This is a genomic window from Staphylococcus parequorum (assembly GCF_039237145.1).
Classification (GTDB): Bacteria; Bacillota; Bacilli; order Staphylococcales; family Staphylococcaceae; genus Staphylococcus; species Staphylococcus equorum_A.
On sequence record NZ_CP150682.1, the window covers coordinates 346,030 to 403,700 of the forward strand.

The window sequence follows — 57,671 nt, forward strand, 5'->3', positions numbered from 1 at the left end:
ACAAAGTATTTTTATTACTATATTCTTTGTTTATGAAATAAGCAATTATGAAAGAGAATAATAAAAAACCAAATTCAGTAGCTACCGTGTATGTACTGAAAAAATATTGTCCATATGTCAAATTGCTAACTTTATCTATACCAACTGGTAAAAAATAGCCTAATAAGAATACAAAAATAAACAATATACCTAATGTCAAAATTATTTTATTTGAAATATTCTTTTTAAATTCTAATAACATTTTTACACCTCTTTATCTTTATAAGTTAATATAATCATTTATTAAATGATCTTTTGACGTATATTCTTCAATTCGTTTATCTTTAAATAAAAATTGCGCGCCGTTTATACTACTTAAATCTGATAAATTATGTGTTATATTTATAATTACTTTTGAAGGGTTATCTGAGATGAATTTATTTAGGAAATTATAAATATCATTAACGGTTTTTTAATCCAGAGCATTTGTAATTTCATCTAGGATTATTATTGATTTATCCTCTAGTAAAAAACTCAATAATTTTAATTTTTGTTTTTGTCCATCACTTAAATTTTTAATGAGAATTTTGCTAGGAATTGACTCTAGATTAAGCATCTTACTAATCTCTTTAAATTTACTATTATTATTAAACTTAGATTTTAGTAAATGAAATAGAAATTCCTTACTTATATCATTAGGGACATTTGATGAACTAGAAATAAGAGTTGTGTTTTGTGACACCACTTTTGGTATACAACCATTTCTATTTAATATGAAATCCTTTGCTAGCTGTGATTTACCAACACCATTTTTTCCAACAATATGATTTATTTTCCCCTCATAAAAATATAAATCTGAATTTGAAACTAATTCTTTATTCTTTAATTTTAAAAAATAGTTTTTAATCTCCATAGTATTTAGCTCCTATTAAAAAATATGATTTCCCCAATAAAATAGCCAATGTATTAAAGTATTAACAGCAATTATTATCCCTATTCCTTGTATTAATAGAACCAACCAATGGTTTTTCGTAAAATTATGAAATTCATCTAAAGAGATGTGGGGTTTTATTTGAAAATATTATAACACGCAATCTAATTTTATTTTATAGTAACCATGAAATTTTTCGAGAATATATTTATTGAATTGCTTAAATACATAATTTTGTCAAAATTGATTTTCTATAGTAAAAAAACGCTACTATATATAGAAAAATATAATTGAACTGTTTCCAAATTGTGGAAAGAAAACCAAATATTATCACCAATTAAAACCATTAAAAGAACCGCCAATAATGAGCCATCTCATCATTGGCGGTTCTTTTAATTTAACTATATTTCAAAAATTAAAATTTATCTTTTAAGTCTTTAGCTTTATCTGTTGCTTGGTCTTTTACTTCTTCTTTCTTCTCGTCGTCATTTTTAATTTCGTTGGCTTTATCTTTAGTTTTGTCTGTTGCTTGATCTTTATACTCGTCAAACTTACTCATAAATAAACGCCTCCTTTAAATATTGTATTACTTTGATTCCACATCTCAAAGAACTTAAACATATTTATTTTTAACTTTTGTCATAATATAGAAAATGTTTTAAAACCTAGACAAACCCTCTGCTATAAGGCACTGAACCCTTAGAATGGGAACTTAATAAAAACACTTTGTTCTAGGCTGCTAATTCCTTATATTTTATGGGAGCTAAGTAGCCTAGTTTTTGTTGAATTCGATTATTATTATAGTTTTTAATGTAATTTTCGACAATATCTATTACAATTTGGTTAGAGCTATTGAGCTCATTGTTTATGTAGAAAGCTTCACACTTTAGCGAGGAATGGAAACTTTCTATAGGGGCGTTATCAGCTGGTGTTCCCTTTCGGGACATACTTCTGATAATGCCTTTTTCTTTGCATAATTGATAGTAAGCGTACGAGGTGTAAACACTGCCTTGGTCACTATGTAGTATGCAATTCTCAGGTATATCTATTTGATTCAATGTATCATTTACTAAGCTTTGATCTTGTTTGTTATCTATTTTATACGCCACAATTTCTCCGTTATAAACATCCATAATTGAAGATAAATACAACATAGAGTTACCGAAAGGTAAATAAGTAATATCAGTTGTTAATACTTCCATTGGTTGGTTAGCTTTAAACTGTCTTTGTAATAAATTCTCTGTTTTATAATAAGGTTTGCCAATTTTTTTAGATTTTTTAGGCCTAACTCGGCAGTTCAGATTATACTCTCGCATGATTCGCTGAACTCTTTTATGATTAATTGATGCTGAATACAATTGATTAATCAACGCTGTAATTTTGCGATAACCGTAGGTGAAATTATTTTCTTCACATAATTCAATAATCTTTTGAGTCACTTTATCTTTTTCATTGTTCTTGTGTTTCCATCTATAGTATGTCGATTTAGGTATTTCTAAAACATCAAGTATCATTTTGATTGAATACTTATGCTTTAATTGATTAACTAATTCTACAATTACTTTTGGTACCACTTCCTTTCTAATTCCTTGTACTTTTTTAAAATATCTAATTCAATATCTTTTTTCTTATTATCTAACTTTAATTGTTCTATTTCTGATAATTCTTTCACTCCTTTGCCATAAGTATATTGCTTGCCTCTTTGTTGATAAAATCTATAAGTTTCACCATTTCGATACCATCGCCACCAAGTTTTTACCTGTGTGCTGTTTTTGATATTTAATACTTCCATAATTTCTTTTACAGTATATCCAGCTTCTTTCATTTCAATAGTCTTATATTTTGTTTCTATTGAATAAGACATTATTTTCATAGAAAAAACACCTCCGTATGATTCATTTTAAATGAATTCAACGAAAGTGTTTTTATTTCCTTCCCACTATTTGGGGTCAGTTCAATAAAGCATTAGGTTTGTCTTTTGATTTTATTATATAGCCATAAAATTTAATTGTAAAACGTTTTCAAATATCATATTTTTCAACTGTAAAAAGTATTAAAAATCAATCTTTATTAAGTTGAATTCTAATTAAAATATAAAAATAAACGTGAATAACACGAAAATAAAAATAATTTTTTAATAAAGAAATAGTATTTATTATGAATACAATGTAATATGTAATCATACCTAATATTAGAGGGGGAATTTGTGCAGTGAGAGAGAGACAGAGGTTTTCTATAAGGAAATTGGGAGTTGGCGTTGGATCCGTATTGATTGGTCTTACGATTTTTGCAACAAGTGGGAACGTTGCATCGGCTGACGAGAGACAAAATAATGGAGAAAATTTTGAATCCGTCGTATCAGATAAAAGTGTAGGCGATATTGGGAGACCTATACAAAATGGTACAGAAATAGCAAGTGAAGATGAAAAAGGTACGGTTGAATCTGCTCAACAAGAAATTGAAGATGTGAAAGCTGAGGATACACCAGAAGTTTCACAAGAAAAGTCAGAATTATCAAACGAAAGTAAAGAAGAAGTAACACAAGAAGAGTCAGCAACATCAACAGAAGATGTGAAAAGTGCGGAAAAAGTTTCACAAGAAACACCGAAAGCATCACCTGAAGATGATAAAAACATAGATGAGTTAACACCAGAAGAGCCAGCAACATCAACAGAAGATATGAAAAGTACGGAAGAAGTTTCACAAGAAAAATCAGAATTATCAAACGAAAGTAAAGAAGACGTATCAGAAGTAGCACAAGAAGAGTCAGCAACATCAACAAAAGATGAAAAAGACACAGAAAAAGTGACACAAGAAGATTCAAAAACATCAGCTAAAGATGAAACAGATACAGAAGAAGTAACACAAGAAAAGCCAGAACTATCAACAGAAGATGGTAAAGATAAAGAAGAAGCGACACAAGAAGACTCAAAAGCATCGACTGAGGACGAAAAAGATTCAGAAGAAGTAGCAAAAGATGATAAAGACAAAGAAGAAGTGACACAAGAAGATACAGAAACATCACCTGAGGACGAGAAAGACAAAGAAGAAGTAACACAAGAAGATACAGAGGCATCGCCTGAGGACGAAAAAAAACCAGGAGAAGTAAAAGAAGAACTAACGACACCAACTGAAACTGATAAAAATGCAGAAGAATTGGGTCAAGAAGGCTCAGAAATATCACCTGAAGATGAAAAGGAAATAATCGAACCAGTTGAAGAAGGATCAGAATCAGAAGATGAGGATTTAGCAGAAGCTAATGCGACACTTCAACGAAGATCAGATGTAAATAATCAAGCTACAGGAGGCATGCAAACCTATGCTGCACTTGCAGATGTTACACTTTTAGACAATATGGAGTTAACAGCTACTCATGATAATGGCATATTAAATCTACAATTAGAGGGAAGACCTTTAGTTGGTTTAGGTGTAGGAAATACGTATCCAACATTCCAATTGTCTCAACAATTCCGTGATTTAATGGCAGATCCTAATTTTATAAATGCTATAGAATTAGACTATGATTTACCAGGATTACTTGGTTTAGTGAGAAACACTGGTACTTTAGAGGGTAGCGAATTGACTATTGATCCTAATACAGGTGTAGTTTATGGGACTGTTGAAAATTTAGTGAATTTAGGTGTTGCTAGTAAAGTTACCTATAATTTGACTATTGATTTAAACCAATTGACAGAAAATGGTATGTTACCTGAATCTGATCAACCGGGTAGACAAGAATATAATTTTTCATCAGCTGCGGGTAGTGGTTTAATAAATCTTGATCTTCTCGCAAATAGCGGAAATGAAACATCTATTGTTATAGAAAACGAAGAGGATTCAGAGTCTATTAGTGAAAGTGAATCATTGAGTACATCAGAGTCACTAAGCGAGAGCGAATCGTTAAGCACATCAGAGTCATTAAGCGAGAGTGAATCACTAAGCACGTCGGAATCACTAAGTGAAAGTGAATCATTGAGTACGTCAGAATCGCTAAGTGAAGTTGAAAGTGAATCATTGAGTACATCAGAATCATTAAGTGAAAGCGAATCATTGAGCACGTCAGAATCATTAAGCGAAAGTGAATCATTAAGTACGTCAGAATCGTTAAGTACATCAGAATCACTAAGCGAAGTTGAAAGTGAGTCATTGAGTGCGTCAGAATCACTGAGTGAAAGCGAATCATTGAGCACTTCTGAATCACTAAGTGAAAGCGAATCATTAAGCACGTCAGAATCGTTAAGTGAAAGCGAGTCGTTGAGTACGTCGGAGTCGATCAGCGAAAGCGAGTCATTGAGCACGTCAGAATCACTAAGTGAAAGCGAATCATTGAGTACGTCAGAATCATTAAGTGAAAGTGAATCATTGAGCACTTCTGAATCACTAAGTGAAAGCGAGTCGTTGAGTACATCAGAGTCACTAAGCGAGAGTGAATCATTAAGTACATCAGAATCACTAAGCGAGAGTGAATCATTAAGCACGTCCGAATCATTAAGCGAAAGTGAATCATTAAGTACGTCAGAATCGTTAAGTGAAAGCGAATCATTGAGCGCATCAGAATCACTAAGCGAGAGTGAATCGTTAAGCACATCAGAATCACTAAGTGAAAGCGAATCGCTAAGTACATCAGAATCACTAAGCGAAAGCGAATCATTGAGTACGTCGGAATCACTAAGCGAGAGTGAATCATTAAGCACGTCCGAATCATTAAGTGAAAGCGAATCGTTGAGTACATCAGAATCATTAAGTGAAAGCGAATCGTTGAGTACATCAGAGTCACTAAGTGAGAGCGAGTCGTTGAGTACGTCAGAATCACTCAGCGAAGTAGAAAGTGAGTCGTTAAGCACTTCTGAATCATTAAGTGAAAGCGAATCATTGAGCACGTCAGAATCACTGAGTGAAAGCGAATCATTGAGCACATCAGAGTCCCTAAGTGAAAGTGAGTCGCTAAGTACATCAGAGTCACTAAGTGAAGTTGAAAGTGAATCGTTGAGTACGTCGGAATCACTAAGTGAAAGTGAGTCGTTAAGCACGTCAGAATCACTAAGTGAAAGTGAATCGTTAAGTACATCAGAATCACTAAGCGAAAGCGAATCGTTGAGTACATCAGAGTCACTAAGTGAGAGTGAATCGTTGAGTACGTCGGAATCACTAAGTGAAAGTGAGTCGTTAAGCACGTCAGAATCACTAAGTGAAAGTGAGTCGTTGAGTACATCGGAATCATTAAGCGAGAGTGAATCGTTAAGTACATCAGAATCACTAAGCGAAAGCGAATCGCTAAGCACATCAGAGTCACTAAGTGAAAGTGAATCATTGAGTACATCAGAATCACTAAGTGAAAGCGAATCGTTGAGTACGTCGGAATCACTAAGTGAGAGCGAATCATTAAGCACGTCAGAATCACTAAGTGAGAGCGAATCGTTAAGTACGTCGGAATCATTAAGCGAAAGCGAATCGCTAAGCACATCAGAATCACTAAGCGAAAGTGAATCATTGAGCGCATCAGAATCACTAAGCGAGAGTGAATCGTTAAGTACATCAGAATCACTAAGCGAAAGCGAATCACTAAGTACATCAGAATCATTAAGCGAAAGTGAATCATTAAGCACTTCTGAATCATTAAGTGAAATAGAAAGTGAATCAATGAGTACATCCGAATCACTAAGTGAAAGCGAATCGCTAAGCACATCAGAATCATTGAGTGAAAGCGAATCGTTGAGTACATCAGAGTCATTAAGTGAAAGCGAATCATTAAGCACATCAGAGTCACTAAGTGAAAGCGAATCCTTAAGCACGTCAGAATCACTAAGCGAAAGCGAATCATTGAGCACATCGGAATCACTAAGCGAGAGTGAATCATTAAGCACGTCAGAATCACTAAGCGAAAGTGAATCAATGAGCACATCGGAATCACTAAGCGAAAGTGAATCATTAAGTACGTCAGAATCATTAAGTGAAAGTGAATCATTAAGTACGTCAGAATCGTTAAGCGGGAGTGAATCGTTAAGCACGTCAGAATCACTAAGCGAAAGTGAATCAATGAACACGTCGGAATCACTAAGTGAAAGTGAATCCCTCAGCGATGTAGAAAGTGAATCGTTAAGCACATCGGAATCATTAAGCGAAAGCGAGTCACTAAGTGAAGTAGAAAGCGAATCAATGAGTACATCGGAATCATTAAGTGAAAGTGATTCATTAAGCGAAGTAGAAAGTGAATCAATGAACACATCGGAATCACTAAGTGAAAGTGAGTCATTAAGTACATCAGAGTCATTAAGCGAGAGCGAATCAATGATTTCATCTGATCCAAACAATTCATTAGATTCTACAAACACAGCAGAAGCAACAAACAATGCATCAGGTTCTACAGGAACATCAGAAGCAACAAACAATGCATCAGGTTCTACAGGAACATCGGAAGCAACAAACAATGCATCAGGTTCTACAGGAACATCAGAAGCAACAAACAATGCATCAGGTTCTACAGGAACATCAGAAGCAACAAACAATGCATCAGGTTCTACAGGAACATCAGAAGCAACAAACAATGCATCAGATTCTACAAACACATTAGAATCATCAAATGATTCAGATTCTGAGAATGAAGCGAACCAAAATGAAAAAGATAAAGACAAAGATTCAGAGTTACCAAATACAGGTGACGATACAACGAAAAACGGATTGTTAGCGGGTATTCTTGGACTAGGTGGTTTGGCACTACTGAGAAGACGTCGTAAAAAAGAAACTGAGAATAATTAATCACATTTGATTTAAATATCAATACAAAATACAGCTGAGGATATTTTCCTTGGCTTATTTTGTTATAATAAGTTAATAAATATTTCTTTAGTTATAGGAAGTGTAATATATGAGTGAAAATATAAATGAAAAAGAAGAATTAGATCAAATAAATAAACAAATTGAAGAAGAATTAAATGAATATGATGCTGAAAAAGATCAACAAAAAGCAAAAAAAGAATTTCTGACACTTAAGTTTTTTGGCACGTTTATTATATTGACCTTTATGATTTTTAGCATTGTTAAATTGTTTGTTTGATAAGTAAAATTGTAATTTTAACTTTAGTTATTGAGGTGTAATACATGACGATATATAACATGAACTATGGTATTGGATGGGCGAGTAGTGGTGTAGAGTATGCGCAATTATACAGAGCTCAAGCTTTAAGAGGAAGAGCAGAAACATTAAAGTTCGTGTTTTTAGAATTTATAAAAACTGAAAATATACAAACCCTAACAAAAAATTTAGGGTTTAATGATGATGAAGTGGTATGGTTATACCAATTTTTCACAGATATAAAAATAGCACCTTCAAGTGTTAAATTAGATGAGATTATTCAATCACTCAATGACGACATCACTAAAACAGAAGATGAAGGAAAAATCAAAAAATATTTCTTTAATAAAAACAGTAATTATATCGTGTGTCATTTGAAAGAAGAAGATAGCGATATTGTTGATAGAGTAGAATATGTATCAAGAGGGAAGTTACTACGCAAAGATTATTATTCCTATGTACGTGTCTTTTCAGAGTATTACGCCCCTGAAGATAATATGGCTAAATTATATATGAGAGTCTTTTACAATGAAGACGGTTCTACAGCATACAATGAATATGTAAATGGTGATAATAGTATGTTTGTCTTTAAAGATAGAATACTATATTCGAAGCAAAGTTTTATTGCATATTTCATGGAAAAACTTCAGTTGTCGCAGGAAGATATGATTTTATTAGATCGCTCAAAAGATGTTGGTCAAGTTATGATAGAAAATAAACATCAAGCTAAATTAGGTGTAGTGATTCATGCAGAACACTATAATGCGTCGACAACGAACGATGATTATATACTTTGGAATAATCATTATGAATATGTATTCACTAACGCGCAGGAAATTGATTTCTTTATCACAGCAACGGAAATCCAAAATAAACTGCTGACAGAGCAATTTGAAAAGTATAATCATATCAAGCCTAATATATATACAATTCCTGTAGGAAATTTAAAAACTTTAACACAACCTTCTTTAAACAGAAAGCCTTATTCTATCATTACTGCTTCAAGATTAGCAGCTGAAAAACGTGTAGATTGGTTAGTTAAAGCAGTCGCAATTGCGAAACAACAAAGACCTGAAATAACATTTGATATATATGGAGAAGGTGCTCAAAAGCAGGCATTGCATAACCTTATTCGTGAAAATAACGCAGAAAGTTATATCACATTGCATGGCCATGTAAATTCAAACCAAGTATATAAGGATTATGAATTGTTTCTATCAGGATCAACGAGTGAAGGTTTTGGATTAACATTGATGGAAGCGATTGGCTCAGGATTAGGACTTATTGGATTTGATGTTAATTATGGAAATCCGACTTTTATTGAGGACAAAGAAAATGGCTATCTCATACCTATTAAATTAAATGTAGAATCAGAGTCTGAAATAGTAGGAAAAATTGCTGAAGCTATAATTCTATTTTTTGAAAATGATACAAATAATTTCCATGAGGCATCTTATAAAGTTGCTGAACAATTTACACAAGATGCTGTAAAAATCCAATGGAATAATTTAATTGATGAGGTGCTTTATGATTAATTTATTTGAAGCTTTCGATAAACAAACAATAGTCCTTTATAATTCATTTAAATTTTCGGGTATGAATAGACAAACAATCGTTATTGAAGCAGATGGCTTTCTTCCTGCAGATGTTAAAACACCATATGAATTCTTTGCGGAAAATGAAAATTTGCCAGTTAAACCATTATTTTTTAACCAAGTTAAAACACCGAAATTTTGGTTGATTGAAGGCAATAATAACGATGCTGTAATTAAAGATACAGGAGATATTAAAGCGAGAATTATTTATAAAAAGAATTATAAACATAGAATCGTAGAACGTATTGAGTGGTTAAATAAACAAGGACATACGCAGTTTATTGATTATTATAATAAATATGGATACAGTTATGCACAAGTAGTATTGGATCCTAATACCCATAAAAGAATATTAAAACGCTACTATAACGCTAAAGGTGAAGTGTTTATGGTTGAGAACTTCATCACAAATGATGTTATTTTGAATTGGCAAGGCAAAGAATACTTCTTCCATTCTAAAATACAATTTGTTAATTTCTATATTCAAGTTGCAGGGTTAGAATCCGAACAATTTTTAATTAACTCATTTTCAGTACCAGCCGCAGTGATGAACGGTTTAAGTGACTCTAGCAATGATTATTTTTATTGGCAAGGTGATATTACGAGCGATATTATTCGTCATATGGAAAATATATTATCTAAAGAACGTAGATCATTCAGTATTATTGTGCCGAGCGATGAAGCCTACGAACAACTTAAATCGTCCATTAGTGATAAATGGAAAAATAGAATATATAAATCTGGATATGTATATAAATTCCTGAAGTCTAATAATCATTCTAACCAAGTGCTAACACTAACAAATTCTGATCAAATACCGCATTTAGAACAAATTGTACAAGCACATCCGCATTTAGATTTTCATATTGCAGCTATGACTGAAATGTCTAAGGTGTTAATGAACTTGAATAAATATGCCAATGTTAAATTATATCCAAATGCCAAAAAGACCGAATTTAAAGCACTTTATAAAAAATGCGATATCTATTTAGATATTAATAAAGGAAACGAAATATTAGATGCAGTTAGGGCAGCCTTTGACTACAAATTATTAATTTTAGGTTATGATGCCACTGCGCACAATAGAGTAGTAACAGCACCAACTCATTTATTCGATGTAGCGTATCCTGATACGCTAATCAGTGCCCTAGAGGAAGTTACGCAACACAAAGACACATTCGATAATTACTTAGAATTACAATTACAACAAGCCAATGCTATCGATAAAACAACATTTATTGAATCAGTAAATTAATAAATCACACAATAATAAAAAATCCCAATGACTTTGTAATTAAGTCACTGGGATTTTTTGCTATAGTTCTTGTTTATTAAATATTTTAATTGATGAAATGTAGGAAACTACTAATAAAATAACACCTAAAAGTGCATAGGTACTAACTACGAGTAAATTACTTGTTACGTTAGCTATATCTTCAATTGATCCAGATGAAGCAATATTTGGCATGATAAATCCAAAGAATACTAGGAAAAATAAAGCTATTACTATAAAGGATGTTGTGATTAAAATAACATTTGAATTTTCTGGTCCAAATTTAAATGTTAAAGGGAACATTATTGCGTATGAACCAGCGCCACCTATGCCTATTAATATAGATACTAACGTGAGATTTAAATTTTGTGTTATGAGTGCTAATGGTATAATACCGATGATAAGTCCTATTAAAATTAGAACGCCGTAGAAGCTGAAATAACTGTTTACGTATGCACTTCTACCTTTAGGTAAAGTGGACACATAATACATCCATTTTGAATCTTTCTCATGTTTAATGTTATCCGTTACAGGTGAAATAAGAAAAATCATTGGTAAAAAACATGTCATGATAGGGTTCATAAATGTGAATAGTATACTAGCGACAATACCTACAATTAAATAAGTGAAGAGTGATTTTTTTGATGAGTAATAACTGCTAAGTGTTAAGCCCTTCATTATTTATCACCTCTCATAATTAATTTTGTTGCGTCATCAATACTTTGCAATGGTCTCGCATTTGTTACTTGGTTACGATTATTGATTAAAGTAGTTCTTATGTGATTACGAGCTCTTGAAGCTATGATAAGGTCAGTTGGAATATTGAAATCTTCTTCAGGTTGCTCAATAATGCCATAATTATCCAATAAGTTTTGTTTGTTTTCTTCAAAAATAATTTTGCCATCTCGCATAAACACAAGTTTAGTTGCAAGCTGCTCAATATCTTCTGAAATATGAGATGAAATCAAAATCCCATTGCCTTCTTCTATGTAATCCTCTAACATTTCAATAACTTCTTCACGACTTGAGACATCCATACCAGCAGTAGCTTCATCAAGAATGAGAAGTTTACTTTCGTGTGCTAACGATATTGTCAAAGCAGCTTTCATACGCATACCACGTGAAAAGGATTTAATTGCATTATTAGTAGGTAACTCAAATTTATCGATAATTGAAAAGAATTTTTCGCTATTCCATGATTGATAAATATTAGAAAACACTTTATCAATTTCTTTAATTGTTAGTTTGTTTGGTACACGTAAATCATCAAATACAACACCGATATTTTCTTTATAATTGGAATCATTTTCTGTTACAGTTTCATCGAAAAAAATGATTTTTCCACTGTCTTTAAAGCGATTTCCGACCAATGTATTAATCAATGTAGATTTACCTGAACCATTTTTTCCAATTAAACCTACAACTTCACTAGGTTTGATTGATAGTGAAATATCGGAAAGGTGAAAGTCAGATTTTGTGTAAGACTTATTTAAATTTTGAACTTTTAAAAGGTGTTCCATAGATACACTCTCTTTCTTCATACTATATTTATAAATAAAATTTACGTACTTTTAACATATAACCAAATGCATTATAGATAAAAAGAATAATAATAAGGAGCAATCCTAAAAGTTGGTTGATGCCAGTAATTAATGAGAATAAACCTAATATCATTCCACCAATAATCAATAAAGTAAGATTGATATGATAAATTTTGAACATAGAGACGAGCGTTATATGACGTTCTCCTTCATCCATGATGTCTAGAATTTTCTCCGTATACTGAGCTTCACCTTGTTTTGGATAACGACTATCAAATTTTCTTACAAAGAAACCGATCATCAGAGAAGGAACAATTGTGATTAAGTAAGGAATGATAGGATAAAAAATGTCTCCCTCAGAAGCATTTACCATCACTATAATAAACATACAAATTAAACTAATTAAAATCTGAACATAATAAATAAAGCTCGTTCTCATAAACATCATATTTGCTTTCTCTTCAAATTCATCAGCTTGTTGACCCTCTATATCATGGTTCATTTTTGATTTGAATGTGAGTGCATTTTGTTGAACTTTATATAACACTAGAGTAAGGATTATATTAATGAGGGATGCAATGAGACAAACAATGATTGTAATTTCGTGGCTTGCGAAACTTATGCTTGAAAAATGGCTGTTATTTTCAAATAAGCCAAAGGATAGGCCAATAATACCACCAATGATTCCTCCTACTAAAACAAGCAATAAAAAGCGTCCTACTTTCATAAATCTTCCTCCTCAATTATGAAGATGTTTTCAACGGGTTCATTAAATATGCGAGCAATTTTAACAGCTGTCAGAATTGATGGCATAAAATCATTACGTTCTATTAAGGAAACAGTTTGTCTAGAAATTCCTGCGTTTTTAGCAAGTTGTGTTTGATTATAGCCATCACGTGCACGTAATTCTTTAAGTCGATTGCGCATTATTGATCAACTCCTTAAGGTTAATATATATTACTTTTGTCATTTTGACAACTATATTTGTCAAAATGACATGTATCGTATATGTTATATGTGAGAATTTTATAATATGAAGAGGAGATTATCATTATGAAAAAAATTGATATTATAGGTAATGATTCATTAATAAAGGCATTTTCTAAATATCAAATTGCCTTATGTATTGTTTTTGGTGGGTTGTTTTTTGTTATGGTAAAGATGTCTGATACTATTGATATTTTCGATTCAATGTTAGCTAATATATTTATTGGAATAGGGTTATTTATAGGGACGTTTATTGTACATGAATTAATTCACGCTTTGTTTTTCAAACTGTTCTCGCCATTGAATAAGGTGAATTTTGGAATGGCTAACGGAATGATTTATTGTGCAATACCAGGGGGAAGCTTTACGCCATTAACTTTTGCTATAAGTGCAATAGCACCATTTGTTATTATTACTTCAACTTTCATCATAACTTTTTATATGGGGGTTTTACCCAAAGTGTTCTTTTTATCATTTGCTACCATGCATACAATGTCATGTGTTGGAGACTTTTATTGGGTGATTAAAATGATACAAACACCAAAGAATTCTCATATTAAAACTACAGATAGTGGCATTGTTATAAGTTGAAAATTTAAAGCTACGAAAAATTATTTCGATATTCAGACGCACTAATTTCAAAGTGTTTTGTAAAATTTTTAGAAAATAATAAAGGATCTTTATATCCAACTTTACTTGAAACTTCACATATCATATTATTCGTATGTATAAGTAATTGAGATGCATGATACATACGGATATATGTTAAGTATGCTTTGGGAGAACAATTTAAATTCTTCTTAAACAGCTTGAATAAATGACTGCGAGTGACATTAACATATTGCGCAACATCAACGACACTAATATTCTTGTGATAGTTTGAATTGATAAATTCGACTGCTCTTTGGATATCTTCGTTAACAATATTGACGTTAACTGAGAAATTTTTAGGAAACTGTTCTTGAAGCATATAAACTAATTGGTATATATGTTGCATGATTAAAATGTCATGTGAGTTGCTAGACGCAATGGTTTTTGAAAGATCACATATATTATGAATCGTTTTTTTAATTTCAGAAGTGTCTTTACCTATAATGATATGGTCATCTACGATATAACTACGTGCTAAATAATCTAGAATTTGTTTGCCACTAATACCTACCCAATAATAAGTCCAAGGTTTTGAAAAAGAAGGCTTATATTCAACTTCCATGCCTTTTTCTAATAAAAACATATCCCCTTTTTTTAAGTTGAAACTCTGCCCATTATATTTAAAAATACCTTCACCATGAGTTACGATATGTATTACAGATGTTTGGAAAACTGTATAATTATAACCTACATTTGGTACACCAACTTCAATACCACATTCTACTAAATTAGCATCAATTAACTTTTTACTAAATTTCTTCCATAAAACTTGCATAACACACCTCTCAATTTATCATATTGAACTTCTTTAGATTTATATAATCACATTATAATAACAAAATGCAACATTTTGCCATACAACATCATCATTATGCTATTCATAACATGCACTTTAAATTGATAAAATGATATTAACATATATGTAAGCGCTTTAAAAAGTGAGATTTTAGAGGTGGATAAAATGGATAGATATTTAACTGGAAAGCAAAAATTAGCATTTGGCTTTGGTGCAATAGGGAAGGATGCCATATTTAATATTGTTGGGCTCTTCTTAATGTTTTATATCACAGATATTGTAGGTTTATCTCCTGCATTTGTCGGAGTTATGCTTTTTGTTGCACGTATTTGGGATGCAATTAATGACCCGATTATGGGTATGATCGTTGATAATACGCGGAATAACTTTGGTAAGTTCAAGACGTGGCTCGTTATCGGTACGCTTGCTAATGCTATTGTTACAGTCTTGCTATTTACGAATTTAGATTTATCACAAACGTCTATGTATATTTATATATCGATTATGTATATTTCCTGGGGAATGACATATACGATGATGGATATTCCGTACTGGTCTTGGTTACCGAACTTGACGCATAACCCTAGAGAACGTGAAGAGATTTCAGTCATTCCTAGATTTTTCGCAAGTTTAGCCGCATTTATTGTAGGTACTTTTGGTTTGTTCTTTATACATAAATTAGGAGACGTCTTTGGTAGTGGTAGTGACTCGGTAGGCATTTTTGTTTTTGCCGTAATCTGTAGTGTTGTTTTTATCTTTACGATAGGTGTAACAGTCTTCAAAGTACCTGAAGATCATGAAATGGAAAAACAAATAGGTATTAAAGTTAATTTTAAAGATATTGGTCGTATTTTATTTAAAAACAAAGAATTACTTGCCATCATGGGTGTTTTATTAACTTTTAATTTATGCTTACAAACGCTCAATGGTTCTATCATTTATTACTTTAAATATGTAGTGAATGCGGAACATTTATTTTCAATTTTTAATGCAATGATTCTGTGTGAAATGCTTGGTTTATTACTTTTGCCACGTTTTATTAAATGGGTTGGTAGAACTAGAGCGTTTAATACAGCTATTACGCTTATCATAACTGGTTTAGTTATTATTTTAATATCAGGTTTCGTGGCGCCACAAAGTACGATCTTAGTCATTATAGGTGCAGGTATGTTACGAGTTGGTTCAGGATTTATGATTGGTATAACAACAGTATCGCTTGCAGATGTGATTGATTACGGTGAAGTGAAGTTTGGGCAACGTAATGAGAGTGTGATCACTTCCACAAACACGTTTTTAACTAAAGCATCACAAGCAGTTGCCGCTTTAATTGTCGGTGTCGGCTTATCTGTATTAGGTTATACACCGAATGAGGCACAATCAGCGGTCACGGTTAATGGTCTGCGTATCATGATTATTGTCGCACCGTTGATTTTCGTTAGTTTAACAGCATTTTTATATCATAAAGCATTCCATTTAAAAGGTGACTTTTTAAATGATATTGAGAAAACACTCCGATATAAACGTCAGAGGGAACATAGAGAGAATATTAAATAGAGGGGATGTCATTTTATGTTAGAAGAACAATTTCATGAAAATATGGAGATTCAGCATGTGAACTTGATGCCAAGACGCGCATTTTATATACCTTATCAAGGAGGGGAGTCTGACTACCGTTTAGAAACACGTTATAATACAAAAAATGTGACATTATTAAATGGTGATTGGCACTTTGAATATTTCAATTCTCTAGAAGCATGTTTAAACCAACCTCAACAGATTAAAAAGGATATATTGCCAGTACCGTCTGTATGGAATTTATATGGCTACGATCAAATACAGTACCTTAACACACAATATCCAATTCCATTTGATCCGCCGTATGTCCCGAAGAACAATCCATGCGGACGTTATACACGTTCTTTTGAGTTAAGTTCATATGATACGCAAAGTGATTATCATTTGAATTTTGAAGGTGTAGATAGCGCATTTTATGTATGGGTAAATAATCAATTTGTAGGTTATAGTCAGATATCTCATGCTATTTCAGAATTTGATATTTCAAAATTTGTGCGTGATGGAGAGAATACGATACAAGTGCTTGTATTAAAATACTCAGATGGCACTTATTTTGAAGACCAAGATATGTTCAGACATTCAGGTATTTTTAGAGATGTTTATATTTTAAAACGAGCGCAATCACGTGTAGATGATTTTAAAATTGAAACACATTTAAATGATGATTTGAATAAGGCTACTATAGATGTGAACTTAGCACGTAAACAAGCGTTAGACCAAGCTGAACTACACTTATATGATCCAGACAGCAAATTGGTAAGCAGTATTCAAGCTTCTGAACAGTATAGCTTTACAGTTAACAAACCACAATTATGGTCAGCAGAAAGTCCTGTACTTTATACGTTAGTCATTACTACTGGTCAAGAAGTTATTACACAAAAAATTGGTATTCGAGAAGTTAAAATCAGAGATAATCAATTTTTTATTAATGGACAATCTATTAAATTACGTGGTACCAATCATCATGATAGTGATCCTAAAACAGGCTATACGATAAATGAAGCTCAATTTATGAGAGATTTAGAGCTTATGAAGCAAGGTAATTTTAACGCAATCCGTACGGCACATTATCCGAAATCACCTTTATTTTATGAATTAACAGACCAATATGGTTTTTATGTGATGAGTGAAGCGGATTTAGAAACGCATGGTGTAGTTCGTTTATATGGTGAAGAGAACACTGAGCACTTTAATATCATTACGGATGACCCTAAATATCAAACTGCAATTATCGAGCGTATTGAAGCGTCTATAATCCCTTTGAAAAACTATAGTTCAATTGTTTCATGGTCAATGGGTAATGAATCAGGATTTGGCGTTAATGTGGTTAAAGGCTTGGCACGTGCGAAAGAATTAGATGCTACACGACCACTTCATTATGAAGGCACATTACATCGTGATAAATCAAAAGACTATGATTTATCTAACGTTGAAATGATTAGTAGAATGTATCCATCTCCTGAAGAAATTGAAATGACATATTTGAAGAATCCGAATCTAGATAAACCCTTTATTTTGTGTGAATATGCGCATGCCATGGGGAATTCACCAGGCGATCTTCATGCTTATCAAAAGCTTGTTGAGGCATACGATAGCTTTATTGGAGGATTCGTATGGGAATGGTGTGACCACGGTATTCAGACAGGTTTGAAAGATGGTAAGCCAATATTTAGGTATGGTGGGGATTTCGGCGAATGTCTACATGATGGTAATTTCTGTGTGGATGGTATTGTTTCTCCTGACCGTGTGCCTCACGAAGGATACTATGAATTTAAACATGAACATAGACCTTTAAAAGTAATAAAGCGGGATGACTATAAACTATCATTACGTAATCAACTTGATTTCACGCATATAGAAGATTATTTAAGTGTTGAAGCAACTGCTACTTTTTTAGATGGCACGCGTCAGACGTTTGAAGTTCCTTTTGCTCAATTTGCACCCCATACAACACAAAAGATTGATTTAAGTGACTATATTAATATAAATGAACTCAGTGATGTGATGTTACACTATAAATTGAAATATGCAGATAAGTTACGTTCGGCTCATTTTGAATTAGGATATGATCAAATCGTATATCAGCGACAATCGATGACGCATCAGAATATGAAACCATTATCAATAGCATGCAGAGACAAGGCTCGTACAATTCACGTTGCTATTGATAATTGGACATACATTTTTGATAAAACAGACGCGAGTTTAAAAGCAGTTGTGCATGATGGCATAATTATTATGAATCAGAAAACACAAAATAACTTATGGCGTGCACCAACAGATAATGATATTAATGTTAAGCAAGATTGGGCATACGCTGGATATAAAGATATTACTACGCGTGTGCATGGTTACCGAATCGATAAAAATAAGAGTGACGTCAGTCTTATTTTTGATATTGCACTGGTTAATGAAGCGGTTCCTCCTGTACTTTCGGGTACAATTACGTGGACAATTCAAAGCGATGGTACGCTTAACGTAAACTATGATTTAGAGAAAGATACATTAGCGCCATTTCTTCCACGTTTCGGTTTAGCCATGACATTACCAAGTGACTATGAGCAAGTCGAATATTATGGGAACGGTCCTTATAGCAGTTATCAAGATAAAGGTGTGGCAACATATTTAGATTATTTCGAAACGACAGTGACAGATAATGTAAGTAACGATATCAAACCTCAAGAATCAGGAAGTCATAATCAGACTACATTTGTTAAAGTTTCAAATGGTCGAAATGCTATGGTTGTAACAAGTGGAGACACATTCAGTTTTAATACAACACATTATTCATTAAATCAGTTAACGCATAAGACACATAAAGACCAATTAGAGCTCGAAGATTATACGTATTTTTATATTGATTATGCTCAAAGTGGCATTGGTTCTAATAGCTGCGGTCCAGAATTAAATGAAGCTTATCGACTCAATGATACACAAATCAAATTGAATTTTAAATTGAATTTTGAGTAGTTAGTGTTTAAGGTATTTCACTCATATTAATCAGCAATTCAGAAATTTATTTTATATTTGAAAAGGCCGTTATCACGAAATGTGGTAACGGCCTTTTTTGAATTAAATCTTCATGACAAATAGTGATTTAACTATTTTATTGGAAATAATAAGGTGACATAAAAATAAACCTTGGTGTTATATTTCCAATACATGCTAATATTAATATTAACAAGAACGTTAAAAATTTCAGGATTATAAAATATAAAAATGATTGAACTATAGAACGCTACACTCATAATATAAAAAGAAGGTGTGATTTTATTGGAACTTAGACATATGCAGTATTTTGTTGAAGTCGTAAAACAAAAAAGTATGACGAAAGCAGCAGCTAAACTTTTCATTACACAGCCAACAATTAGTAATACGATTAGATTACTAGAAAAAGAATTAGAAGTAACATTATTTAATAGATATAAAAACCAAATATACCTAACTGATGCGGGGGAGGCATTCTTTTTTCAGTGTAAAGAAATGCTGAAAATGTATGAAAATATCCCTAATGAATTAAGTAATCTTTTAGAATTGAAAAGCGGACATTTAAAAATAGGAATTCCTACAATTATTAATATTCGAAGACTAATAAAACTCATCTCTCAGTTCCATGATTCTTATCCTAATGTAACGTTTCAACTTTTTGAAAATGGAAGTAAAAAAATTGAAAATGATATATACTATGGTGATTTGGATATGGGGATTACTGTCCTACCAACGAATCATAAAATTTTCAGTACATTCACTTTCTTAGAAGAAAAGTTAAAACTTGTAGTTCATAAAGATCATCCATTATCTAATAGTGATACGATTGATATTGAAGATTTAGAACATCAAGAATTTATTTTATTTAATTCTGATTTCTATTTAAACGATAAAATCAAAAATACGTGTAGAAACTATGGATTTAATCCTAATATTATTTTTGAAACGACCCAGTGGAGCTTTATAGAAGAAATGTTAATAAATAATATGGGCATTTGTATATTACCTGAGGGGATACTTGATTTATTGGATAAAGATTTGAAAGCTATTAGTATTAATGAACCTTCAATGAAATGGGAACTCGCCATTATTTGGAGAAAAGATATCATAGTTGATTCATTAACAAAAAATTGGATTAAATTTATACAAGAAAATTACTTATTACATCATTAAACGTAGAGGTCATTCACATAATTTATGGCCTTATAAAAAAAGGATATTTTCTATTTATATGCTCCCGTTCTATAATTTGTGACATAAACATTATAGAACGGGAGTTTTTCATGGAAAATTATAAATATCCGAGCGATAGTAAAATTGTCAGTACCGATCAAGTTTTAATTAATGACTTGAATAATTACAACACACTATTTGGTGGCGTATTGATGAAAAAAATTGATAATAATGCAACTTTGTCTGCTAGAAGACATGCAAGAGTTAAAGAATGTGTCACAGCATCTACAGATAGTGTGGAATTTTTACATCCTATTACTCAGTCAGATTCAGTTTGCATAGAATCTTCTGTAGTTTATACAGGAGAAAAATCTATGGAGATATTTTGTAAGGTAATTTCGGAAGATATGATTACAGCAAAAAGAAAAATTGCTGCTATCGCTTTTCTTACTTTTGTAGCCTTAGATGAAAATAAAAAATCAATTAAAGTACCTAAAATTACAGCTCAGACTAAAGACGAAAAAACATTATTTATGTATGGTGAAGAAAGAGCAAAAGTGCGTAAAACGAGAAGGTTACAAAGTAAAACATTACTTAAGTCTCTTGATTTAAGTAAACCATGGGAATTGGAGAAGTGATAAAAATGGTTAATGAAATGGATGAACTAACACAATTCAAATTAGATTTAAAAGCTTTGAGAGAAGAATCACCTCGCTTATATGAGCAATTAGAATATATAGCAAGTTTAACAAGACAACTAAGTATTCATTATAAATATTTAGGACTACTTATGTTTTCAAACAATAATGAAGTTATTCAAAACAACAGACCTATTTTAATTAGAGATTCTGTTTTAGAGTTATATGAACGAGAAGTTGAAAAAGTAAAAGAAAATAATGAATTCGAATATGTGAATGAAATGATATTAAAATTCCAATTTGTAGCTTACTCACAAATATTCCTTATCGTTTTAGGTGCAGAACCTAGTTTTGTATTTAATAACACGATTATTAAATAATACAGAGCTACTTCGATCTTGAAATGAGGCAACAATAAATGAGCATATCAGAATGTAGATATTTATGTATCAAACAAGACAAATCCTTTGAAAAGGGTAAGCTGTATTGGCTGTTCCCGACGGAGGTGTCTACACTTGATGAAAAATATTTTTACGTATCAAACGATGGACAACTTTTAACAGAAGCATACAAAAGTAGTAACTTTATTAAAAGTGTCTCGCAGTAATGTAATATAGCATTTTCGAATACGACAAGAATCCTAAACTACTATTATTTAAAAACTCGATTTTGAACGTGTCTGGTTACTTTTTTATAGTATGCATCCTCAATCATACTATGCTTTGGAGCTAAACTTTTCAAAATCTGACAAGTATAGATGAATTTTAAAAGCAGTCACAAATTTAATGATTTGTGACTGCTTTTTATAATTTTATTCTTTTTCAATATTTGATGCACATGTAAAGCAATATAAATGATTGTCATTATATTCACCATTCAAGAAACCATTTAAACAATAAATATCTTTTTGGCAGACAGAACATTTTCCTACTAATTCTCTCATTTTAAAACCCCCTTGAATATTCATGCATTCGTCTTAAGTTAATCATATTATAACTGAAATAGATATTTAGCTTTTAAAGTTAATTTTATTTTGTATAATTAAAGTAATGTTTTCAATAAATAATTCCTGAAAATGTATAAAAATTTAAAATGGAGGTGATTTGATGAAACTTCAAAAGAGTTTGAAGTTTTCACTTATCTTTTTCGTAATAATCACATTCATAGTAATTATTTTTAGACCAACCGATACCGGATTGACTCAAATTATGACTGCTGACTTTATAAAAGCGATTGGTTTAGTGATTAAAGAACTTGTAACAACATTATCAATTAGTTTACCACCTTCAATCATCATTTTTTTAGTTTATTATTTTTATATTTTAAAGCCATCAAGTAACTAATACTATGATAATAGGCTTTGCTAATTAGCTGAATAGTTGCCATTATTTTTATAAAGGAGACACTTCGTTTTAAAGTTATGTCAAAGTAATTTTATTATACGAGGATGTCTTTTTTATTGTTTATATAATTGTATCGATTTTGTAACGTGCTGACGCCCAGGGGAATAGTATGAGGGAGAGACTACAGGCTCGAGCCATACCCCTAGGCAAGCATGCACTTTCAAAATCGTAAGATTTTAGTATAGAAAAAAGAACTAATCCATAATTTAATAGATTAGTTCTTTGCATTTGAGAATATATAATCATATCAGAGTTTTTTCACAGTCAGTAATAAATAGATAAAGAATGGGGCGCCGAATGCAGCGATGAAAACACCAGCCGGTACTTCTTTTGGTAAAAATACCGTTCTGCCTATAAGATCCGCAATAACAATGGAAAGTGCGCCAAAAATGGCTGACATCAATATACGTTTTAGATAATTCCCTTTAATCAAAGCTTTAGCAATATGCGGTGAGATTAAACCCACAAAGCCAATGTTCCCTACAAAACTAATCGCTGCACCAGCAAGTATCGTTGTGATCACCATTTGAATGAGGCGTGTTTGATTAACCTTTACGCCTAAACCAGTGGCCACATTATCATGCATAACGGATACTTTCATTCTCGGAAGTACAATAACCAACAATGGCAAAGTACACACTATAAATAACCCTAATATCAAACTGTTTTCAAATGTGACACCAGATAAACTACCGACAAGCCAAGTATACGCTTTAGACGCAGCAAGTTGTTTTGTAAGGACAAGCGTGCCATTCACGAGTGCCATAAATAACGTTTGTAGTGCGATACCAATAATAACTAGAGTAGTGGGCTGTATATTGCCTTTTTTCTGGAAACTCATCAAGATGAACATCACAACAGCTGCACCAGTGAGCGAAAATGCCGGCAGCCAATGGACACCAATATCTCCTAAAAACGCAATAAATGCCACTGCACCAAATGTTGCACCACCTGTTACACCTATAATATCTGGAGAAGCGATAGGATTTTTAAGTACATTTTGTAAAATTAAACCACTTACACCAAGTGCTGCACCAGCTACAATCGCTAATATAATTCTTGGCAAACGCAACACTTCGATGGTGAATTGATCAGGACTTGAAATAGGATCAATCATATAAGAAAGGATACTATTTAACGATATAAAAGTAGACCCCAGCATTAAACTCAAGATTGAAAAAATAATCAATATGAGAACGGCAATGACTAAACGTTTGGTATCTTTTTTATGGAGTGTTTCATTCATATACCTTGAATTCCTTTCCTAATAATATAAATAAGTGTAATTGAGCCGATGACTGCTGTGATAACACCTATAGGAAGTTCGAGTGGTTGGATTATTGTTCTGGCTAAAATATCGGATAATGTCATTAACATAGCACCACTCATTGCAGTGAAAGGTATCAAATATTTATAGTTAGCTGGCATTAACTTTTTACTAATATTCGGTACGATTAATCCGATAAACATAATAGATCCTGCAAGTGAGACCGAAATACCTGCAAGCGCACTAATAGTTAATACCATAATCATTTTTGTTAATTTAACTTTTTGACCAAGTGAAGAAGCAATTTCATCACTCGTCATTAAAATGTTGATGTGTGACGACATCGCAAAGGCAATGAGTAGAAATATAATAATAATTGGAATGACCCAAGGCACTTCCCACACATTACGCATTGCAACAGAACCACTTAGCCAAAAGAGAAAACTTTGTAAATTGCTTTGGTTCATAATTAAAATGCCTTGTGTAAATGCTCCGAATAATGCTGAAATCGCTGCGCCAGCCAATATCACACGTTTAGGTGAAAATTGCGCTTGCTTAAACATGCCAAGTGTAATAACAAGAACAGTAACAATGATTGCCCCGATAAATGAAATCGCTATGAGTGCTTCAAATGATTGCACTTTAAAAAATGTTAAGCCACAAATCACAAAGAACACGGCACCTGAATTGACACCAAACAGGCCAGGTGAAGCGATTGGATTACGTGTTAACACTTGCATAAGCAGACCAGATACAGAGAATGCAGCGCCAGTAAGTATAGCAATAATTGTTCTGGATGCACGGGATTCGGCAAGTAGAATATGTATATCGTTATTACTATTAAAGTGGAACAACGCTTGTACCAACTGTGAAAGTGATACAAGCGTGTTTCCAATGATTAAACTTAAAATCGTTACAACGATAAGGCATAAACCAGAAAGCATTAATTTATACCACGGTTTAAGTAACATGAGGTAACTCCTTATTGATTAAGATTGTTTTTCAATATCTAATTTTTTGTATAAATCGTCAATGAGCTTAAGTGATGAAGTGTAACCACCAGCCATGTTCCATGTGATTTCGTCCACATTTTTTGATACTTTATCATTTTTTACTGCATTTAAGTTTTGCCATTGATTACTTGATGTCCATTCTTTTTCTGTTTTCTTAGTTAATTCTACGTCCTTAGCACTTTTATCAGACTTGAACATAAAGATATGGTCAGCATCCATAAGTGGAATGCTTTCTTTAGATGTTAATTGAATGATGTCTTTACCTTTATCAACTTGTTTTTGTTGTCCTTCTGGGCGTTTAAATCCTAAGTCATGTAAGATGTCTCCAGCGTAACCACTTGCATAAATACGTGCATGATCTGGTCTGAAGTTGATAACTGAAGCTGACATTGGCCATTGATCTCCATACTTAGCTTTTGCATCTTTTTTAAATTGTGCAACTTTATCATCATAATTCTTTAATAACTCATCAGCTTTTTCTTCTTTACCGAGTGCTTTACCCATCATTTTCGTTGTATCTTGAAATTTATACACTGTATCGTGCGTAATGGTTGGTGCGATTTTAGAAAGTTGTTCATATTGTTTTTCATTTCTGACTTTAGAACCGATGATTAAATCTGGTTTTAACTTAGATATTTCTTCTAAGTTTGGTGAAGGTTCTTGACCTACTATTTTTGTATCTTTTAGGTCGTCTTTTATGTAATCATATTTAGGTTGTTGCGTCCAAGATTCTACAGCACCGACGGGTTTGACGCCTAATGCGACAGAGACATCAGTCGCGCCTTGATATAATGTTACGACACGTCTTGGTTTCCCTTTAATTTCAGTGGTCCCCATAGCATGTTTAATCTTCGTTGTTTTACTATCTTCCTTTGACTCCGATGACTTTTCGGACTCCCCATTTCCACAAGCTGCTAACACCATAACGGCTACTAAAACAGTAATGAATACTTTTGTTAAATGTTTCATTTCTCTAAAACCTCCAACCTGGATTGATAATCATTATCAATTCTAATATCTTATAAAGTAAACGATATGTCAACAAAAATTTTAAATTTTTTTAAAAATTAAATAAAGATTTGACATTTTTAATAAGGATACCTAGAATACAGTTTACTGATAATGATAATCGTTATCAGTATCGTAGTGTTATCGATAATCCATATTTTTTAGGAGGAATTTAAGTGAGACAAGAACCTAAGCATTGTCATGATTCTTTACTTTCATGTATAGGTGGAACGCCTATGATACAGCTCAAGCAACTGTTTCCGGAACATAATGTTTTCGCAAAATTAGAATATATGAATCCAGGCGGCAGTATGAAAGATAGACCAGCTCAATACATCATTGAAGATGGTTTTAACAAAGGAACAATTACTAAAGGTACACATTTAATTGAGAGTACTTCAGGAAATTTAGGTATTGCTCTAGCAATGATCGCTAAGATAAGAGGATTAACACTAACATGTGTGGTAGACCCGAAGATTTCAGAAACAAATTTAAAAATTATTAAAAGTTATGGTGCAAATATAGATATGGTAAACGAAGCGGATGAAAATGGTGGGTATTTAATGACGCGCATTCAACGTGTTCGTGAATTACTTGATTCAACTGACAACGCATATTGGATCAATCAATACGCAAATGAATTAAATTGGCAAGCACATTATCATGGCGCTGGTGCAGAAATCGTAGAGCAAATAGAAAACCCAATTGATTATTTTATAGCGCCAGTGAGTACGACAGGCAGCATTATGGGCATGAGTAGAAAAATCAAAGAACATCACCCGAATGCACATATTATTGCGGTGGATGCGAAAGGGTCAGTTATTTTTGGTGACGCACCTACAGATAGAGAATTACCAGGTATTGGCGCGAGTAGAGTGCCTGAAATTTTAAATAAAGAAGAAATAGACCAAGTTGTCCATGTCGATGACTACCAATCAGCACTTGGATGTAAACGCTTAGTTGATTATGAAGGTATTTTTGCTGGTGGATCGACAGGATCAATTATATCAGCGATTGAAAAAGTCATTCATTCTATCGATAAAGATAAAACAATTGTGACGATTTTACCTGATAGAGGCGATCGCTATTTAGATTTAGTTTATTCAGATGCATGGTTTGATGATGTAAAAAATAAAAAAGGAGCACTAACACGATGAACAAAGACATGTTGTATTTAAATAGATCAGATATTGAACAAGCAGGAGGTAATCATTCAACAGTTTATGTAAATGCATTAACAGAGGCATTAAAAGCCCACGCGAATCAAGATTTTGTGCAACCATTAAAGCCATATTTACGCGCAAATGGTAAAGAAGGGCATATTGCGGATCGTATTATTGCCATGCCAAGTCATATTGGCGGTCAAGATCCAGTATCAGGTATTAAATGGATAGGTAGTAAACATGATAATCCTTCAGAACGAAAGATTGAACGCGCAAGTGGCGTTATTATTTTGAATGATCCCGAAACAAACTATCCCATTGCAGTGATGGAAGCGAGCTTAATCAGTAGTATGAGAACGGCTGCTGTTTCAGTCATTGCTGCTCAGAAATTAGCGAAAAAAGGCTTTGAAAGATTAACAATTATCGGCTGTGGTCTAATTGGTGATAGACAATTGCAAAGTATGTTAGAGCAATTTGATCATATTAAACAAGTATACGTATTTGATCAATTTGAAAAAGCCAGCGCTAATTTTATTGGAAAATGGGCTGAAGCACGTCCAGATATTGACTTTGTTCAAGTGACGACAGCGAAAGAAGCAGTTGAAAATGGAGAGGTAGTCATTACTTGCACAGTTACGGACAAACCATACATTGAATATGACTGGATTCAAAAAGGCACATTTATTAGCAATATTTCAATTATGGATATTAAAAAAGAAGTCTTTACACAAGCAGATAAAGTCTTGGTAGACGATTGGTCACAAGCAAATCGCGAGAAAAAGACAATTAATCAACTTGTATTAGAAGGGCGCTTTAGTAGGGAAGCCTTACATGCTGAATTAGGAGAATTATTAACGGGTGCTAAACCAGGAAGAGAAAATGATGAAGAAATTATTTTATTAAATCCAATGGGTATGGCAATCGAAGATATTTCAAGTGCTTATTATATTTATAAAGAAGCGAAGCAACAGCAAATCGGAACAACATTAAGTCTATATTAAGGAGTGTCGTTCAGTGATAGAAGTCACAGCGAATCATCAACAAAATCATGCGCACACTACTGTTTTAAGAAATCTAGTGGATGGTCTATTATTTGAAGATGTCTTTGGTCTTTTGACAAAAAGTGAAGCATTGCAAATCGCTTCAGATACGCTATTGAAATATGGCAATGAAGATAAGGCGCTCTATATACCTGTTTATCATAGTGGTTTAAATATTTATAGATTAAAAGGAACGACCGTCTTTGTAAAAGACAATGACGAACAACATGAAATAAATGCTTTAGCGTTATGGGACACACTAGTTGAAATGAATGCACCGTCGAGCCGTGAATTGAATACAGCACGTTTTCGAGAAGGGCTTGAAGTTGCGATGGATCAGTTAACAGCCCAATTAGAAGGATTAACCTTATCAGAACATCCTTTTATCAAATCAGAACAGATTGCGAGCTTAAAGGATCGTCCATTTCATCCTTTAGCTAAAGAAAAACGTGGTTTAGTTACAGCAGATTATCAACAATATCAACCAGAATATTTTAAAACGTTCTCTTTAAAAACGGTTGCGATACATCGTGATTACATTCTTAAGAGTGAGTATTTAAACGAAAGTTTATTCAATGAAGCCTTAGCAATTGAAGACGAGGGCACATTAGCACACACGCTTGAGGCGGCAAGCTTATCTTCAGAGTCGTATATGGTATTTCCTGTACATCCTTGGCAAATGACACATGTGATTCCCGAAATGTTTCAAGCAGAAATCGCAGCGCACATCATTGTGCCACTAGATTATGAGTTTGGCGCGTTTTTGCCATCATCATCTATGCGTTCGCTCATTGATATTCATCGCCCGTTTCAACATATTAAAGTACCGTTTTCAATGCAGTCGTTAGGTGCACTGAGATTAACACCGACACGCTACTTATTAAATGGTGAAAAGGCAGAACAATTATTAAGTGAAATTATAGCTCAAGACAGCACTTTAGAAAATAAGGTAGCGCTGTGTAATGAAAAACAGTGGCTATCGTTTATTAATGCAGACAAAGATATATTCCAAGATCAAATAGGCCATCTGACAACACAGATTAGAAGTTATCCTAAGCAAGTGACAGCGTCATCGTCACAACTCGTATCGATGGCTGCATTAGCGGCCCATGATGCCACATTATATGAAGATATTCTAGGCATAGCGCAGGCTCAAATGAAGAGTCAGCAATTAGAATCATTATTTGATGAGATGATAGACCAATTTCTTCATATTATGCTCAAATTTATGAAAAATGGTGTCTTACCAGAAGTGCATGGACAAAATATTTTGATTTTATTTAAAGAAGGGCACGTGGATCAATTCATATTGAGAGATCACGATACAGTACGTATTTATCCACAGTGGATGCATGAAAATAACATTGATATGCCACAATATGCGATAAGCAAAAATTCTCCGAATACGTTAATTAATGAAGATATAGAAACGTTTTTTACATATTTTCAAACATTAGCAGTATCAGTGAATTTGTATGCAATTGTAGATATGATGCATCACGTTTTTGGATTGGATGAAATCGTGTTAATGAATAAAATAAAAGCATCACTTTCAAAGCATGTGCAACAGATGGATTGTTCGGAAGCGGATAAAGCACAAGTGCAACATATTTTATTCGAGAAACAAACATGGCCTTTTAAACGCGTACTTTTACCACTTTTACATCAACAAGAATCAGGTGGCGGTAGTATGCCATCCAGTATTGGGACGATACCAAACCCCATGATGCGTCATGAACAGTGAAGCGATTTGGTATAGGAACTTTCGCATCTTATGGTTGAGCCAGTTTATTTCGATAGCTGGACTGACTGTACTCGTTCCTTTGTTGCCAATCTATATTGCATCGCTCAAGAATTTATCTGTTACAGAAATTCAAATGTGGAGTGGAGTTGCGATTGCAGCGCCCGCTATCACAACGATGATTTCATCACCGTTGTGGGGCAAACTTGGCGATAGAATCAGCCGGAAATGGATGGTACTCCGTGCATTATTAGGTTTAGCAGTTTGTTTATTATTGATGTCACTCTGTACGACGCCACTGCAGTTTGTGTTAGTCAGATTGTTACAAGGATTATTTGGCGGTGTTGTAGATGCTTCTAATGCATTTGCGACGAGTGAAGCACCGGAAAAAATGCGTGGTAAAGTACTTGGGAAATTGCAAAGTTCTATTAGTGCGGGTTCTCTCGTGGGACCACTTATCGGAGGCGTTGCAGCAAGTATTGTTGGATTTCAATCGTTGCTGTTAGTGATTGCTATTTTGACATTTATTGTCTGTGCAGTAGGCATTAAGTTACTTATAGAAACCACACATCAGTATAACCGTAGCGAAGCAGAACCTATGCGTTGTAGTGTAAGACAATCATTTAAATGTTTACTGTGTTCTCAAGTGACATGTCGCTTCATTATCGTTGGTATGCTTGCTAATCTTGCGATGTATGGCATGATGACTGCGCTCGCCCCTTTAACAACTGGCGCCAACCAGACATTTTTAGATGATAAAGCAGCGGTAGGTCTTGTTCAATCTGCATTTTGGACTGCCTCTATTTTAAGTGCCCCATTATGGGGAAGCTTAAATGATAAAAACTATGTCAAATATGTCTATTTAATCACTGCACTCATTTGTGGCTTAAGTGTCATATTTCAAGGTCTGTCGAGCACACTGTGGATGCTAATCATCTTTAGAGTGATACAAGGATTCACGTATAGTGCATTAATTCAAAGTGTGATGTATGTCGTTGTTAAAGCATGTCACCAAGATTTAAAAGGCACCTTCGTTGGTTCCACTAACAGCATGTTAGTTATAGGACAAGTTGCTGGCAGTATGCTAGGCGCTGTGATTACAAGTAGCTATAACCCTACGATTACATTTATCGTGATGGGCGGCATATTTATAAGCAGTTGTGTTGTCTTATTATCATCGCAATTAAACGCTGTGAAAGATTATAAATTAACAATGAATGTATGGGAGTTGAATAATAAACGTGCAAAGTAATCAGAATATGGAAATAGCTGAACATGCAGCTGTAGAACGTATATTGAATGTATATTTTAGAGAACAAAATTTGTACAATGCGCAACCAGAGCAGAACATGTGGTTCATCACGCTCTGGCCATCTAAAACGTTAATAGGTAAATTTAATTATTGGTCAGAAATGGGTCATCACTCATACCACCCAGTGATGTGTGCACAAGACAATGGCACATCTTCACAGTTAGCACCAATGGAAGTGATTGAACACTTGTTTGAGATGCTCGCGCAACAAACTGAAGATGAAGAGACAAGCGAATTAAGAGCAATACTACACAATATTTACCTAGATATTAACAATAGTGTAAAACGCACCGCACTCTATTTAACACGTGCGCAACAACAACAAACTGAAGATGAGTATATTATTTCGGAACAATCCCTTTATTTGGGTCACCCGTTTCATCCAACTCCCAAGAGTTCAGTCGGATTTAGCGAAGGAGATTTATTGAATTATGCACCAGAGTGCCAGACACAATTTCAACTGTATTATATACAAGTTGAGCGTTCTATCATGCTTGAACGATATGTGGAAGGCAGAGCCGCCGCAGTAAATGAATTGGCATTACAGTTGGCACAGTTAGATACTGATGACATAGAAGCCGGTTATACATTATTACCTGTGCACCCATATCAAATAGCTGTATTAAAAGACAACGCTAAGTTTAAACAATGGATGGATGACGGCTTTATTAAAGATATCGGTATCAGCGGACATTACGTCTATCCGACGTCTTCTGTTCGCACGGTATTTTCAAAAGAGCTTAACGTTTACCTGAAATTACCGATATATGTCAAAATCACAAACTTCGTAAGAACGAATGATCATGAACAAGTAGAACGTACAATTGATGCCGCAAGTGTCATCGCATCGATAAAACCAGATTATGAAACAAAGCATTTTAAGCTGATGTTCGAAGAAGGTTATCGTGCATTGAAAGATTCGCCTGAAGCAGGCGCTTTCGATTTATTAGCAAACACCGCAATGATTGTGCGTGAAGGTATTGAAGATTATCACTCGGAGAAACAAATTCACGTGTTAGCAAGTCTATTTGAAACCATGCCACATGAGCCGGATTCTATGTTAGGAGAGATGATTACTCAAAGCGGCTTGTCGGATGAGGAATGGTTAAGTGCATACTTAGACATCACCTTATATCCAATGCTTGAATTATTATCTGAAACTGGCATTAGTCTAGAAGGTCATGTACAAAATACTTTGATTGAATTTAAAGATGGCCATCCGCAAGTGTGTTATGTCAGAGATTTGGAAGGCGTATGCATCGCAGAAGATATCGCAAAGCGTGCGCAAATTATTCCAAATATAATACAAAGCGAAAGTCCAGTTGTCTACAGTAATGAAGCAGCGTGGCATCGTTTTAAATACTACATTATTGTAAATCATTTGGGGCATTTGGTGGCTACAATGGGCAAACGCGTTGGTAGTGAAACGACATTATGGCAAACGGTTCGCAATAAATTATTGGATTGGTCTCAAGACGCAAGTATATCAACACAAATGAAAGTCTATGTGGATGACCTATACGAAAGTCCAACATTTTCAGCAAAAGCAAACTTTTTGAGCAAAATAAAAGCGTGTGGCGATAACCCAATTTATACCAATATACCAAACCCAATGTTTATGGAAGAGGAGGTACGACAACATGATGCACAATATTGAACAACAAGTAAAACACCGCATTATGAATCAACTTGTAACTTCTATTATATATGAAGATGTCGTGCAATATGAGGTGACACAACAAGGTGCTACTACGACAGTAACAATTGAAGCGGAAGACGCAACGTATCGTGCTGAAGTAAGAGAATTAGATAGCTTTCAAAGGTTAGAACTTACATCACCTGTATGGCGAATCACAGGTGAAGGCGATACAGCAGTAACGATTGATTACGCCACAATGTTACGAGAAGTCATCTATACATTTGATAAAAATAGTGAAAAAGTAGAGGCGTTTATCAATGAATTACTACAAACGGAACTGAAAGATACACAAGCCATGCGATATAAAGAGATGACTGCGGGTAGTGTTAAATTAACGTTCGATGCAATTGAATCTTATGCGATGGAAGGTCATCCGTATCACCCAAGTTATAAATCACGTCTCGGCTTTACCCTTGTAGATAATTTGGAATATGGTCCTGATTTTCAGCCGACATTTACATTGAAATGGCTCGCAATTCCAAAACAATATATTGAACAGACTGTCTCTCAAAATATTGAATCGCAAGAATTATTTCAACAACAATTAGGTAATGAAGTTGTGCAGCAGTTTAAAGAAGTGCTTATAGCATTAGATAAATCATTAGCGGACTATGAATGGTTGCCTGTACATCCTTGGCAATTTGATCACATTATTGCGAATGAACTTGCTGAACAATGGATTAATGGTGAAATTATATTATTAGGTGAATCGGAAGAATACTATACACCACAACAATCGATTCGTACATTATCACCTGTGGACACGTCTAAATATTATATTAAAGTGCCCTTAAGTATTACGAATACATCCACTAAACGTGTATTAGCGCCACATACGATTGAAAATGCAGCGCAGATTACAGATTGGTTAAAGCATATTCATGAACAAGACAGCTATCTAAATAAAGAATTAAAAACGGTCTTCTTAGGTGAAATATTAGGAATGTCTTATATTAATGATAATTTAGCTGAATCAAAGCGTGAAGCCATTTATGGTTCAGTATCTGTCATATGGCGAGAGAACTTACACAGTTACTTAACTGAAACAGAAGATGCGATACCATTTAATGCGATTTATAGTTTAGACCAACAACAGAATCCAATTATTCAACAATGGATTGCACAATATGGCGTAGCAGCTTGGGTTAAACAATTTATCAAAGTCGCAGTGCAACCGATTATCCATATGCTTTATTACCATGGGATTGCACTTGAATCACATGCGCAAAATATGATGCTCATTCATGAAGACGGTTGGCCAACGCGTGTAGCAATTAAAGATTTTCATGATGGTGTGCGTTTTAAACGTGGATTACTAAGTATAGAAGCACAAAACCCTCAATTAAAAGATACACCAGAAGAACATAAGAAAATTAATCGTAATTCATTTATCGAAACAGAAGATGTGGAACTCGTTAGAGACTTTGCTCTAGATGCATTTTTCTTTATTAATATTTCTGAAATCATTATGTTCTTTGAACGTCACTACAATTTGAGTGAACGTCAACAATGGATGTATGTATACGATGAAATCGAGCAGTATCGTCAAACCCATCCTGACCTGCCTAATTATGAGCATTTTGATCTATTTGAAAAAACGATACAAGTAGAAAAATTAACAACAAGAAGATTATTAGAGGATACAGAAATAAGAATCCATCACGTAAGTAACCCGTTAGGAGTGATTCATCATGATGACGTTATCCCTCAAAGATAAATTGGCACAAGACACTGAAGTCTATGGCATTTTCAATTCGATTCCGAACCCACTTGTTATTGAAATCATTGCAGCAAGTGGTTATGATTTTGTAATTATAGATACTGAACATGCTGCCATTAATGATGAAACGTTAGAACATTTAATTCGTGCAGCTGAATCAGCGCAAATCACACCAATTGTCAGGGTCACTCAAGTCATTGAGCGAGATATTATCAAAGTGTTGGACATGGGCGCAAGAGGTATTATTATCCCTCATGTTAAAGATAAAGCGACCGTAGAACATATTGTGGAATTAAGTCGTTATTATCCTCAAGGTATGCGCAGTTTAAATGGTGGACGCATGGCCAAGTTTGGTGAAATTCCATTAACAAATTATATGGCAGATGCGAACAATAAAATTATTGTCATGGCGATGATTGAAGATCAAGAGGGCATCAGTGCGATAGAAGACATTGTACAAGTTGACGGCTTAGACATGATTATTGAAGGTGCTGCCGATTTATCTCAGTCGTTTGGCATGCCATGGGAAACAAGCAGTGAAGTCATACAATCAGCATTACGTTACATGCATGACGTGACAAGTGATTACAATAAACACTTTTGTGCATTACCAAGAAATAAAGAACAACAAGATATATGGGCACAACGTGGTGTTAATACGTTTGTACTCGGAGACGATCGTGGCAAAATCTACCGTAATTTAAAATCAGAATTAACCTCATTTAAAGGAGGGGCAAAACGTGACACAAATATTCGACAAAATTAAAGAAATCAAGCAAAGTGGCACTCCTGTTTGTCATTATATATATGATTTAAACGCATTACGTCAACATGTGCACAAAATCGTTTCGTCCTTACCAGAGAACTGTGAGATGTATTATGCGATGAAAGCCAATAGTGAAGAAGACATTTTAGCGATGATGAGTGAATCTGTTGCTGGATTTGAAGTAGCATCTCAAGGTGAAATACAAAAAGGTTTAGCACATAAAAAAGCGAACCGCATTATTTTTGGTGGTCCAGGCAAAACAGATGAAGAATTAGCATTTGCCATAGATAAAGGCATTCAACGCGTTCACGTAGAAAGTATATACGAGTTAAAAAGGTTAAATGCTATCCTTGATACCAAAAATGAACAGATGGATGTCTTATTACGTGTGAATTTATCAGGACCCTTTCCAAACGCGACGCTACACATGGCGGGACGACCAACCCAATTTGGTATATCAGAAAATGAAGTCGAACAAGCAATCAAACTTGCACTTGAACTACCGCATATCAACTTAGAAGGATTTCATTTTCATTCTATTTCAAATAACTTAGATGCAGCGTTACATCTAGATGTTATGCGACTCTATTTTCATAAAGCCAAAGTGTGGGCAGAGGCCTTTCAATTTCCACTGAAACATATCAACATCGGTGGAGGTATTGGAGTCAATTACGCAGATTTAAATCAACAATTCGAATGGCAACAATTTGTTGAAGGCTTTCAAGACGTGATTAATGAAGAAGCGATGAATGATGTTACGTTGAACTTTGAGTGTGGCCGTTACTTAGTTGCGCATATCGGTTACTATGCGACTGAAGTCATTGATATCAAGCAAGTGCATCATGCGTATTACGCTATTTTAAAAGGGGGCACGCAACAATTTAGACTACCAGTGTCATGGCAACACAATCATCCTTTTGAAATATGTCATATTGATCATAATCCCTATCGCTTTGAACGCATGGAAGTCGCTAATGAAAAGGTGACATTCGTCGGTCAACTCTGCACGCCGAAAGATGTTTTCTCAAAAGAAACACCAGTAAAATCTGTAAGAACTGGGGATGTCGTAATATTTAATTACGCTGGCGCTTATGGTTGGTCTATTTCTCACCATGATTTTTTAAGTCATCCACATCCGACATTTATCTATTTATCTGATCAATAAGGAGGACTAAAATGGAACAAATGTATAATGCATTAAAACTTGTACCAGTGGAACATATAGACTTACATGAAACATTTGAGCCGAAGCGTTTAGAAAAGACAAAGCAAAGTATTGAAGCGGAACAAATTATGAGACATCCAGTATTAGTTACACAAACACAATCAGGTAGATATATGGTCATTGACGGTGTGCATCGTTTCACGAGTCTCAAGGCACTTGGATGCCGCGTTGTACCAGTTCAAGATATTAATGAGACACAATATTCCATTAGTACATGGAATCATAAAGTGCCTGTTGGTCAGTGGTGGGAAAATTTACGACAAGATGATAGTTTGCCATGGACGACAGAAATTAAAAATACCATGCCATTTATTACAATGTGCAAAGGCTATGACGAACAATATTTATATGTAGAAGATTTAGGAGAACAGAAATTAGAAGCGTGGGCAAAGGTTGTTACCAGTTATAGTCAAACCTATGATGTGGAACGTATGGCACAGAGTGATAATACTTGTGTATCTAACCAACATATTTTGATGAAATATCAGTCGCTTGGTTTTCAAGAAATCGAAACAATCGTTAATAGAGGAGAAACTGTCCCAACCGGTGTCACACGTTTTAATATTTCTGGTCGCTGTCTTAACTTACAAGTGCCGTTAGCAATTTTAAAAGAACAAAATGAGCTAAATAGAGATGTAAAATGGAATAAATTCTTAGAGAAAAAAATGGATAGCGTACGTTGTTACTCTGAAAAAGTCTATTTAGTTGAGCAATGACGTCTTAATTATAAATAGAAAAACAGCCTGGGACATAGAACATGTCTCAGGATCATTTTTATATTGGCAGTGGCTGACTGAATTGAAAATGCGCTTATATCAAGCTTTTTTTAGTTCTAGTCAGCTGTGCCGGGGTGGGACGACGAAATTTTATTAGAAAAATTAGATTTCTGTCCCACTCCCCATTCTGTCGACAAAGTCTTATGATTTTGTCGATTTTTTGTACCTATTTAGTTTTTTCATCTTTACGGGCCTGTTTTAAATCAATTTGAGCTAATAGTGGATCATGATCACTCGCACGGCCTGACATATCAGTGAAATCACTGTTTACATGAATTGGATCTAATTCTGTATGGTTTTTCAAATTATTTGAAACGAATATATGATCGAGTGCTTGTGAATTACCTTGATAGTTGTATGAATAACGTTCGCTTTCAGGTAAATCATAAATCATATTGCTCATATTAAAGCTTTCAAATGTTTTTAACGGTTTTGACCATTGGAAATCATTATAATCGCCAACGGATACGATATTGGCATTAGGGTTGTCTTTTTGGACTTGTTCTACAAAGTGTCCAACTGATTTGGCAATTTCAACACGCTGATTTTCACTTTCTAATACTGGAGGTTGTTGACTACCGAATAGTGGTGTATCACCATTTTTAGAGTTCCAATGATTCGCTAATACAATGACTTGTTCTCCATGAAATTTAAATTGAGCAGCCAATGGTTTTCTAGAATCATCAAAGGCCGGATTATTCGGGTCGATGCGACCTGGATTTAATGTTAAGTCGCCATCTTTATATGATACTGCTGTGTCTGCATCTCCAGATTCAATAGATTTATCAAATTGAACACGTTTAGGATTATATAAGAAACCAACACGGATATTCGCATCAGGCTGTCCGCCGTCTTCATTCATTGAAGGATCGATATTTAAATATTTATACTTTGGTCCACCAGCTTCTTCAATATCTTTAATTAAACGTTCGTAAGATTTATTAGCTTCTGGTCCGCCTTCTTTTGGACCGTCATTATCTTGTACTTCAGTCACGCCGATAATATCAGGGTTCTTCATATGTTCTGTGATACCATTCGCAATTTTATCCGCTTTATCCTCTGTTGTAGATGATGAATTGTTAGAGAAATTTTCTAAATTATAAGATGCAACATTGAGCTTTTGATTACTCGGTTCAATGGAAGTTGGTTGTGGCTCAGTGTCACCCTCGACATGTGCTTGTTTCATGTCATCTAAATCTACATTTAATTTGTAGTTTTGGAATCCATAATTCACATGACCAATAATTGGACCTTTAAATTTATCGCCTGTTGCTACATCAAAATCACGTGCTTTATGATTATCATACATTTTAAAAGGAATACGTTCACCATGCTGATCATTTTCTTTTAAACGTACACCGCCATTGTCCGTTTCAGCTGGTTGGTCGTCTAAAACAGTGAAAAGGTCACCGTGTTCTTGTGGGCCAACACTTCTGACGTCGCCAACTTCAACACGCATGCCTTCTAGCGATTCCCAGTAGTCAATTGCGTATTGCTCACGATCAAAGGTCTGAAAGTTATCATTTGCAGAAATTTTACTTGGTACTTTTTCAATCACATAGGGCTCAGGCAATTGTTGGTTACTTTCTTCAATAGCCACGTTGCCACCTTTATCGTCACGTGCATTAATTTGAGTTACTGGTAAGTCTGTTTCCTGTTTATCATCATAACCATCAATATAATATTCATCAACAGTGCCTGTAACGTTAACTAAGTCACCTTTTTGAGCGTCATAATTTTGATTACCCGTATAAATGATAAGACCCTCAGATGTATTCGGGTTATTATCCTGTTTATCGTCAGGTGTTTCAATATGTAAGTACTTGCCACCATTTAATTCATATTGATATGTGACAATCCCTTTTATGTTGTTCACTTTTTTACCATCGTAAGGTGATTGATGACCTTCGCCTTGGATATCGTGAATTTCTATACTTTTTGTCGAACTATCTTTTGTATCTTGCGCATCTTTCTCTGTTGTTGTTGCGTGAAGTGTAGTAGGTGCTATGACAGTAGTTGCTAATGCCATAGACGTGATAAATGACCAAGTTAATTTCTTCAAAACCATTCCCCTTTAAATTTCAAATTTAATTATATTGTAACAAAGCTAATTCAAAGGAATTGTTAAGCTAAGGTAAATTAATATTAAGTTTGGTTTATGGTAGTGGAAATAAAAGTGAATAAATTGGTTTTTTTAAATATACCTAAATAAAATTAAATAGTAATTTGAAATTTACAAAATCCATATAGCATTAACTTTAAATTAATACTACATTGCTAGAATAGTGAATGAAACATTAAAAATTCCTATTGGGGGGTACGTGTGATGGCATATAAGTATCGTTCTATTGCTGTAAGTACTGTAATGAGTCTAGCTATAGTATTTACTACAGTTTCAGCACCAACAGCTGATGCAAGTGGTTCAGGTAGTGCAACAGAAGGCGAAAAAAACGGTGATATTGAATTACTGGATAAAAAACCTAAAGTAGCTGAGGTTCCAGAGAACAACAATCCTAACCGTGTAATTACAAATTTTAAAGGTGACACTAAATCGGAAATGGGTTTTAGTTGGTATACCACAGACAAATTTAAAGATTCTAAAGTATGGGTTTCAGAATCTAAAGATTTTTCAGACGCAAAATCATTTGATGCTAAACCTAAAAAAGTAGACTCTAAGTATCTTGAGAGGGATAAAGAGGGCAATATCATCTATAAAGATGTAGCCAAAGATGATGAAGGCGAACCTATTGAAAAAAATGGCAAACCTAAAGTAAATGGTTTTTATACCGATGAAAATGCAGGTGGCCCTGAATGGACGAGCGGCGACAAGCATGGTAAAACAGATTTAATCAAAGAAAAAGAATATACATACAAAGCACAAGCTAAAGATTTAAAACCGAATACACAATATTACTACAAAGTGGGTAGTGAAAGTGGGAAGAAAAGTGAAATAGGTAAGTTCAAGACTTCCGGTGATAAAGGCGATCCATTTAGCTTTGTACAATACACAGATACGCAAAATGCTTTTTGGAATGAGAATGTAAGAAATGAAGCAGCATTTGGTGCTGATACATTGAAAAATGCAATTCAAACAGCAGGCGATCCTAACTTCGCACTACATACAGGGGACTTTGTAGAAACTGCTGAAGTTGAAGATGAATGGAAAGATTTATATAAACAATCTAGACCATCATTTATGTCTTTACCAGTTGCCTCAGCACCAGGTAACCATGATGAGTATGCATTAAACGAAGAAGACGAAAAATTATTGAATAAATTCAATGAGCACATGAACGTACCAAAAGAAAATGACGCTGTTAATGGCGGTTCGTACTATTCATTTGATTATAATGGGGCACACATGGTAGTAGCGAATACAAACGACAATAAGAAATCAAAAGACAATCCAGATGAAAAAGCCATTGGTGATGAACAGATGGAATGGATTAAGAAAGATATTAAACAGGCGCGAGACAATGGGGCAAAATGGGTTGTTTTAAACTTACACAAACCAATGTATTCTAAATCATATCATGCACTTTCAGATGAAGATGTGAAGAAAGTAAGAGATGAATTAACAAAAGAAATTGATGACCTTGACGTTGACTTAGTATTACAAGGTCACGACCACGTGTTATCACGTACACATCCTCTAGAACACACATCAACGAAAAATAGTTTTGTGAATGCGAAGAAAGAAGATACGGAACAATTCGTTGGCGAAGATGGCGTGAAATATTATGACGACCCAGAAGGTTCAGTCTATGTATTACCTAACACTGGTGGTACGAAAGAATATGACAGTATTTATGACCGTTCATTAGAGCACATTAAAAAGGTTAGACCAGAATTAAGCTGGTTAACTCAGAAAGATTTAGATCATTACAATAGTTTATTCAAACTAGGTGCGCAGCCACAAGAAACAGACGCATTTAAAGATAAACACGAAAATAACAGAGATTCATCAGCTCAAAACTTCTCAGTATATGAAGTTGAAGGCGATCAATTGAAAGTTAAAATTTATCAACTACGCGGTGACATCAGTAAAGGTGAGCAACGTAGCGTAGAACTAGTAGATGAATTTGGTATTCAAAAAGATTAAATATAATTAAAACTGATACCTAAGCTGTAATTTATTTTATAGCTTAGGTATATCGGTTTTCCTTTGAAAAAGGAGACTTTGTTTTATGAAACAATATATTAAAGCATTATCAATGATATCCATTTGTACAGCGTTACTTATGGGTTGTAGTAATGAAGAAACTGAGACAAATAATCATTCTGGAAAAGAAGCAGTAGCGCAAGAGTCCAGTAAAGAAGAAACATCACATAAAACTCAAATTTCTGATGAAGAGCAGAAGAAAATAAAAGAAGAAATGATAGATTGGTTAGCTGAAGATAAAAAAGAAGACGGTAAGGCAGTCTCCAATCGTTATTTTAGTACAAGTAGTATTTCTGATGGTGATTGGTATGCAGGTACGGAAAAGGGAGAAATTCAAATCAATAATACAGGCAAACCTGGGCCTGAAGCATTCGATTTGCATGCTGTTACTGGTGCCGTTATATACACACCTAAAGATGGCGAGGTAGGCTTTGATAAAGAAGCGGAAGATCTTTCTAATGTAGAAGGTTATAAGGAAGTTGCAGACTTAAGTAAACCAGTGACAAAATACATTTTCACAGAAGAGGGCAAGGTCTATGAATACCAATTTGAAGGTAAGGAAGATGTGACTTTAGCATCAGGATTTGCACCGAAAGACCATACTGGTAAAGATCCCAACCTACGCCCAGATCAACAATTTAAAGAAACCGAAAACAAAGCGTTGAGTAAGTTTTATAAAGAATTGGTTGAAGAATATAAATAATATATCAAAAAGAGCTGGAATTTTAAAATTCCAGCTCTTTTTGATGAGTCTAAAATAATTAATAAGATAATAATATTTTATGTAAAAATTATTATTTGAAGCAATATAATGAATTGTTAAGTTGGAGCTATTCATTATAAAATGATAACTTTAAAATGAATATTAAATAATTATCATTTTTGTATTGTTCTAATTTAATAAGGCTATAAATGAATGCCAATATAAATAAAGATATATTAAAAAAGATCACTAAAAGATGTGAATTAGGGATATAATAACTTACAATAGTATTGTATATACATTTTATGACAATCACTTCAATAAAGATAAAAAGGGGTTAATAAATATGAGCTTTGCAAATGATAAATATGAGTTACATAAAGTGGCAATTGATAAACATAAAAATAGCGGTTTAACATGGGATGAGATACTAAATTTAGAATTTTTAAATGATGATACTAAAAGTAAAACGAATTTTTTGGAAACACTTGCGTTAGCTAGTGGACAAGAGCCAATTACCATTGAAGAGTGGGAACTACTTGTTATTTATTTGAAAAACTTAGATAGAAAAGTAGAGTTAAATAAGCTCGGAAGAAAAATAAAAAACAATGCAAAAATAGCGTCAGATAAGTATTCTGCATGGCAACTTTATAAAAGAAATTTAAATGATAAAGGTTTTTCTAGCAAATCTATTGATGAAATTGAAAGATCCTCTATAAATATATTGCAAAGTTTATCTACTGATACTAAAGAAGATAGGCCGATTAAAGGACTTGTTGTTGGTAATGTTCAATCGGGGAAAACAGCCAATATGGCGGGATTGATGGCAATGGCAGCTGATAATGGTTTTAACTACTTTATTGTGCTTTCTGGTGTTATTGAAAACTTACGTAAACAAACTGCTAATAGATTGTTTGATGACATGAATGCATATGGAAGTGGTAAGTGGAACTGGAGGCACATTGATAATCCTAAAGTTAGATCAACTATGCCAGAACATAAAATTAGCAATTTCAACTTATCACCTAAAAGTAGAGATAGGTACTTTACAGTATCTTTAAAAAATAAAAGTCGTTTAAAAGAATTATCTAAATGGTTGCTACTAGATATGAATAAATCGCGACAATTGAAAATTTTAATTATTGATGATGAAGCAGATCAAGCGAGTATAAATACTAAAGATACAAATGACGGAGAATATACTGCAATTAATGAATTGATTCGAAATTTAGTGAATAATAATAATTTTTCTGGGATGAATTACATTTCATATACGGCAACACCATATGCTAACGTATTAAATGAAACTTCAGAAGATTCACTATATCCTAGAGATTTTATATCTTTATTAGAACCATCAGAAGATTATATAGGTCCAAGACAGTTATTTGGCATGGAAGAGCCAGAGAAAAGTCCAGGTTTGGATATAGTACTGCAAATAAATGAAAGGGATGCAGAAATAGTACGTGAGATCCAAAAGGGTGAATTTAATCAACCACTTCCGATAAGTTTTACTGAGTCCATTCAATGGTTTTTAATCACTGTAGCTTGTATGAGAAAGTTACGATATAGAAAACCTATTAGTATGTTAGTGCATACTAGTTTTAAAATAGACCACCATAATATAATCGCTGATAAGATCAAGCAGTACTTAATTCATATGAAGGATAACTCTGAAGATATATTAGGCAACATGAAAGACTTGTATGAAAGAGAAAAATACACACTTACTTTTGAACATTTCAAAGAAAATATGAATGGTTATTCAAGTCTCAATAAAGTACCAAATTATCCAGATTGGTCAGATATATCAATAGAACTAAATAAAATTTTTAATTTAAATTCAGATGATTTTGTTTCGCACGTTAATCTAGATGAAAATGATAGCCCAATTTATCATAAAGGAATACATATGGCTATTGATAATAGTAGAGCAAATTCTAAAGACCAACACGTGCGATTAATCTATCCAGAAAAAAATAATATGCCTGAAGAAGCGCCTGCTTTTATTGTTGTTGGTGGGAATACATTATCGCGTGGGTTAACTTTAGAAGGATTAACTACTACTTATTTCTTAAGATCAACAAACCAAGCAGACACTTTGATGCAAATGGGAAGATGGTTTGGATATCGTAAAGGATATGAATTATTTCCACGAGTTTGGATGGATGGTTTAGCACAAGAAAGATTTACCTTTTTGAGTCAAATGAATGAGGAATTGAGAGATGAAATTAGAGATTATGCAGAAAATGGTAATACTCCGTTAGATTATGCACCTAGAATTAAAAACTCACCAAATTATAAATTAATAAGAATTACTGCTAAAAATAAAAGTCAGGCAGCAGAACCTTCAGAGTTCGATTTTGCTGGCTTTAATAGCCAGACAGTATATTTTGAAAATGATATTAATATATTGAGGGGTAATATAAATGCTACTGAGAACTTCCTTAATAATTTAGAATCTCCAAGAATTAAAGGTAGTAAGATGGTTTGGAATAATATAGAAACACAGAAAGTTAATGCATTTTTAGAGGAATATAAAGTTTCAGAGGTAGATACAAAAATGTCGACACTTCCTGCACTAATAGAATGGTTAGAAAAAAAGGGTGGAGAATTTGAAAATTGGAATGTTATTTTATCTAGTGTAGGTGATATAAATAATACCCTAGAACAAAATAAAGAATGGAATATTCATGGTTACTCACCTTCTAGTGTTAATCGTTCTAAGTTGAGAGGTAAAAGTAACGGTGAAATTACAAGTATTGGTGTTTTAAGAACTCCTTCAGATCTTTTGGCAGATATAGAAGAAAATATTAAGTTGAATAATGCTAAAGTAGCAGAGGTACAAAAAATTCGTAATAATTATGGGCTTAATAAAGTCCCACAATTAATTATTTACAAAGTTGATAAGGACTCTAAACCTAATCAATCTAGAAGCAAATCAAGGGAACCACTTAACTTTAAAGAAGATATAATTGGGATAAATATTATGATTCCTAGTGTTCAAAATCAAACTAATAAAAATTTGACAACATATATTAAAGCTAATATAGACACTTCAACTAGGATGATAGATGAAGATGAATTTATTGATGATTGGGAGGAAGAATAGATTATGAAGATAAAAAATGCTGTGAATGATGTTCAAAGTATGTCTCAAGATGGCGATGCGATATTACGTTCACTTCAAAATAAAAGTTTGCCAGTTTTAGACTTACTTGTTCGCGAATCTTTACAAAATAGTTTAGATGCTACATTGCCTGATATGGAAGAAACTAAAGTGAATTTCAAACTAGGAAATTTCAATTCTCCTAGTTTAGCTAGGTATTTTGAAGGTATATCTGAAACATTAAATGAGAGGTACAGTGGTAATGAAGAATTTATTGCTATCAAAGATAGTAACACTAGTGGTTTAACTGGTGACTATAGAGCAACTGATGCTTCAATCGCAAATAAAAGTAATTTTTTTAAACTTGTATTTGGTATTGGTAAAAATCAAGAGGCAGAAGGTGCTGGAGGTAGTTGGGGGTTAGGAAAAACAAGCTATTTTAGATTAGGTGTAGGCATAGTTATCTATTATACTCGTGTAAAACACGAGGAAAGATATGAAGAAAGATTAATCGCATCTTTAATTGAAAGCCCAAAACAAGAAAAACGTTTATTGCCAGAAAATGGACGAGGAATCGCTTGGTGGGGGCAATTTGATGAAAACGATCAAAATCAATTATTGCCTATTACAAATGCTGCTGAAATTGAAAGTTTCTTAGAAATTTTTGGTATGGAAAGATATATTGAAAATGAAACTGGTACAACTATAATTGTTCCTTATTTAGGTAGGAATGAAATGTTTTCAGAAGTAAAAGATGAGAAAAAATATCCGTGGGAAAACTCTAGAGAAGATGCAGTTAGAATAGCAGTTCAAAGATGGTATATGCCAAGGTTAATGAATGAAAATTATAAAAATATTAATGGTAATTCAATGTTGAATTGTACTGTAAATGATTCTGGATTTATTAAAGAATACAATACGGAACCAACTTTTGATATTTTCCAAAATTTATATACATCAGCTGCTATGGGTAAAGCAATGGAAGAAAATATTATTGTAGAACCTGTGCATTTACAACGAAATGCTATGAAAGACCCGAGTAAAGTACCAGTAGGACATGTTGCATTTATAGAGGTTGATAGAAAATATATGCAGATGATACCTCCAAACAATAAATATTCTCCCTTAGAATATATCGGAGTTAAAGATGAAATGAAAATCGAACTAAACAATTCGAAAATAATTGCATATACACGAAAACCAGGAATGGTTATAGAATATAGTGTGGATGGTGAATGGTCCCCTAAAGCTAATATTCTGAAAGAAGATCATAATTTATTGGGATTTTTTGTTCCTAATTCCAGTAAAGAATTGATAGATAAATATCAAGAACTAGGATATAAAGATTTGGAGCAATATTTGAGAGCTACAGAAAATGCAGACCATGCTAATTGGGTTGATGAAGATGGTATTGGAATCGTACGCAGAATTAAAGAATATACAGCTAAGAAGATTAATGATTACTTTTTAGGTGAAACGATAGAGAAGAAATCATCTGCTACATCAGGCTTATCAAGGAAGTTTGGAAAAATGTTATTACCTCCTAAAAATTATGGGAAAACATCATCAAGTAAAAAAGATATCAATAAAGATAAACGAACTGTTGGTAAGCGTAATAGGATTTCTGATATTAAAGTCGTTAGATCTAACCCTATCGATGAGCATACAGTTGAAGTGGAATTTAATACTAGTATTCAAAAAGAGTCAACTAATCGTATTTTTATTCAAATTTTATCTCAAGATAAAAAAATAGAAAAAGATGAGTGGATAAACAAAGTTAGTAATAATGATTTCCCTTTTGAAATTGAGGATTTAATTATTCAAAATATTGAAGAAGAATATTTTGGATTAAATTATAAAGAATTTAAAGACCCAAATATATATTTTGATATTTTAGAAGACAAAAGCGAAATTCGTATTAAATCAACAGTTAGTAATCCAATAATTATAGAAGGAAAACTAATTTTAAAAATGAAGACAAGTGAATTCATACCAAATCTTGCTATTTCTTCACAAATAAATGAAGGGGATGAATGATTATGAAACAATCAACAAATCAAGTGGCTTTATATCGAAAAATAGATGAAGCTAAAATTGAAGAAGCACAAATTCACTTTTCTCCATTAGAATTATTTTATGATGATTCAAATGAAGATGACCCAAAACCTATAGATATGACTTCACTAGAAGATGTTGATATTCAAATAAATGAATTTGATTCTATGTGGTCCCCGCATGAAAATAATTTAAATATAAAACAAACTTTGTTAGTAGATAATCACAAGGTTTTATTTGGAGGTGAGGGAGTGACTTGTAAAGAAAATACAATAGGTTATGCAGTACATATCCATTCTAGAAATTCAGGTTTTCAAAAAATTCTTCAAATTGGTAGTTTTAGATATAACGATGAAAACGTTCAAATAAATTTTGATTATAATTTTAAAGCTCAATCGATCAGAGGAACAGTAAATCTAGATTTCTTCTTATTTGTCAAACAAGTTAATGAAACTAAACCATTTTTCGCCAATAAACCAGGAATGAAATTAACATTAGAAGATTTAAATTCATTTTCTATTATTGTGGATGGATCAGGATCGAGTTTCCCTATAACTGAGTTCAGTGATAAAGATGCTCCTTTGTGGAAGGTGAATAAAAACTGGACTGAGGCAAGTGAAGACAATTTTGATAGTTCACAATTAAGTTTAATGTTTAATACTAAGCATTCAATGTTTAATAAAATAAACAAGGGCGAAGGTCAAGCTAACAAGATGTTAACAGGTACAATTACGCTTCAGGCTATGGCAATGATCATAAATGAAGTTATCAACGTAGAGAAAAATAACATAGAAGATGAAGATAGTTTGATACCCGGAACAATTTTGGCAGTAGTATCTTATTGGGTAGAAACATTTAATATAACGACAAATGATATGTTTACTATACAAAGTTCGCTATTTGAAACAATGGAAAAAGAAATGGTACAGGGGTGATTGAATGATTAACTGGGATAATATAAATTATGATCTTGGCAAAGCTACCAAGGACTTTGCTTATTTATCAGTTGAAAGTAAAGGTATTGTACCGATTAAACCTTTTGATGAATTTTTATCATTAAGAGAAGAACTTATAGCTATTCGCGATGAGGTATTTGATGAATTAGGATTAGATAATGTAAATAAATTGGGTTATACGTTTGATTTAGCTTTTGGAATTAAAATCTATAAACTATTGAATAGTGAAATCGGATTTAATAATAGGGTAGCTGTTAATGATGATGTGTGGAGATATCTATCAATAAAAGTAATACCTGACATAGTACATGCTAGATGGGAATTTAATGATTCACATTTTTATAAAGATACCCGGAGAATATGGTTGAAAACAATATGGTGGTACATACATTTATCTTGGCAAGGTAATGAAGAAGATACTTTGAAAATATTGGAAAATAATAGTACAGATACAATTATGCAACTTGTTGATAGATCAGGAATTGGTTATAATATTGAACTTTACCGTGAAATTATGAAAGAATATCAAAATTATAATGACAGAAAGTTATTCAGAAGATTACTTATATTAAACGTTGCTAGAATCCTAACCATGTCGCCAGACCTAGTTGAAGGTGGTATTGAAAGGTATGTAAAAGACTTATATGAATCGGTGAAATAAAATATGATATTCGAAGAAGACTTATATAAAAAAATAATTTTAAAAAATAGTAAAAAGTATAGTAAGTTGAAAATTATAAGTGGATACGCATCTAGTACTTTTCTTAAAAGAGTTTTAGATGATGTTGGGAAAATAATTGTTGACTTATATATTGGTATGTCGCAGGAAGGCATTTCATATACTAATCATCAAAATTTTCAGAAGTTATCTTGTAGTAATGAAAATGTGAACGTTTATTATCAATATTCAGGTTATCCTACACATATTAAACTTTATGAGTTTTATGGTGTTTCTAATTCAATCAGTTTTGTGGGTTCAGCAAACTTTAGTGAAAATGGTTTTTCTCATAACAATGAGCTTTTAATTGAGGCTAAAGAAGATTTTTCAACTCTTTTTCAGAGACAGCATGAAAAATCAATATCATGTACAGATACTAAAGTAGAAGACTTCATTAACTTTTATGATGATGACGATTTAGAATTAATAGCAAATAAAAATAAAAAATCAATAAAAGATAATATGAATCGAATAAGAAATTATAAAAATAATGATTCTAATGATAATAAAGATCCGATTAGAAGAAAAATATTTAATTTTAATAAAAGTTTTAAGGTGAGACCACATAATAGTGGGATTATTTTACCTATCGTTACCGATAAGATTGCTAATGCTTCATGGAAGACTACAGGTATTAATAGTGTTTTGATAAATAAGGATTCAAACTTAATAAAATCTAATAAACACTCTTTAAAAGATCTATTTCCGAATGATGGATTTAATATCATAGCATTTGATGGAAAAACCTACAATGCAAAATTAAAAGGTAAATTTAATAGAGAGTTACATCTTGAAAATTGGAGTTTTTATGATGAAATTGCTAAAATGATAGAGTTGGAAGAAAGTCGTCCGATAAAGCATGAAGATTTAAATAAACTTGGATTCACAAGTTTTTATTTCGAAAAAAAAGAAGAGAATGTTTATATCATGACTATGATAAATGATTTTTAAGGGAGGGTAACAAATGTTTAAAGTCATTGAGACATTTAGTGGTATAGGTAGCCAATCCCAAGCCCTTAAAAATATCGGTGTAGATTATTCAATAGAAGCAACAGTTGAATGGGAAATAGCTGCAATATATGCTTACGATATCATTCATAATGGTGCACAAAATTTAAAAGATTATAGACATCATACAAAGCAGTCGATAATAGAAGAATTATCAAAGTATAGTATTTCTAATGATGGCAAAGAACCAATAACCACTAGAGGTATTAATTCAATGAGTATGTCACATTTAAAAGGTGTTCTTGCAGCTATAGATAGAAATAATAACTTGGTTGATATCACTAAAGTAGATGCTGAGGACCTACCTGAAGCTGATTTACTTACTTACTCTTTTCCTTGTCAAGATTTATCAATTAGCGGTAATTGGCATAAAAATGAAGGCGGTATAGATCGTGATGCTAACAACCGAAGTACACTATTATGGCAAATAGAACGCATTTTGATTGCTTTAGAAAATAGTAATAAACCATTACCTAAATTTTTACTGATGGAAAATGTTAGCAATATACTATCAAATAAGCATATCAAAAACTTTGAAGAATGGTGTTCTTTTTTAGAAAGCTTAGGCTATATTAACCAAGTATATACATTAGATGCAAGAGATTTTGGTGTACCGCAAAGTCGAGTTAGAACTTATATGATAAGTGTATTAGCAACTGATCACGAAGTGGTCGAAGAGCTACAAGATTATTTTTTCTACAATAATCTTGAAAATTACCAAGTAGATTATTCTAAAATGAAATCATTAGAAAATTATTTGAGGTTAGATTATAGCAATGATATATATAGAAATGAGGCAATAGAAAGTACTCCACAATTCACTCAGTCTCGTGAGAAAATCTATATGTTGAATAAAAAACTTGCTAAAGGACAAAATGAAATTTTAAGTACTTTCGCAAGAACAGTAACAACAAAACAAGACAGACATCCTAACTCAGGTATTATATTATATGATGATCAAAATCCATTGACGTCTATTAACAGTAAGTATAGAAATTTAACTCCGCGAGAGTGCTTTTTGCTGATGGGTTTTAATGAAGATTCATTTAACTTATTAATGAAAAATAATATTTTTGCAGAATCAAGTAAAAAATTATTAACTACTTCAAAATTAATAAAACTTGCGGGTAACAGTATTGTTGTACAAGTTTTGGAAGTAATATTTGAACAGTTGATGGAAATTAATGAGACAATAATTAAAAAGCATGATCGTAAACTAGAAAGTGTTGAAGAAACAATATATTTAACGTGAGTTTATTCTTTTCAAAAGTAGAATTAATGTATTATAGAAAACCACCTTCATCATCAAGATGAAAGTGGTTTATTTTTATTAAGCAGAAAAAGGTGTAGGTGAATTTTCAGTCTATCCCAACCCATTTTTACTTTATAATTTCAATCGTTAATGGCACTACAAAGTCTTCACCTTTATTTACTGTAACTATTCCAATAATTGTATAAATGAAGGCTGCAATAGTTAGTACAAACAATGGGATATAGCCAATAATTATAATCGTAAGAATTAATGAAATAATGAAATAAGATGTATAACTAATTGCGAAATTCAAGTAATTTTTGCCTTGCTGATTAATGAAAGCTGATTCGTCTTTTTTCATTAACCAAATTATAAGTGGACCAACAAATCCTGTTAAAATATTTAAGATCCAAAGCAACATAGCCATACTTTTCTCGTTTTGTGTAACATTTTGGAAAACGTGTGGGTTTCTAGATTGGTTTTGTAAATTCATATTCTCACCTTTATTTTCAAATTTTCAATCGGTTAAAGCAATTTACTTTTACAAGACATATGTTACATGGATTGATAGTCAAAATATGTCTATGATCAACAAACACTTTTATAAACGGAACTATAACTAACTTAGGCTTGTGCTATAATGCTCATATCGATAAATAAGGCGGTATTTTTATGGCGAAATCTACAGAGATATTAGAATTGTATTTAAAGTTTATGGACGGGGAAAGAATATCTAAACAAGAGATAAGAGGCTTTTTTGATAATAAATCAGCACGAACTGTACAACGTTATATTTCGAATTTAAATGCATTTTTAGATAGTAAAGAAGAGACTGCGCATTTAAAAATTGAATATGATACTCAGAATAATGTTTATTATATGTTGAATAATGGAGAAAATCATTTTGATAAGAAACAGATCCTTGCAATACTAAAAATTTTAATTTCTACTAGAGGTCTAACAGAAGAAGAATTGTATATGATTGTCGATAATTTAAATTCTAAGTTAAGTGACACAGATAAAACTATAATTAATAAAACGATACAATCGGAGTTAACAAATTATATATCAATGAATAACGGGGAACCATTATTAGATAAAATTTGGTATATTAATGAAATCATTTTAAAAGGTAAAGCTATCACATTTGAATATTTTAATGCTTTGAACAAAGGTAGACAACATACGATTAAGCCAATGTATATAACATATTCAGAACTGTATTTTTATTTAGTCGGTATTAACACTAAAGGAACTGTTTTAGTTTTTCGATTAGATCGAATTCAAGAATATAATGAAATAACTAAGCAAATAGAATTACCCAAATCACCTTACTATAGAGAAGGTGAATTAAAAAAACGCATTTACTTTATGTACGGTGGTGATTGGAAGAGAGTTAAATTTGAATTTAACGGTGGAATTATTGAATCTGTACTAGATCGCTTTCCAACAGCACAATTACTTAAAAAAGATTATGTGAATAACAGATTTTTAGTAGAGATTGAAGTCATTGGCGATGGTGTGATGATGTGGTTACTTTCTCAAGGGAGTAGAGTGAAAATTATATCGCCACAATCTATTAAAGCATCATATTTAGAGGAAATTAACAAAATAAATCAATTATATAAAGATTAAAACATAACAATAGCCCTAATCATTTCGAGATGATTAGGGCTATTGTACTTTCCGTATAACTTTAAGGTTTTTGGTTAATTTTTTGAGCGGTGTATCTTTAATTGAGGCATAGAATAAGTGTCTACCTACAGCGCTAATTACTTTACCAGAGTAAACTTTATTATTTAACACGATGTGATAAGAATCGAATGTCTTCACATATATCGGCTCCTTTTCAATTTAGGACAATTATACATAAGGTAGGCAGCCAATTTTTGACTACTCAAATTGATATTATAGCTTTAATAAATAAGGAGTTGATTACATGTTTAAGTTAGATGATAAAACGAAACAAAAAATAGTTGAAATGATTTTTGTTATTGAAGATGATAATAGTGGGAAAAAGGATCGATTTAAAGAAATAAAATTAAAATATAATGACAAATCAATATTTAATAAATTGAAGTTATGTTTGAAAAACTAGACAGTTAATAGCTGTCTTTTTTGAGTTATTGAATGTTTAAAATAAAAAAAGCGTAATAATTTTAAAAGATAAAATATTTTTATAGTAATCTTTAACATAGTTGTGCTAAACTCAAAATAAGGGGGGGTAGTTGTGAAGTTAATACCAAAATATACACGAGCTGAAATTATAAAATTAGTAAAACAAAAGGTACTAGATTCAAATGAAGACTTACAAAAAAATTCAGAAAAATTTAATGTTCCTTATAGTGATTTGCAAAAGGTTTTATCGTTAAATGCTGTATGGACACCTAAAGAATATCAACTAGCTTCAAAAATTCTCGAGATCAGTGTTGAGACACTATTAGAAAATTTAGAACAAGAAGATTTAAGTAATGTTTCTTTCAGAGCACTTGAAAACAATGAAGCAATTAATAATAAAGTAAGTCAGTTAAACGATATTTTTGAAGAGCTTACATACCAGTTGAAAATCGGAAGTGATATAGATGGAAGAAAAGTATAAAGAGACGATTAAACGAATTCAACCTATTGCGCAATCTTTGATAAAGAAGAATAAATTACAGTATCCACTAAATGATTCTTTAACTCTGTTATCCAATATGGGCTATTATATTATAAAAGCAAAAGCGCCAAGCAATTTGTCTGGATTTTACATGAAAAAAGACAGTTTTCCATTTATTTTTGTAAATGCAAATCATAGTCTAGGACGGCAAAATTTTTCATTATGGCATGAGGTATATCATCATTATATGGAACACCAAAATGGTATAAGTGATTTTGCATCAAATTCAATTGAGGAACGAGAAGCAGAAATATTTGCTGGATTAGTGTTATTGCCAGATGAAGAAATCAAAAAATGGTCAGAAAAATTTAATATTGAAGATGCAAGTATAATCGCTCAAATGAGTGTTTATTATCAAATGAGTTTTAACGCAGTGGTTATCAGGGGGATGCAGTTAGGCAAAATAGAGTTTAATACATATAAAGCGTTGAAAAAATTATCTTCACTAGAAAAGCAGCAAGAACTATTAGCAATATATGAACAAAACAATCTTTCAACATCAGTCATTCAACCGACCAATCATATCAAAATATCCTCTAATATTATGTCCATACTCCAAAAGAATCATCAACAAAATTTAATAAACAGTCATAAAATTAATAGCATAATAGAGAAAATCGAGGTGCTAAATGAGACATAACAATATAACGACTCCGATCGTAGACACAGACATATGGGTCTTTTTAGTAATGTCAGGCTATTACAAGCGGTTAATTAAATATTATGGTTACTTACAATTTTCAGATGTAGTTGAAAAGGAAATTATGCGGTGGGGAAAGAGTTCTGATAAATCGAAAGAAATAGCGATGAATTTCCAAATATTAAAAGAAGCAGGAAAGCTAAAAGTTATTTTATTTGAAAATTTTGAAATTTTAGAACAAAAAAGCATTAATCATCAATTAAATGAATACGGTCTTAAAGCAGTATGTATTCAAGAAAAAAACAAAGGCGAATTCACAAGTTTGTTATATGCATTACACAAAGGCATTGAGAAATTTAAGACTAACGATCGCAAATTTGTATCAGAGATTAGTGAAGATAATTACGAAGACATCAATATCATAAATTGGGACGAGATTTTGGATAAATATAGTGTGAATCCAAAGGAAAAATTCGAGACAAGTAAATTGATTACGAGTAAAGAAATCAAAATGAGCAATAATAAACAAGAATATAAAAAACAAAATCAAGATCCCAGATGGGATAAATTGAAGTTATTAATGGGATAATATTTGAAGTGTTAGTGACAGTGAATTTCTAATATCATTTTATTTAATAGTGGAAATAGTAAATAAAAAGGAGAAGTAAAATGTCGATACTAGTTTTAATATTTATTATAGGATTAAGTACTTTATTCTATAAAAAATTTAATTTTTCTGCATTGTTATCAGTTGGAGTATCTATTGGAATGATACTCTTCTTTTATGTTTTTATAGTTTTTATCTTTATAGTTGGTATTAAAGTTACACTAGTAGGTGGTCTATTAATAAGCGTGGGTCTAATTTCATTCTATATAAAGCAAATTAATGACTGGAAGAAAAGTATCATTAATACTGAAAGTACAATAAAATTTAGTGAAGATTTAATTGATTTTATTATGCCATCTGATATGGTGGGTGAAAACATTCCAATTAATCGAACTGAATACTTTAATATGGGAACTGAAAATAATATATCTGATGATGTCTATCCTGTTATTTATAATGCAAGACCATTGAAAAATGAAATGAAATTTATGGAATATGGATATTTAGTAAACACAAATGAAATTGTAATTAATAACCAAATTCGAAACAAAAATAAGGAAGATAAAAAGGATAAATATGTAAATGAAAAAATAAATATATCATTTCAAGATTTATATAAGCAAATTAGGATAGGACATTTATCTATACTATTATATTATAAGAAGAAGCCTCTAGTTATTAGATCATTGCCATCTAATTTAGCTTTAATAATTGATTATACTATCAATTCTGGTTGGAGTAAGGCTGTAAACGATGTTTTGAGTGAAAAAGCTTTTGTTGATGAAACAAAAGAACAAGATATAAGCCAAATAGAAGACATTGAAAAGATATTTGAACAAAAAACTAAAGAATTGAAAAATGAAACCTTAATAAATAATTCAATTAATTCACAATTTGCAAGTATTTCTCCTGGAGTTATGGATGATTTAAATAAATCTCAAATAAATGCTAGGTTTAGCGAAACTAATTACAAAGTGAACAATGAATTTACTGGAGATAAAGTTAAAGCTAAGGGGCATGGTGTAGCTGGAGAGCATGCTGGTAATGCATTAGACAAAATGAAATTGAGAAATGCAAAAGGATTAGGACATGATAATTCAAAAAATGGGGCAGATAGAATAGTTAATGGTAAACTGATTCAAACAAAATATTGTAAATCTGCTAAGGATAGTATTAATAGCGTTTTTCATACAATTGATAATAGACAAACTGCTAAATATACTTATAATAGTAAAAGTAAAAAAACAATGATGATTATTGAAGTTCCTAAGGACCAATACAATGAAGCATTAAGAGAGATTGCAAGAAAAATTAATGGTAAAGCAGTACCAAATGAAACAGATCCACGAAATGCTCATAAGTATGTAAAAAAAGGAACTTTAACCTATAATCAATCACAAATTGCACAAACTAGTATTTTTGATAAAAAAGCACATTCTCAGTTTATAAATGCAAAAGGAGAAAAACAAACAGCAACTTTTTTACAAAAATTAAAATATTCAGCAGGTATAGATTTTATGGAAGGTGCTGGTACTGCAATTCCTGGTAGTGTAATTTCAAGTGTCTGGGTTTATTGGTCATGTAGGACTAATGGTCAAGATATGAAACAGTCATTTAAGAAGGCAAGTATTGCTTTTGTAAGACCAGTAGCATATAGTGGTTTTACATATATGCTTGCTTCACAATTTGCTGGGAGTAAAGCAGGTAAAAAAATAGGACAATCAGTTATTAATACACAAATTGCATCGAAGTTTTTTAAGAATTCTCAAAAAAATGCTACAAAATTTGTAGCTGGTGGAACTTTGGTAGTAATAAATGCTGCAGTAACATTTGGACCTGATGTGTATAATGTGTTAAAAGGTAGGATTTCGCATAAACAACTTGTGAAAAATACAGTAACTACAAGCTTAGGTGCAGCAGGTGGGATGGCCTTAGGTTCCATTTTTGCACCAGGTATAGGAACAATTATTGGTGGAACTATCGGAGGGACAATTTCTTCATATAGCGCCAAGAAAATTATGGATAGTTTCATTGAAGATGATGCAGTAGAAATGATTAGAATTGCAAAAGAAGAGTTTATTGATAATGTAATTATGAATGGGGTTAACCAAGAGGAATTTGAATATATATTAAATGAAACGTTTTTACACAAAAACTTTAATAAAATGTTGAAAGTTATGTTTGTTGCTGAATCATCTAGAGAATTTATTAGAAAAGTATTTAATGATTTAGTAATAACGGTGTTTAAAGAAAGAAAAGGTCCTGAAGAGAGTGAAATCATAGCCTTTATTGAGAGTGTTTATGATGAGTCTCAAGAGGTAGCGTAAATATATAGGTATAAATTTCATCACCTTTTTTCAAAAATCAAGTAATGTTCTAATGAATTTATAAGAACCAATAATTTAAAAGATGTTGAAAACCTGAAGTATAAAAGCATGTAAAATATTTATAAATGTTTTACATGAAACAT

General features: G+C 32.6%; 50 protein-coding genes and 1 pseudogene (1 of these 51 running past the window's edge). 35 read left to right on the forward strand and 16 right to left on the reverse strand.

Annotated elements, in window-relative coordinates:
- The 4 genes and pseudogenes from AAA453_RS01605 to AAA453_RS01620 form a co-directional block, all read right to left on the reverse strand.
- A protein-coding gene (locus AAA453_RS01605) for a peptide ABC transporter permease (protein WP_427705775.1) crosses the window boundary here: on the reverse strand, window positions 1-241 show its start. 482 nt of this gene lie to the left of the window's left edge; only the first 241 of its 723 coding nucleotides appear in the window; its start codon is at window positions 239-241; the stop codon falls past the left edge of the window.
- 18 nt (window positions 242-259) lie between these two features.
- Window positions 260-892: pseudogene (locus AAA453_RS01610) on the reverse strand (ATP-binding cassette domain-containing protein).
- A gap of 433 nt (window positions 893-1,325) precedes the next feature.
- The gene (locus AAA453_RS01615; RefSeq protein WP_427705777.1) at window positions 1,326-1,469 is read right to left on the reverse strand and encodes a hypothetical protein; all 144 of its coding nucleotides are present in this window, start codon (window positions 1,467-1,469) and stop codon (window positions 1,326-1,328) included.
- 172 nt (window positions 1,470-1,641) lie between these two features.
- Window positions 1,642-2,783, reverse strand: a protein-coding gene (locus AAA453_RS01620; RefSeq protein WP_107539410.1) for an IS3 family transposase whose coding sequence is annotated in 2 segments (ribosomal slippage) — window positions 1,642-2,513 and window positions 2,513-2,783 — 1,143 coding nt in all. Because the reading frame shifts where the segments join, the coding sequence is not laid out codon by codon here.
- A gap of 338 nt (window positions 2,784-3,121) precedes the next feature.
- Between AAA453_RS01620 and AAA453_RS01625 the strand changes: the two genes are divergently transcribed.
- The 4 genes from AAA453_RS01625 (at window position 3,122) to gtfB (ending at window position 10,832) form a co-directional block, all read left to right on the forward strand.
- Window positions 3,122-7,666, forward strand: a complete 4,545-nt coding sequence (locus tag AAA453_RS01625) for a YSIRK-type signal peptide-containing protein (RefSeq protein ID WP_427705779.1) — start codon at window positions 3,122-3,124, stop codon at window positions 7,664-7,666.
- A gap of 109 nt (window positions 7,667-7,775) precedes the next feature.
- Entirely contained in the window at window positions 7,776-7,964 is a 189-nt protein-coding gene (locus AAA453_RS01630) for a hypothetical protein (RefSeq protein ID WP_069816823.1), read from the forward strand.
- A gap of 44 nt (window positions 7,965-8,008) precedes the next feature.
- Window positions 8,009-9,517, forward strand: coding sequence for an accessory Sec system glycosyltransferase GtfA (gene gtfA, locus AAA453_RS01635; RefSeq protein ID WP_427705781.1), 1,509 nt, complete (start codon window positions 8,009-8,011; stop codon window positions 9,515-9,517).
- Window positions 9,510-10,832: an accessory Sec system glycosylation chaperone GtfB gene (gene gtfB, locus AAA453_RS01640; RefSeq protein WP_427705783.1), complete on the forward strand. Its 1,323-nt coding sequence runs from the start codon at window positions 9,510-9,512 to the stop codon at window positions 10,830-10,832. Before gtfA ends, gtfB begins: the two co-directional genes overlap by 8 nt.
- Window positions 10,833-10,892: 60 nt before the next feature.
- On the opposite strand, the gene AAA453_RS01645 is transcribed toward gtfB, so the two are convergent.
- The 4 genes from AAA453_RS01645 to AAA453_RS01660 are packed head-to-tail and all read right to left on the reverse strand — an operon-like array spanning window position 10,893 to window position 13,318.
- Complete coding sequence (locus AAA453_RS01645; RefSeq protein WP_427705785.1) at window positions 10,893-11,528, reverse strand: ABC-2 transporter permease; 636 nt, start codon at window positions 11,526-11,528, stop codon at window positions 10,893-10,895.
- Window positions 11,528-12,370 carry an ABC transporter ATP-binding protein gene (locus tag AAA453_RS01650; RefSeq protein ID WP_427705787.1) on the reverse strand — a complete coding sequence of 281 codons (843 nt, stop codon included), beginning with the start codon at window positions 12,368-12,370 and terminating at the stop codon, window positions 11,528-11,530. The genes AAA453_RS01645 and AAA453_RS01650 overlap by 1 nt, the downstream gene beginning before the upstream one ends.
- 28 nt (window positions 12,371-12,398) lie before the next feature.
- Complete coding sequence (locus AAA453_RS01655; RefSeq protein ID WP_069816833.1) at window positions 12,399-13,118, reverse strand: DUF3169 family protein; 720 nt, start codon at window positions 13,116-13,118, stop codon at window positions 12,399-12,401.
- Window positions 13,115-13,318 carry a helix-turn-helix transcriptional regulator gene (locus tag AAA453_RS01660; RefSeq protein ID WP_002506324.1) on the reverse strand — a complete coding sequence of 68 codons (204 nt, stop codon included), beginning with the start codon at window positions 13,316-13,318 and terminating at the stop codon, window positions 13,115-13,117. The genes AAA453_RS01655 and AAA453_RS01660 overlap by 4 nt, the downstream gene beginning before the upstream one ends.
- 126 nt (window positions 13,319-13,444) lie before the next feature.
- Between AAA453_RS01660 and AAA453_RS01665 the strand changes: the two genes are divergently transcribed.
- Window positions 13,445-13,969 (forward strand): DUF3267 domain-containing protein, encoded by a 525-nt coding sequence (locus tag AAA453_RS01665; protein ID WP_427705789.1) that lies wholly within the window; start codon window positions 13,445-13,447, stop codon window positions 13,967-13,969.
- A 10-nt stretch (window positions 13,970-13,979) separates the two neighbouring features.
- Here AAA453_RS01665 and AAA453_RS01670 read toward each other — a convergent pair whose 3' ends face one another.
- Window positions 13,980-14,804 (reverse strand): AraC family transcriptional regulator, encoded by an 825-nt coding sequence (locus tag AAA453_RS01670; protein ID WP_427705791.1) that lies wholly within the window; start codon window positions 14,802-14,804, stop codon window positions 13,980-13,982.
- A 186-nt stretch (window positions 14,805-14,990) separates the two neighbouring features.
- Here AAA453_RS01670 and melB point away from each other — a divergent pair, with 186 nt between their 5' ends.
- The 6 genes from melB to AAA453_RS01700 all read left to right on the forward strand — a co-directional run bounded on the left by melB (window position 14,991) and on the right by AAA453_RS01700 (window position 21,806).
- Entirely contained in the window at window positions 14,991-16,379 is a 1,389-nt protein-coding gene (melB, locus tag AAA453_RS01675) for a melibiose:sodium transporter MelB (protein WP_069816839.1), read from the forward strand.
- A gap of 15 nt (window positions 16,380-16,394) precedes the next feature.
- Window positions 16,395-19,370, forward strand: coding sequence for a glycoside hydrolase family 2 TIM barrel-domain containing protein (locus AAA453_RS01680; protein WP_427705793.1), 2,976 nt, complete (start codon window positions 16,395-16,397; stop codon window positions 19,368-19,370).
- A 303-nt stretch (window positions 19,371-19,673) separates the two neighbouring features.
- Window positions 19,674-20,561 carry a cidABC operon transcriptional activator CidR gene (gene cidR / locus AAA453_RS01685; protein WP_069816843.1) on the forward strand — a complete coding sequence of 296 codons (888 nt, stop codon included), beginning with the start codon at window positions 19,674-19,676 and terminating at the stop codon, window positions 20,559-20,561.
- Between the two features lie 110 nt (window positions 20,562-20,671).
- Window positions 20,672-21,199, forward strand: a complete 528-nt coding sequence (locus tag AAA453_RS01690) for an acyl-CoA thioesterase (RefSeq protein ID WP_069816845.1) — start codon at window positions 20,672-20,674, stop codon at window positions 21,197-21,199.
- A gap of 5 nt (window positions 21,200-21,204) precedes the next feature.
- Window positions 21,205-21,579, forward strand: coding sequence for a hypothetical protein (locus AAA453_RS01695; RefSeq protein ID WP_069832780.1), 375 nt, complete (start codon window positions 21,205-21,207; stop codon window positions 21,577-21,579).
- Window positions 21,580-21,617: 38 nt separating this feature from the next.
- Window positions 21,618-21,806 (forward strand): hypothetical protein, encoded by a 189-nt coding sequence (locus tag AAA453_RS01700; RefSeq protein WP_427705795.1) that lies wholly within the window; start codon window positions 21,618-21,620, stop codon window positions 21,804-21,806.
- A 204-nt stretch (window positions 21,807-22,010) separates the two neighbouring features.
- Here the strand turns inward: AAA453_RS01700 and AAA453_RS01705 are convergent, their stop codons facing one another.
- Complete coding sequence (locus AAA453_RS01705; RefSeq protein ID WP_427705797.1) at window positions 22,011-22,142, reverse strand: hypothetical protein; 132 nt, start codon at window positions 22,140-22,142, stop codon at window positions 22,011-22,013.
- Between the two features lie 163 nt (window positions 22,143-22,305).
- On the opposite strand from AAA453_RS01705, the gene AAA453_RS01710 reads away from it, so the two are divergent.
- The gene (locus AAA453_RS01710; protein ID WP_427705799.1) at window positions 22,306-22,542 is read left to right on the forward strand and encodes a preprotein translocase subunit YajC; all 237 of its coding nucleotides are present in this window, start codon (window positions 22,306-22,308) and stop codon (window positions 22,540-22,542) included.
- Window positions 22,543-22,849: 307 nt separating this feature from the next.
- On the opposite strand, the gene AAA453_RS01715 is transcribed toward AAA453_RS01710, so the two are convergent.
- The 3 genes from AAA453_RS01715 to AAA453_RS01725 are packed head-to-tail and all read right to left on the reverse strand — an operon-like array spanning window position 22,850 to window position 25,851.
- The gene (locus AAA453_RS01715) at window positions 22,850-23,848 is read right to left on the reverse strand and encodes a FecCD family ABC transporter permease (protein WP_427705801.1); all 999 of its coding nucleotides are present in this window, start codon (window positions 23,846-23,848) and stop codon (window positions 22,850-22,852) included.
- The gene (locus AAA453_RS01720) at window positions 23,845-24,840 is read right to left on the reverse strand and encodes a FecCD family ABC transporter permease (protein WP_427705803.1); all 996 of its coding nucleotides are present in this window, start codon (window positions 24,838-24,840) and stop codon (window positions 23,845-23,847) included. Before AAA453_RS01720 ends, AAA453_RS01715 begins: the two co-directional genes overlap by 4 nt.
- Before the next feature lie 18 nt (window positions 24,841-24,858).
- Window positions 24,859-25,851 carry an ABC transporter substrate-binding protein gene (locus AAA453_RS01725; protein ID WP_427705805.1) on the reverse strand — a complete coding sequence of 331 codons (993 nt, stop codon included), beginning with the start codon at window positions 25,849-25,851 and terminating at the stop codon, window positions 24,859-24,861.
- Between the two features lie 215 nt (window positions 25,852-26,066).
- On the opposite strand from AAA453_RS01725, the gene sbnA reads away from it, so the two are divergent.
- From sbnA to sbnI, 9 genes are read left to right on the forward strand one after another with little or no spacing between them, the layout of a single operon-like run.
- Window positions 26,067-27,047 (forward strand): 2,3-diaminopropionate biosynthesis protein SbnA, encoded by a 981-nt coding sequence (sbnA, locus tag AAA453_RS01730; protein ID WP_427705807.1) that lies wholly within the window; start codon window positions 26,067-26,069, stop codon window positions 27,045-27,047.
- Window positions 27,044-28,054 carry a 2,3-diaminopropionate biosynthesis protein SbnB gene (sbnB, locus tag AAA453_RS01735; RefSeq protein WP_427705809.1) on the forward strand — a complete coding sequence of 337 codons (1,011 nt, stop codon included), beginning with the start codon at window positions 27,044-27,046 and terminating at the stop codon, window positions 28,052-28,054. Before sbnA ends, sbnB begins: the two co-directional genes overlap by 4 nt.
- Window positions 28,055-28,067: 13 nt before the next feature.
- Entirely contained in the window at window positions 28,068-29,837 is a 1,770-nt protein-coding gene (sbnC, locus tag AAA453_RS01740; RefSeq protein WP_427705811.1) for a staphyloferrin B biosynthesis protein SbnC, read from the forward strand.
- Window positions 29,827-31,086, forward strand: coding sequence for an MFS transporter (locus AAA453_RS01745; protein WP_427705813.1), 1,260 nt, complete (start codon window positions 29,827-29,829; stop codon window positions 31,084-31,086). The genes sbnC and AAA453_RS01745 overlap by 11 nt, the downstream gene beginning before the upstream one ends.
- Window positions 31,076-32,803 carry an IucA/IucC family protein gene (locus tag AAA453_RS01750; RefSeq protein ID WP_427705815.1) on the forward strand — a complete coding sequence of 576 codons (1,728 nt, stop codon included), beginning with the start codon at window positions 31,076-31,078 and terminating at the stop codon, window positions 32,801-32,803. Before AAA453_RS01745 ends, AAA453_RS01750 begins: the two co-directional genes overlap by 11 nt.
- The gene (sbnF, locus tag AAA453_RS01755; RefSeq protein WP_427707034.1) at window positions 32,790-34,562 is read left to right on the forward strand and encodes a staphyloferrin B biosynthesis protein SbnF; all 1,773 of its coding nucleotides are present in this window, start codon (window positions 32,790-32,792) and stop codon (window positions 34,560-34,562) included. The genes AAA453_RS01750 and sbnF overlap by 14 nt, the downstream gene beginning before the upstream one ends.
- On the forward strand, window positions 34,537-35,331 hold the full coding sequence (locus AAA453_RS01760) for an HpcH/HpaI aldolase family protein (protein WP_427705817.1): 795 nt from the start codon (window positions 34,537-34,539) through the stop codon (window positions 35,329-35,331). The genes sbnF and AAA453_RS01760 overlap by 26 nt, the downstream gene beginning before the upstream one ends.
- Entirely contained in the window at window positions 35,306-36,496 is a 1,191-nt protein-coding gene (locus tag AAA453_RS01765) for a type III PLP-dependent enzyme (protein ID WP_427705819.1), read from the forward strand. Before AAA453_RS01760 ends, AAA453_RS01765 begins: the two co-directional genes overlap by 26 nt.
- 11 nt (window positions 36,497-36,507) lie before the next feature.
- Window positions 36,508-37,272, forward strand: coding sequence for a bifunctional transcriptional regulator/O-phospho-L-serine synthase SbnI (sbnI, locus tag AAA453_RS01770; protein ID WP_427705821.1), 765 nt, complete (start codon window positions 36,508-36,510; stop codon window positions 37,270-37,272).
- A gap of 226 nt (window positions 37,273-37,498) precedes the next feature.
- Here sbnI and AAA453_RS01775 read toward each other — a convergent pair whose 3' ends face one another.
- Window positions 37,499-39,400: an endonuclease/exonuclease/phosphatase family protein gene (locus tag AAA453_RS01775; RefSeq protein ID WP_427705823.1), complete on the reverse strand. Its 1,902-nt coding sequence runs from the start codon at window positions 39,398-39,400 to the stop codon at window positions 37,499-37,501.
- Between the two features lie 258 nt (window positions 39,401-39,658).
- Between AAA453_RS01775 and AAA453_RS01780 the strand changes: the two genes are divergently transcribed.
- The 8 genes from AAA453_RS01780 (at window position 39,659) to dcm (ending at window position 51,295) form a co-directional block, all read left to right on the forward strand.
- Window positions 39,659-41,434: a metallophosphoesterase gene (locus AAA453_RS01780; protein ID WP_427705825.1), complete on the forward strand. Its 1,776-nt coding sequence runs from the start codon at window positions 39,659-39,661 to the stop codon at window positions 41,432-41,434.
- 85 nt (window positions 41,435-41,519) lie between these two features.
- Window positions 41,520-42,197 carry a hypothetical protein gene (locus AAA453_RS01785; protein WP_427705827.1) on the forward strand — a complete coding sequence of 226 codons (678 nt, stop codon included), beginning with the start codon at window positions 41,520-41,522 and terminating at the stop codon, window positions 42,195-42,197.
- A 346-nt stretch (window positions 42,198-42,543) separates the two neighbouring features.
- A complete protein-coding gene (locus AAA453_RS01790) occupies window positions 42,544-45,309 on the forward strand; it encodes a Z1 domain-containing protein (protein ID WP_427705829.1) in 2,766 nt (921 codons plus the stop codon).
- Window positions 45,310-45,312: 3 nt separating this feature from the next.
- Window positions 45,313-47,343: a hypothetical protein gene (locus AAA453_RS01795; protein ID WP_427705831.1), complete on the forward strand. Its 2,031-nt coding sequence runs from the start codon at window positions 45,313-45,315 to the stop codon at window positions 47,341-47,343.
- Window positions 47,344-47,345: 2 nt separating this feature from the next.
- A complete protein-coding gene (locus AAA453_RS01800) occupies window positions 47,346-48,296 on the forward strand; it encodes a hypothetical protein (RefSeq protein WP_427705833.1) in 951 nt (316 codons plus the stop codon).
- Window positions 48,297-48,300: 4 nt separating this feature from the next.
- Complete coding sequence (locus AAA453_RS01805; protein ID WP_427705835.1) at window positions 48,301-48,978, forward strand: hypothetical protein; 678 nt, start codon at window positions 48,301-48,303, stop codon at window positions 48,976-48,978.
- A 3-nt stretch (window positions 48,979-48,981) separates the two neighbouring features.
- Window positions 48,982-49,986, forward strand: a complete 1,005-nt coding sequence (locus AAA453_RS01810; protein WP_427705837.1) for a phospholipase D family protein — start codon at window positions 48,982-48,984, stop codon at window positions 49,984-49,986.
- Between the two features lie 13 nt (window positions 49,987-49,999).
- Window positions 50,000-51,295: a DNA (cytosine-5-)-methyltransferase gene (dcm, locus tag AAA453_RS01815; RefSeq protein ID WP_427705839.1), complete on the forward strand. Its 1,296-nt coding sequence runs from the start codon at window positions 50,000-50,002 to the stop codon at window positions 51,293-51,295.
- 127 nt (window positions 51,296-51,422) lie between these two features.
- Here the strand turns inward: dcm and AAA453_RS01820 are convergent, their stop codons facing one another.
- Window positions 51,423-51,788: a DUF4870 domain-containing protein gene (locus AAA453_RS01820; protein ID WP_427705840.1), complete on the reverse strand. Its 366-nt coding sequence runs from the start codon at window positions 51,786-51,788 to the stop codon at window positions 51,423-51,425.
- A gap of 179 nt (window positions 51,789-51,967) precedes the next feature.
- Between AAA453_RS01820 and AAA453_RS01825 the strand changes: the two genes are divergently transcribed.
- The gene (locus AAA453_RS01825) at window positions 51,968-52,930 is read left to right on the forward strand and encodes a helix-turn-helix transcriptional regulator (RefSeq protein ID WP_427705842.1); all 963 of its coding nucleotides are present in this window, start codon (window positions 51,968-51,970) and stop codon (window positions 52,928-52,930) included.
- 39 nt (window positions 52,931-52,969) lie between these two features.
- On the opposite strand, the gene AAA453_RS01830 is transcribed toward AAA453_RS01825, so the two are convergent.
- A complete protein-coding gene (locus AAA453_RS01830) occupies window positions 52,970-53,128 on the reverse strand; it encodes a hypothetical protein (RefSeq protein ID WP_427705844.1) in 159 nt (52 codons plus the stop codon).
- A 106-nt stretch (window positions 53,129-53,234) separates the two neighbouring features.
- On the opposite strand from AAA453_RS01830, the gene AAA453_RS01835 reads away from it, so the two are divergent.
- From AAA453_RS01835 to AAA453_RS01855, 5 genes are all read left to right on the forward strand, one after another.
- Window positions 53,235-53,393: a hypothetical protein gene (locus AAA453_RS01835; protein ID WP_427705846.1), complete on the forward strand. Its 159-nt coding sequence runs from the start codon at window positions 53,235-53,237 to the stop codon at window positions 53,391-53,393.
- 132 nt (window positions 53,394-53,525) lie between these two features.
- Window positions 53,526-53,894 (forward strand): hypothetical protein, encoded by a 369-nt coding sequence (locus tag AAA453_RS01840; RefSeq protein ID WP_427705848.1) that lies wholly within the window; start codon window positions 53,526-53,528, stop codon window positions 53,892-53,894.
- Window positions 53,878-54,594, forward strand: coding sequence for an ImmA/IrrE family metallo-endopeptidase (locus AAA453_RS01845; protein WP_427705850.1), 717 nt, complete (start codon window positions 53,878-53,880; stop codon window positions 54,592-54,594). The genes AAA453_RS01840 and AAA453_RS01845 overlap by 17 nt, the downstream gene beginning before the upstream one ends.
- Window positions 54,584-55,183: a hypothetical protein gene (locus AAA453_RS01850; RefSeq protein ID WP_427705852.1), complete on the forward strand. Its 600-nt coding sequence runs from the start codon at window positions 54,584-54,586 to the stop codon at window positions 55,181-55,183. The genes AAA453_RS01845 and AAA453_RS01850 overlap by 11 nt, the downstream gene beginning before the upstream one ends.
- A gap of 80 nt (window positions 55,184-55,263) precedes the next feature.
- The gene (locus AAA453_RS01855; RefSeq protein WP_427705854.1) at window positions 55,264-57,528 is read left to right on the forward strand and encodes a hypothetical protein; all 2,265 of its coding nucleotides are present in this window, start codon (window positions 55,264-55,266) and stop codon (window positions 57,526-57,528) included.
- The last annotated feature ends 143 nt before the right edge of the window (window positions 57,529-57,671 follow it).

What these genes read in the sequence shown, in the direction of transcription:
- AAA453_RS01660 (WP_002506324.1), bottom strand. Translation starts at nt 13,318, where the DNA reads ATGCGCAATCGACTTAAAGAATTACGTGCACGTGATGGCTATAATCAA.
- AAA453_RS01745 (WP_427705813.1), top strand. Translation starts at nt 29,827, where the DNA reads ATGAACAGTGAAGCGATTTGGTATAGGAACTTTCGCATCTTATGGTTG.
- sbnF (WP_427707034.1), top strand. Translation starts at nt 32,790, where the DNA reads ATGCACAATATTGAACAACAAGTAAAACACCGCATTATGAATCAACTT.
- AAA453_RS01695 (WP_069832780.1), top strand. Translation starts at nt 21,205, where the DNA reads ATGGTTAATGAAATGGATGAACTAACACAATTCAAATTAGATTTAAAA.
- AAA453_RS01615 (WP_427705777.1), bottom strand. Translation starts at nt 1,469, where the DNA reads ATGAGTAAGTTTGACGAGTATAAAGATCAAGCAACAGACAAAACTAAA.
- AAA453_RS01855 (WP_427705854.1), top strand. Translation starts at nt 55,264, where the DNA reads ATGTCGATACTAGTTTTAATATTTATTATAGGATTAAGTACTTTATTC.
- AAA453_RS01825 (WP_427705842.1), top strand. Translation starts at nt 51,968, where the DNA reads ATGGCGAAATCTACAGAGATATTAGAATTGTATTTAAAGTTTATGGAC.
- dcm (WP_427705839.1), top strand. Translation starts at nt 50,000, where the DNA reads ATGTTTAAAGTCATTGAGACATTTAGTGGTATAGGTAGCCAATCCCAA.
- AAA453_RS01645 (WP_427705785.1), bottom strand. Translation starts at nt 11,528, where the DNA reads ATGAAGGGCTTAACACTTAGCAGTTATTACTCATCAAAAAAATCACTC.
- AAA453_RS01700 (WP_427705795.1), top strand. Translation starts at nt 21,618, where the DNA reads ATGAGCATATCAGAATGTAGATATTTATGTATCAAACAAGACAAATCC.
- AAA453_RS01835 (WP_427705846.1), top strand. Translation starts at nt 53,235, where the DNA reads ATGTTTAAGTTAGATGATAAAACGAAACAAAAAATAGTTGAAATGATT.
- gtfB (WP_427705783.1), top strand. Translation starts at nt 9,510, where the DNA reads ATGATTAATTTATTTGAAGCTTTCGATAAACAAACAATAGTCCTTTAT.
- AAA453_RS01710 (WP_427705799.1), top strand. Translation starts at nt 22,306, where the DNA reads ATGAAACTTCAAAAGAGTTTGAAGTTTTCACTTATCTTTTTCGTAATA.
- AAA453_RS01670 (WP_427705791.1), bottom strand. Translation starts at nt 14,804, where the DNA reads ATGCAAGTTTTATGGAAGAAATTTAGTAAAAAGTTAATTGATGCTAAT.
- AAA453_RS01820 (WP_427705840.1), bottom strand. Translation starts at nt 51,788, where the DNA reads ATGAATTTACAAAACCAATCTAGAAACCCACACGTTTTCCAAAATGTT.
- AAA453_RS01715 (WP_427705801.1), bottom strand. Translation starts at nt 23,848, where the DNA reads ATGAATGAAACACTCCATAAAAAAGATACCAAACGTTTAGTCATTGCC.
- gtfA (WP_427705781.1), top strand. Translation starts at nt 8,009, where the DNA reads ATGACGATATATAACATGAACTATGGTATTGGATGGGCGAGTAGTGGT.
- AAA453_RS01850 (WP_427705852.1), top strand. Translation starts at nt 54,584, where the DNA reads ATGAGACATAACAATATAACGACTCCGATCGTAGACACAGACATATGG.
- AAA453_RS01705 (WP_427705797.1), bottom strand. Translation starts at nt 22,142, where the DNA reads ATGAGAGAATTAGTAGGAAAATGTTCTGTCTGCCAAAAAGATATTTAT.
- AAA453_RS01655 (WP_069816833.1), bottom strand. Translation starts at nt 13,118, where the DNA reads ATGAAAGTAGGACGCTTTTTATTGCTTGTTTTAGTAGGAGGAATCATT.
- AAA453_RS01680 (WP_427705793.1), top strand. Translation starts at nt 16,395, where the DNA reads ATGTTAGAAGAACAATTTCATGAAAATATGGAGATTCAGCATGTGAAC.
- AAA453_RS01805 (WP_427705835.1), top strand. Translation starts at nt 48,301, where the DNA reads ATGATTAACTGGGATAATATAAATTATGATCTTGGCAAAGCTACCAAG.
- AAA453_RS01810 (WP_427705837.1), top strand. Translation starts at nt 48,982, where the DNA reads ATGATATTCGAAGAAGACTTATATAAAAAAATAATTTTAAAAAATAGT.
- AAA453_RS01845 (WP_427705850.1), top strand. Translation starts at nt 53,878, where the DNA reads ATGGAAGAAAAGTATAAAGAGACGATTAAACGAATTCAACCTATTGCG.
- sbnB (WP_427705809.1), top strand. Translation starts at nt 27,044, where the DNA reads ATGAACAAAGACATGTTGTATTTAAATAGATCAGATATTGAACAAGCA.
- AAA453_RS01800 (WP_427705833.1), top strand. Translation starts at nt 47,346, where the DNA reads ATGAAACAATCAACAAATCAAGTGGCTTTATATCGAAAAATAGATGAA.
- AAA453_RS01785 (WP_427705827.1), top strand. Translation starts at nt 41,520, where the DNA reads ATGAAACAATATATTAAAGCATTATCAATGATATCCATTTGTACAGCG.
- AAA453_RS01665 (WP_427705789.1), top strand. Translation starts at nt 13,445, where the DNA reads ATGAAAAAAATTGATATTATAGGTAATGATTCATTAATAAAGGCATTT.
- AAA453_RS01780 (WP_427705825.1), top strand. Translation starts at nt 39,659, where the DNA reads ATGGCATATAAGTATCGTTCTATTGCTGTAAGTACTGTAATGAGTCTA.
- AAA453_RS01725 (WP_427705805.1), bottom strand. Translation starts at nt 25,851, where the DNA reads ATGAAACATTTAACAAAAGTATTCATTACTGTTTTAGTAGCCGTTATG.
- AAA453_RS01790 (WP_427705829.1), top strand. Translation starts at nt 42,544, where the DNA reads ATGAGCTTTGCAAATGATAAATATGAGTTACATAAAGTGGCAATTGAT.
- AAA453_RS01630 (WP_069816823.1), top strand. Translation starts at nt 7,776, where the DNA reads ATGAGTGAAAATATAAATGAAAAAGAAGAATTAGATCAAATAAATAAA.
- AAA453_RS01795 (WP_427705831.1), top strand. Translation starts at nt 45,313, where the DNA reads ATGAAGATAAAAAATGCTGTGAATGATGTTCAAAGTATGTCTCAAGAT.
- sbnI (WP_427705821.1), top strand. Translation starts at nt 36,508, where the DNA reads ATGGAACAAATGTATAATGCATTAAAACTTGTACCAGTGGAACATATA.
- AAA453_RS01690 (WP_069816845.1), top strand. Translation starts at nt 20,672, where the DNA reads ATGGAAAATTATAAATATCCGAGCGATAGTAAAATTGTCAGTACCGAT.
- melB (WP_069816839.1), top strand. Translation starts at nt 14,991, where the DNA reads ATGGATAGATATTTAACTGGAAAGCAAAAATTAGCATTTGGCTTTGGT.
- AAA453_RS01775 (WP_427705823.1), bottom strand. Translation starts at nt 39,400, where the DNA reads ATGGTTTTGAAGAAATTAACTTGGTCATTTATCACGTCTATGGCATTA.
- AAA453_RS01720 (WP_427705803.1), bottom strand. Translation starts at nt 24,840, where the DNA reads ATGTTACTTAAACCGTGGTATAAATTAATGCTTTCTGGTTTATGCCTT.
- AAA453_RS01760 (WP_427705817.1), top strand. Translation starts at nt 34,537, where the DNA reads ATGATGACGTTATCCCTCAAAGATAAATTGGCACAAGACACTGAAGTC.
- AAA453_RS01650 (WP_427705787.1), bottom strand. Translation starts at nt 12,370, where the DNA reads ATGGAACACCTTTTAAAAGTTCAAAATTTAAATAAGTCTTACACAAAA.